This is a genomic window from Aquabacter sp. DMC10 (assembly GCF_056314145.1).
Genome location: NZ_JBQUYX010000004.1, coordinates 55604 through 113274, shown reverse-complemented (window position 1 = coordinate 113274; position 57671 = coordinate 55604). Strand labels below are relative to the sequence as shown.

Sequence of the window (57671 nt, the reverse complement as noted above, 5' to 3'; positions counted from 1 at the left end):
ACGCGAGGGAAGGTCCTGGAACCAGGAAAGCTCCTGGAACCGGATCTTCTCGTCTTTCCTTGGGAAGGTGTGGTCGTGCCGGTCCTGCGCCGGCCCCGGCCATGTGCGGTGACGCGCGCAGCGAGAGTGATGGGAGACGTCCGCGATGGCCACCAACGACCCGAACGCCCCCACCCCGCCGCCCGGCGCGCCCGCCACCGGGGACGCCGCGCCCGCAACGCCTGTCATTCCCACCCGCGTCGAGCCGACGCCGGAGCCCGCCGTCCCGCCGACCGATAGCGGGCAGACCGGCTTGGAACAGCCGAGCGCACCGCAGGTGAGCGCGGAGCCGACGGGCGCGCAGATGCCGTCCGCCGCCGCTGGCTCCAGCTTGCCCCCCGCTCCGGCTCCGGCCACCCCCGAGGATGTCGCCGCCCGCCCGGCGCCGGCGGCACCGCCCCCGCCCCCGCCCCAGCCAGCGCCGAAGACGCCCGAGGGCGGCAAGCCGCGTGGACGCAAGCCCGTGAAATCCAAGCCCATCGACCCCAAGAAGCGCCCCTCCCGGGGCGCCCGGCACCCGGCGGTGGTGATCGGCAGCGGGGTCTTCACCTTCCTGCTGTTCCTGGCAGTGGGTGGCGGCCTCATCGCCTGGTATGGGCAGATGAAATATGCCGCCCCCGGTCCCCTGCCGGAGGAGAAGACCGTCCTCATTCCCCGTGGCTCCGGCGGGCGCGACATCGCCGAGATCCTGGAGCGGGAAGGGGTGGTGGACAATTGGATGCTGTTCATCGCCAGCCAGCAGATTGCCCGGCGGGGCGAACCGCTGAAGGCGGGCGAATATGTCTTCCCTGCCCACATCTCCCTTGCCGACGTGCTCGACCAGATGGTGGCCGGCAAGGTGGTGCAGCACCAGGTGACCATCCCGGAAGGCCTGACCACCAAGCAGGTGGTGGACCGCCTGATGGCCAATGACCTGCTCACCGGCACCCCCCGCATGCCGCAGGAAGGCACGCTTCTGCCGGAAACCTACAATGTGGTGCGCGGCATGCGGCGGGACGAACTGCTGGGGCGCATGGCCGCCGACCAGCAGAAGGTGGTCAAGGAATTGTGGGACAAGCGCGCCCCGGACCTGCCGCTGAAGTCCCCCCAAGAGATGATTATCCTTGCCTCCATCGTGGAGAAGGAAACCGGCAAGCCGGAGGAGCGCCCGCGGGTGGCGGCGGTCTTCATCAACCGCCTGAACCGCAAGATGCGCCTGCAGTCGGACCCCACCATCATCTACGGCATCGTAGGCGGAAAGGGCTCGCTGGGCCGCCCCATTTCCAAGACCGACATCGCCACGGCGACGCCCTACAACACCTATGCCATTGACGGCCTGCCCCCCGGCCCCATCGCCAATCCCGGCCGCGAGGCACTGGCGGCGGTGGCCAACCCGGCCAAGACCAAGGACCTGTATTTCGTGGCGGATGGCACCGGCGGCCATGTGTTCGCCGAGACCCTGGAGCAGCACAACCGCAACGTCGCCCGCTGGCGGGAGATCGAGGCGGACGCGCGCCAGCGGGCAAGCCAGGGGGGCAATGCCAATCCCTCCGGCACCGGGACGGGAACGGGAACGGGAACGACAGCCCCCGCCACGGCCCCGGCAGCGACCCCGCCAGCCGCCGGCCAGCGGGCACCGGCCAACGCCAACTGAGCCCGTGCGGCGGCCGCGCGGGGGTTAAGTCCCGCTGCGCGGCCGCACCGAAACTCTCCCCCCTGCCGTTTCGCGCCTCGCCCAGCGCTCCCCTTCCCCCCTGCGCCTTTGAGCCGCAACGGCTATAGGAAGGATGGGCTGCGCCAGTGCGCGAAACGGGCCCCTCTCCGTTCGGAAGGGGCTCGGGATAAGGCGGGGCGGGCGCGACACCCGGGCGGCTCGCCATGGTTCAACAATCGAGGCCGGGCCGCCCCCCAGCCTCCAGAGGAGCGGACGGCCTGAGGCCGCCGGAACGTCCATGTCCCTTCAAAGCATGACCGGATTTGCACGCGCCCAGGGCTCCACGGGGCCGTGGCGCTGGAGCTGGGAAGTCCGCTCGGTGAACGCGAAGGGCCTCGACGTGCGGCTTCGCCTGCCCTCCGGCTTCGAGGAATTGGAGGCCGGCGCCCGCACCGCCGCCTCGCGTCTGCTTTCGCGCGGGTCCGTATCGGCCACATTCACCCTTGCCCGCGAGGGGGACAAGGTATCCGTCGCCGTCAATGAGGCAGCCCTCCAGGCCCTCATCGCGGCGACGCGGTCGGCCGCCGAGCGCTTCTCCCTGCCGCCCGCCAGCCTGGATGCGCTCCTGGCGGTGAAGGGCATCGTCGAAGTCAGCGAAGCCGACACCGTGGACGAGGACCGCGCCGGCATCGCGGCGGCGGCGCTCGCCGCCTTCGAGACGGCCCTGGCCGATCTCAAGGTGATGCGGGACCGGGAGGGGGGTGCCTTGCGCGTTGTGCTCCTCGACCGGCTGGATGCCATCACCGCCCTGGTGGACAGGGCGGAAGCCCTCCCCGAGCGGCAGATCGAGGCCATCCGCGCGCGGCTGGCCGAACAGGTGCACGCCCTCCTGGACACCGGCGCTCCCCTCGATGCCGAACGGCTCCATCAGGAAGCCGCCCTTCTGGCGGCCAAGGCGGACATCCGGGAAGAGCTGGACCGGCTGCGCGCCCATGTGGCCGCCGCGCGGGAGCTGCTGGAGGCGGGAGGACCGGTGGGCCGGCGGCTGGACTTCCTGGCCCAGGAGTTCAACCGCGAGAGCAATACCCTGTGCTCAAAGTCCAATGCGGTCGCGCTCACCCAGATCGGGCTTGACCTGAAGCTCCTGGTGGATCAGTTCCGCGAGCAGATCCAGAACATCGAGTGACCCGGTTCCCTGACATGGCCAACCCGACCCCGTCCCACTTCTCCCTGCCGGGCTGGAAGCCCGGCTCGAAGTCCGGCCTTGCCCGGCGTGGCCTGATGCTGGTCCTGTCCTCGCCCTCCGGCGCCGGCAAGACCACGCTCTCCCGCAAATTGCTGGCGCAGGACGACCGCATCACCATGTCGGTCTCCGTCACCACCCGCCCGCCGCGCCCCGGCGAGGTGAACGGCAAGGACTATTTCTTCGTCGACGTGGCCACCTTCCAGCGCATGCGGGACGAGGGCGAGCTGCTGGAGCACGCCACCGTGTTCGGCAACCTCTATGGCACCCCCCGCAAGGCCGTGGAGGAAGCGCTCTCGGCGGGGCGCGACGTGCTGTTCGACATCGACTGGCAGGGCACCCAGCAATTGGACCAAAGCGCCCAGCAGGACCTGGTGAAGGTGTTCCTGCTCCCCCCGTCCGCGGCGGACCTGGAAAAGCGCCTGCGCACCCGCGCCCAGGACACCGACGAGGTGGTCCATCAGCGCATGTCCAAGGCCTCCGACGAGATCAGCCACTTCACCGAATATGACTACATCCTCATCAACCAGGATGTGGACGACAGCCTCGCCAAGCTCGTCTCCATCCTCCAGGCCGAGCGCCTGAAGCGCCGCCGCCTCACGGGGCTGGCCGATTTCGTCAAGGGCCTGCGCGACGCGCTCTGAGCGCGCCGGGAGCACGCCCGACCGGCGTGTGGTCTAGAGCGTCTGAGCGTTTCATGGAAACACTTAGACGCTCTATCTCTTTGTTTTCACGCATTTCCTTCACACGAACCGGTTCCCACTTCGCTCGGAAATGCTCTAGGGAAGGCAGCCGGCCGGCAGTTCGGGGAGGATGCGCGCGCGCACCTTCTCCAACGGGCAGAAGGCTTCGCCCGGGCAGTCGGGGAAGGACACGGAGACCGAGCGCACCTTGCCCGGATCGAGGCTGCGCATACCCTCCAGTTCCGCATACCAGATGCGCAGCGCAAGGCTTTCGGCCCCCGTCGCCGGATCGCGCCAGCGCTCCAGTGCGAAGGCGGTGGCCGGCGCGGTCTTGTCCGGCTGGCCGGGCAAGGTCCAGTCCACGCCGAAAATGCCGGCCATGCTGGACAGATTGTTGTCGTGGCCGGCGAAGGCCAGCAGCTTCAGGCCGGGACCCACGGGGGGATCGGCGGCGCGCGGCACGCCGGACAGGGTGTTCAGCATCACCTGCGCCATGGCGCCCCCCGCCACGCGGGCGATGCCGGGCATCTGGCGGGAGAACCAGACCACCCGATCGCGGGCGGCCAGGAGCGGCGCCATGGCCTGCGGCGTCGCCGCCAGCCCCCAGCCTACGTTGTCCGCCGGCATGCCCTGGGCATATTCCAGCAGGAAAATCTCGGCCGCATCTGCCGTGATGGCCAGCGGGCCGGTGATCCGCACCCCCTTGCCGGTGATGGCAAAGGCGGTGGCGGCGGGATCGAACGGCGGGCCGTTCGGCCGCAGGATGGCGCTCATGGCGGCTATGGCGCGCGCGGAGGCGGGGTCCACCAGCGGGCCGCTGGCCTCCACCGCTTGCCGGAGCGCCTCGCGATCATACCGGCAGGCCTTGCCCACCCGCCGGAACAGGGGGTCCAGCGTGCCGTCGGGCGCATGGGACACATCCGCATCGCAGCCGGGGGCGAAGCTGCGCGCCATGCGGCGGCCGCTGCGCCGCGTGCGCTCGTCCTTGGCATCGGACCACACGCGCACCGTCGCGCCAGGACAACCCTGGGCGGCCAGCAGCCCGGCGGCCACATAATGGGTGCGCATGGCCGAGGCGACGAGCCCGACCACTTCGACGCCCTTGTCGGTGAGATCGCCCCGCGTCGCCGGCCAGGCGGGCCAGGTGCGGTCGGTCCAGCTGCCCAAGGTTTCCGCCGACTGGGTGGGCGCCCGCACCCCGTGCCGCTGCACCAGGACCACCTGCTCCAGCACCGGCTCGGCCGCCGCGGGGCGGCCCCCGCCGACGGCCGCGAGGCAAAGGGCGAGGACCCCAAATGTGAGCCGCAGGCCACCGCCGCCGGGCCTTGGTTGCGCCATGAGCCTGTCCTCCGCCGCCGGATGTTCGGTCGCTTCAGCATTCCCTGGAAACGGAGAAGCGATCCAACTCTTTGTTTTGGCACATATCCTTCACGCGAACCGGGTCCCCGTCGCGCGAAGAGGCTTCAGGCCGCCACGATGCGATCCGCCCTCAGGGCCGCCAGGGCATTGGCGAGCTTCACGAAGCCGGCCACGTCGATCTCCTCCGCGCGGGCCGTCTCCTCGGCCCCGGCCTTGTCCAGCAGCACGGCGGTGTCCACGCCGAGGGACTTCAGGCTCTGGCGCAGCATCTTGCGGCGCTGGCCGAAGGCGGCCTGCGTGACCTGTTCCAGATCGCCCAGCCGGCACGGCAGGGGCGCCTCGCGCGGCACCAGATGCACCACGGAGGAGGTCACCTTGGGCGGCGGCACGAAGGCGGAGGGGGCCACGTCGAACAGGATCTTCGCCTGGGTGCGCCAGCCGGCCAGCACCGCGAGGCGCCCATAGGCCTTGCTGCCCGGGGTGGCGACGATGCGCTCGGCCACTTCCCGCTGGAACATGAGGGTGAGCGAGGCGAACCAGGGCGGCCAGGGGTCCACCGAAAGCCAGCCCACCAGGAGCAGCGTCGCCACATTATAAGGCAGATTGGCCACCACCCGCGCCGGGCCCTCGCCCAGCAGCGGCAGCACATCCACTTTGAGGGCATCGCCCTCGATCACATGAAGGCGGCCCGGATAGGCCTCCTGGACCTCGGCGAGGGCTGCGATGCACCGCCGGTCCCGCTCCACCGCCACCACGCGCGCGGCGCCCAGCGCCAGCAGCGCCCGGGTCAGGCCCCCCGGCCCTGGCCCCACCTCCACAACGCAGGCCCCCTCCAGTGGGCCGGAGCCCCGGGCGATGCGCGCGGTGAGGTTCAGGTCCAGCAGGAAGTTCTGTCCCAGCGACTTCTGCGCGGACAGATCGTGCCGGCGGATCACATCCCGCAGCGGCGGCAAGGTGTCGATGGCGCTCATGCGGCGACATCCTGTGCCCCGGCCCGGTCCGCCCGCGACAGGCGCCCGGCCAGGGCGATGGCGGCCATCAGGCTGGAGGGATTGGCGCGCCCGGTCCCCGCCAGGTCGAAGGCGGTGCCGTGATCCGGCGAGGTGCGCACGAAGGGCAGGCCAAGGGTCACGTTTACACCATCATGAAAGGCCAGGGTCTTGGCGGGGATGAGCACCTGGTCGTGGTATGGCCCGATCACCGCGTCGTAGGTGGCGCGGGCCTCCTCGTGAAACAGGGTGTCCGCCGGCAGCGGGCCGCGGATGTCGATGCCCTCCGCCCGCAGATCCGCAACCGCCGGGCGCAGCACGTCCTCGTCCTCCCGCCCGAGCGTCCCCTCCTCCCCCGCATGGGGATTGAGGCCCGCCAGGACCAGGCGCGGATGGGGCAGGCCGAACCGCCGCACCATGTCCCGGGCCAGGATAAGGCCCGTGCGCACCAGGAGATCGCGGGTGACGAGGCGCGGCACATCCTTGAGCGGGACGTGAATGGTGGCCGGCACCACGGCGAGCCGCGGCGACCAGATCATCATCACCGGATGGGGCACGCGGCCGTCCGCAGCCACGCAGCGCGCGGCCAGATATTCGGTATGACCGGGAAAGGGAAAGCCGGCGGCATAGACCACCGACTTGGCCAGGGGCGCGGTGACCAGGCCGCTGGCGCGGCCGGCCTGCACATGGTCCATGGCCTGGTCGAGGCTCGCCACCACGGCGGCGGCGCTGGTGCCGTCCGGCCGGCCGGGCGCGGCAGTGGCGCGGGGGCCGGCCGGCTCCACCGGAAGCGCGTCGGGAAAGCTGGCGGCGGCCTCCGCCATCCCCACTTCCCGCACGGGCACGCTGAGGCCGAGAAGGCGGGCGCGGCTGGCCAGGAGGGCGGGATCGCCAATGGCGCAGAAGGGCGGGGTCGCCGCCGTGCGGCGGGCCCAGGCGAGAAGCGCGATGTCCGGCCCGATGCCGGCCGGCTCGCCAAGCGTAAGGGCCAGGGCCGGCATGGCTGCGGCCGGCATCAGCGATACACGATGAGCGCGGCCTTGCGCAGCTGCTCCATCAGCTTCTTGGATTCCGCCTGGAACTGGGTGGACGCCAGCTGCTCCTTGATCTCCCGCTTGGTGGAGACCTCGCCCTTGACCTCGGTCTTGCCGCACACGGCGAAAATTTCCACGCCGGACTGGGTGACCTCGGGCGGCGTCAGGCGGCCCACCTCGGTCTTGTCCAGGATCTGGCGCAGCTGGGGCGGCATTTCCGAGGACAGGCGGAACACGGGGGAGCGCACCACCACTTCCTTCATGGACTTGATGGATTCAAGGCCGGCATCGCAGCCGTTGAACCGGGCCTTCAGGGCATTGGCCTCTGACAGGCGCGAGCCATGGGCGTTGGAATTGCGCGGCACCACGAAGATGATGGGATAAAGCTTATATTCGGTGGACACCATCTGGACGTTGCCGCGCTGCTGCACGGCCGCCACCACGTCCTGGTCGCGCACATTCACCGTCGGCGCGCGCGCCCGCACATATTGCTGCCAGACATTGTCCGCCCGCAGCTTTTCCTTGAAGGCGGCGGGGTCGACGCCCGCCTGCTGGAAGCCTTGCGCCAATTGCTGCGGGGTGCGCCCGCTGCGCTCGGCCACGCTGTTGAACAGCCGGTCCAGATCTTCATCGTCCAGGGTGATGCCGATCTTGGCGGATTGCTGGATCTTGATCTTCTGATCGATCAGCTCTTCCAGCGTCTCTTTCTGGCTGGGCGACTTGCCCTCGATCATCTGGTGCAGCTTCATCCGCTGCGCCACGTCGAAGGAGGTGATGGGCTGGCCGTTCACCAGGGCCAGGATCTGCTGCGCCGAGGCCGGCGTGCCGAACGCCGCCAGCGCCAGCAGCAGCCCGAAGGCGAATGCCACGGTGCGGCTGGCGAAGTGGGACGGTGTCGGGCGTGAGGACTTCATTTGGCCGTCAGATCGCAGGGGGTTAGCGCGGAGGGCGGGCCCGGCTGATGCAGCCTTGCCCAAAGCACATTAATTCGCCCGCTCCTGTGGCGGCAATGGGGCCGAGGCCCCGGCCCCCGCTTTGCGGTCAATTGGAACCGATGCCGGTGGAGACCTTGGTCTGGCCGAGGGTGCGCAGGCCGATGGTGAGCATCACCGTATTGGACGGCGAACCATTGGGCCCGTTCACCGTGTAGTTGGAGATGTAGCTCAGGGCCATGGTGAAGCAGTCGTCGGCATAATTGAGCGCCACCGACACCAGGTCGAAGGCGGACTGGGCGATGTTGTAGCGCACGCCGCCGCCCACCGACCATTCGTCGGTCAGCTTGTAGGAGGCGGTCGTGTAGATGCCCTGCCGCTCGTAATAATAGCCGAGCAGCGGCTGGGGCGCATATTGGCCATAGACGGCCGAGAACGACACCCGGTCGAAGGAGGTGCGGCCTTCAACCTCGAACCGCTGCATGGAGAAATTGGCCTGGTCGAACCGGAAGCGGGAGATGAATTCCAGGTTCGAGGTGGGCGAGTAGGAGAAGCGCGCCACATAGTCGGAGACATCGGTCTCCAGGCCCGATTCCAGACCCGTGTTGGCCATGTCGCCATTGGCGTACGAATTCTTGCCGAACAGGTGGTAGGACTGGCCGATCAGGGCGGTGACCAGGCCGGCCTTGTTGATGGCCGCGGTGTAGGTGATGCCCACGTTCAGGCGGCCGCCGCCTTCGACCCGGTCCCAGCCGGAATATTTGTCCACCTCGAACAGGTTGCTGTCGTCGAAGACCAGGCTCTGGGCGTCTTCGTTGGGCAGCTTGCCGATGGCGGTCTCGTTGGGACGGATGACGATCTGGGCCCGCGGCTCGATGGTCTGCACGCCCCAGTTTTCCACCGAGATGAAGGGATAGCGATAGTCGAGGCCGATCACCGGCATGGCGCGGATGATGCTCTCGTCGCCGGACTGCAGCGGGTTCTGGCCCGGCAGGGTGATGCCGCTGGTGTAGCTGGTGGGCAGCGTGCTGACGTTGGAATGGGCCACGTCCACCCGCGCGCTGGCGAACGGCGTCCAGACCTGGCCGGCCTGATCGGTGATGGACTTCTTCCAGTAGAGCTCCGCCGACAGCCGCTGATAGTCGCCCGGCGCGCCGCGCAGCAGGCACTGGGTCGGGTTGGGATTGGTCAGGGCGCACGAGCCGGCGGGAATGCCCACCCCGCCATTGGCATAGGAGGTCGCCGACGACATGCCGACGAAGTCCGCCTGCTGGCGCGAGATGGAGTTGAAATTCACCTTGACCCCGGCCTCGCCGCCCCAGAGCGGGTTCCCGAACACATAATTGTAGTTGAACGTGCCAACCACCGGGATCTGGTTCTGGTTGTCGGTGACGGACAGGCCAAGGAAATACAGGGCCCGCAGGTCGAAGAAGCTGCGATCGCCCTGGCCGGTCAAATAGACCTGCGAGATGGCCTCGGTGGGCGTGGCGCTCACCAGCCCCATGGGGTCGGTATAGCCGGCCAGCTTATAGTCGTTGATGAAGGTGCGGTCGGAGGCCAGCGTGCCGTCCCAGCCCCACTTCCAGAAGTTGTTGATGGCGAACTCGCCGGCGCTTTGCACCACGCCGCGGCTATCGCGGTAGCCCGGCAGGCCGGCAAATGCATCCTTGTCCTGCTGCATGATGCCGGCGGCGCGGATGTTGTAGCTGCCATTGATCAGCCGCTGCCGCCACTCGCCCTGCATCAGCAGGCCCTGCTTGGAATAATAGACCGGGGTGATGGTCAGGTCCCGATCGGGCGCGATGTTCCAGAAGAACGGGATACCAACGCCGAAGCCCAGTTCCGAGGAATTGGCGAACACGGGCGTCAGGAAGCCGGTCTTGCGCTTCACCGTCGGGTCGGGGGTGGAGAAATAAGGGAAATAGGCAATGGGCATGCCGAAGAATTCAAGCGTGGCGTCCTTGTAGTAGATCATCTGCTCATCCTGGTTATGGATGATGCGCTGGGCCTTGACCTGCCACAGGACCGGCTTTTCCGGCTTGTCCTTGCACGGCTCGCAAGCCGTGTAGACACCGTTCTGGAACACGGTGATGTTGCCCTCCAGGCGATCCGCCCGGGTGGCCGCGAAATGGGTCTTGTCGGGCGAATCCACCCGCAGGGAATCGATGAAGCCTTCCTTGAAGTCCTCGGTCAGCTGCAGCTTGTCGGCATTGACCACCTGCCCGTTCTTCTCCTTGAGACGGACATTGCCTTCCGCGATGACCAGATTCTTGGCGCGGTCATAGGTGACGCGCTGCGCCTCCAGGGACGCTCCGTCGTAATACAACTGTACGTTGCCAACGGCGCCGACCGTATTCTTTTCGTAGTCGTAGACCAGCTCGTCGGCGGTCACGAGCATCTTCTTGTTGGGATCGGAATGGTCGAGCCCGCGCCCCGCCAGGAGGCTGCCGCCGGGTCCGCTTTGGGCGGCCGCGCTGCCCATCTGGGCGATGGCGAGAAGGAGGGTGCACAGCAAAACCAAGGCGAAGCCGCGGGCGAGGGCCAAGCCTCTCCCGGCCGCGCGCCGGGTGCGGCGCACGGGGGTCACTTCACGATCCTCGGCGGGAGCAATCCCGACGGTCATCCGTCCTCCCGGTGCAACAAAACCAAGACCCCAAGAACAATCCCAGCCACCGCCGGAAACCAAGCTGCGGCAACGGGATGGATCACCCCTGCCTCTCCGAGATCCTCCGCGAGCTTGGTGCCAAGATAAAGCAGAAAGCCGGCAGCCACGCCACCGAGAATCGTCTGCCCCACACCACCGAAGCGGAACACCCTTAACCCAACCACAGCGGCGATCAGGACCATTGCAATGAGCAGAAATGGCCGCGCCAAAAGACTCTGGAAGTGGAGCCGGTAGCGTTGTGCTCCAAAGCCCGCCTGCTCGGCCGCCGCGATGGCGTCCGGCAGTTGCCAAAAGGACACGGTGTCCGGCGAGGTCAGGGCCTCCTGAATCTGGTTCGGATCCAGATTCGTTGCCACCACGAAGGTCTCGAAGGTCTGCTGGTCGAATCCGGGGATGAGCACGCGCGCATCCTGCAACTCCCAGTAGCCGCGCTGCAAGGTGGCGGACTTGGCCTCGATGCGCTGCAGCACCCGGTCATTCTTGTCGAACTCGAAGACGGTCACGCCGAGGAGCTGGCGCCCGCCGTGCTGGCTGGTGGCGGCCTGGATGATGGCTTGCCCGTCCAGGCTCTGCTGACGAATCCAGAAGGCCGTCCGGCCGGAGGGAAGCACGCCGCCGGACGAGGAATTGAAGATGTCCCCTTCGATCCGATTGGCCCGTTCCTTGAACTCGGCCGACACCGGATTGAACACGGCGGTGGAGAAGGCGCCGATGAGGAAGGCCACCAGCACCGCGGGGAAGATGAACTGCCAGGCCGACAGGCCCACCGCCCGCGCCACCACCAGTTCCAGCTTGCGCGACAAGGTCACGAAGGCGGCGATGCCGCCGAACAGCACCGCGAATGGCAGCAATTGCTCGGTGAAGGCCGGGGTCCGGTAGATGGTCAGCATGGCCACCATGGCGGCGGTCACGGTATCCCGATCCGCCGTCCGGCGGGTCATCTCCAGGAAGTCCACCAGCATGATGAGGGCGACGCAGGAGACGAAGATCAGCACCACCGCCGAAAAGAAGCGCTTGGCGAAATAGAAGCCGAGGGTGGGGCCGATCATCGGGTCACTCGGCGTTCATGCGCGCGAGGCGCCGGGAGACGGCTTCCATCAGGCGGGTGAGACCCTGCGGCGCCGAGAATCGGACCCAGCCCTGCACCACCAGGCCGCAGATGACGATGCAGCTCAGCGGCAGCAGATAGGCCAGGGGAATGGCCGCGCTGGACGTGCGCAGCATGCCGCCCACCACGAAGGAGGCGATCTGCAGGCCCACCATGATGGGAATGATCGCCACCAGCGCCATGGACCGGCTCTGGCGCGTGGTGCGGGGGCTGGCCAGGGCGGAGGCCGCCACGGCGAAGAAGGCGAAGGGATAAAGGCCCGCCGACAGGCGCTTGTGCACTTCCTCGCGGAAGCGGCCGGTCTGCTTCAGCAGCACATAGACATCGCTCGGCGGGGGATTGAGCACATAGGTGAACTCCCGCTCATTGGGGCGGTAGTCATTGCCCTGCTTGCCGGGGGCGAGATCGTTCAGGCCCAGGGCATAGCGCTCGAAATCCACCACGGACCCGTTGCCGGAGGCCCCCGGGGTGCGCCGATGAATGGAGCCGTCTTCGAGCACGAGAAAGGTCCCGCTGGGGGTGTCCACGATGCGACCATGGTCGGCCACATAGGTGGAGATTTCCTTCTCGCGGGAATCATTGATGAACACGCCGCGCATCAGCCCGGTGTTGTCGCGGTCGCGCACATGGAAGACGAGGCCGTCGGCCACCGTCACGAAGCGCCCGGGCTGGGCGACGAAGGACACCACGTCCGCGCCCACCTTGGTCACCTTCTCGCGGAACATCCGCAAGCTCGCCGGCACAAGGTCGATGGAGAGGGCGGCACAGAACGCCGACACCAGAACGGCCAGCAGGATCATCGGCCGCAGCACCCGCCAGGGGCTCATGCCCGCGGAGGCCATCACCACGATCTCCGAATCGCCGTTCAGCTTCAGCAGGGTGTAGGCGGTGGCGATGAACAGGGCGGCGGGCGCGATCACCAGCACCAGGGTGGGCACGGTGAGGCCGGTGATGGCCAGGAAGGACAGGATGGTCTGGCCCTGGCTCGTCACGAGGTCGAGCTGACGCAACGCCTGCGTCGACCAGATCATGGCCGTCAGCACCAGCGTCACGCCCACGAATGCCGTGGCGGCGGTGGAAAAGATGTACCGGTCGAGACGGCCCATGCACCTTCCTGCGACGCGCGCTCACCGCCCTGGCGCGCGATCAATCTAGAACCACTCCTGGATAGCCGCTCCCGCGCTGCAGCGCAAATCGACGCTCAGCGGGCCAGCAACACATCCGTGCACGTGGCCGGCAAATCGGCCATGGTCAAAGGCGGCTTGGGCTTGACCGGCTCCTTGGAGGGCTTGGGATGGAGCACCTCGTCGGAGAACCACCAGTCCAGTTCCGCGCCGCACCCCTCCCCCACCGGTACCGGCTCCTGGGGGCGGCATTGCGGGCTGTCGGCGGGACAGGCGAGCCGCACATGCATGTGATAATCGTGCCCCCAATAGGGCCGCACCTTGGTCAGCCACGACCGGTCGCCCCGCGCATCCCGGCACAAGGCCTTCTTGATGGCCGCATTGACGAAGATGCGCTCCACGTTGGGCTCGATGGCGGCGGCGCGGATGACTGCCACATGGTCCGGCGTCCACACCGCCTTGTCCACGTCGAGCCGGTCCGGCCGCACGATCATGGTGGCGGACATGGTCTCGCGGGCCTCGCGGGACAATTCCTTGCCGGGGCTCGGGGTCAGCCAGATGTCCACGTCGAGCCCCACCTGGTGGGAGGCGTGGCCGGTGCGCATGGGGCCGCCGCGCGGCTGCGCCATGTCGCCCACCAGGATGCCCGGCCAGCGGGAGACCTTCGGCACGGTGACCGCGAAGGCCTCGATGAAGTCGATGAGCTCGGGATGGCCCCAGTTGCGATTGCGCGACAGGCGCATCACCTGCCAGGCCGGGCCGTTCACCGGCAGAGCGGAGGCCCCGGCGACGCAGCCCTTGGAATAAAAGCCGATGGAGCGGGCGGCGAGCGGGGCCGGCGTGGCGGCCGCGCCGAACAGCTCCTTCGCCGGCTTTCCCGCCACCGCATCGGGGGCGGGCGTCTGCGCCTGTGCCGAGGCCAGGGCCCCAAACAGGACGAACGGCACGGCGAGGGTCAGCAGGCCAAGTCGGCCGATGCGCGCGCGTTCCATGCCGTCTCCTCCTGTTCGCCCCGGCACGCCCCCTCTTGGAACGGGTGCACCGATCATCCCGGATTTAGCCGGGCGGGCGTGAAGGATGTCCTAAGCGCACCCCCGCCCCTCACGGCGCGTAGGGATTGTCCTTTTCGCGCAAGGTCAGGCGGATGGGCACGCCGGGCAGGTCGAAGGCCTCGCGCAACCCGTTGGTGATATAGCGCAAATAGCTCTCCGGCAGGGCATCGGCGCGGGAGCAGAACAGGACGAAGCTCGGCGGGCGGGCCTTGGGCTGCGTCATATAGCGGATCTTCACCCGCTTGCCCGAGACGGCGGGCGGGGGATGGGAATCGGTGGCTTCCTGGAGGAAGCGGTTGAGCGGATTGGTGGGAACGCGGATGTTCCACACCCGGTGGGTCTCCACAATCGCCTCCATCAGGCGATCCAGGCCCCGGCCGGTGAGGCCGGACATGGGCACCACGGGCACGCCGCGCACCTGGGGCAGCCAATGGTCCGCCTCTTCCCGCAGCTTGGTGGCAAGGCCCCCGGTGGGGATGAGGTCGCACTTGTTATAGCCGAGCACCACCGCCCGGCCCTCGCGCACCACCAGGTCGGCGATGCGCAAATCCTGCTCCTCGAACGGACGCTCGGCGTCCATGAGCACCACCACCACCTCGGCGAACTTCATCGCCCGCAAGGCATCGGCGGCGGAGAGCTTTTCCAGCTTGTCGTCGATGCGCGCCCGCTTGCGCAGACCGGCGGTGTCATAGAGCTCGAATTTGCGCCCGCGCCATTCCAGCTCCACGGAGATGGAATCGCGGGTGATGCCGGCCTCGGGACCGGTCAGCAGGCGATCCTCGCCCAAAAGGCGGTTGATGAGGGTGGACTTGCCCGCATTGGGGCGTCCCAGCACGGCCACCTTGATGGGGCGGTTGGCGCGGTCGCCCTCCTCCTCCTCGGGCTCGGGCTCAAGCTGCGCGGCGGTCTGCGCCGGCAGCGCGTCGCAGATGGCCTCATAGAGGTCGGACAGGCCCTCGCCATGTTCGGCGGAGAGCGGAATGGGCGTGCCGAGGCCCAGTTCAAAGGCCTCGATTGTCCCGGCCTCGCCACCCCGGCCTTCGCTCTTGTTGGCCACAAGGATGGTGGGCTTGCCGGAGCGCCGCACCAGGCCGGCAAAGGCGCGGTCGGTGGGGGTCAGGCCGATGCGGGCGTCGATGATGAACAAAATGGCGTCGGCATCGCCGATGGCCGCCTCGGTCTGGGCGCGCATGCGGCCCTCGAGCGTCGCCGCGTCCGCTTCTTCGAGCCCGGCCGTATCCACAATGCGGAAGCTGAGGTCGCCCAGCCGCCCCTCCCCCTCGCGCCGGTCGCGGGTCACGCCCGGGCGATCGTCCACCAGGGCAAGCTTCTTGCCCACCAGGCGGTTGAACAGGGTGGACTTGCCCACATTGGGCCGTCCGACGATGGCGAGGGTAAAGGACATGAAAGGACCGCCGGAGCCGTCTGGCTCAGTTGCGCTGGGTCGTCCCGCCCTGCTGCTGCTGCGGCTGAAGGACGGTGGGATCCACGTTGGAATTGGACGGCTGCGCCAGCGGGCTGGAATAATTCACCCCCGGCACGCCCTGCGGGAAGACGGGCTTGCGCTCGCCCGGGAGCGGCGTCTTCTTCTCCTCGAAGGGATTGAACTTGTCCAGCGACTCGCAGCTGGCGACGCCGAGCCCGAGGGCCGTGACAATCGCCAGGCGCAGGAACAGGGAGGGGCGATGGGCCATGTCTGCGATCCTCACTGGGTGGCGGCAGCGCCGACGGCGGGGTTGATCTGTGCGGCCGCAGCCGTCAGGGCGCGGATGAGCTCGGCGCGGTTGCGCACGCCGGGCGGAACCTCCGGCTCCTCCAGGAGGAGCGCGGCGGCCTTGTTGGCGGCGGCCAGGTCGCCGGCCTTGTACTGGGCCAGCGCCAGGATCTCGCGGGCCGAATAGCGCAGCGCGCTCTGGCTGTCCGCCAGCCCCTGGAGGCGGCTCTGAAGGTCGGCCAGCGGGGCGGTGTCGACCAGAAGGAGGCCGGCGCGCACCCGGGCCAAGTCACGGGCAAGGGTGGACAGGCTGGCATCGGCGGCGATGGCATCGAAGGCCGCCGCGCCCTTGGCCTTGTCGGCCTGCGCCATCTCGGCCGCGGCGCGGAAGCGCGCCAGCATCTGGTATCCGGCGGTGCCGTCCTTGGCGAGGGCGAGATAGGCGGCCTCGGCATCGGCCGCCTTGCCGGCGAGCGCCAATTGGCTGGCCGCCTCGAATCGGGCCCCGGAGGCCTGCTCCTGCTGCAGCTTCCACCATTTATAGGTGGCATAGCCGGCCGCCCCGGCAATCACCGCAATCACCAAGGCGACGAACACGATGCCGTAGCGGTCCCAGACCCTGCGCAGGCGGTCGCGCCGCAGGTCTTCTTCGATCTCATGGAAAATATCGGTCATGAACGGTCCGGTAACGGGGGATCGCACGGGTCGCAACAGGTCAGCGCGCGGCACGACGCCCGCGCTTGGTCGAGGGCGCGTAACCTATCCATGCGGCTTCATCGTGGCAAATGCCTTCTAGGCCGACCGCCGCGCACCGCCCACCCATCCCTCGCCGCATCCCATTCCCTAGCGTCACACAGAAGGCAGGCAAGTCGGGGGCGGCCATCAGGCGTCCGGCACATTCTCCGCCAGCTCCTTCAGCCACACCTTGGCCTGGCCATCGGAGGGGGCGCGCCAGTCGCCCCGGGGGGACAGCGCCCCGCCCGAGGAAATCTTCGGTCCGTTGGGCAAGGTGGAGCGCTTGAACTGGCTGACGAAGAACCGCGACAAGAACACCTTGAGCCAAGCCTTGATCTCGCCGAGGGCATAGGCTCTTCGCTCGGCCTCAGGCATGTCCTCCGGCCAGGCGCCGCGCGCCGCATCGCCCCAGGCATGGTGGGCGAGGAAGGCGATCTTGGACGGCCGGTAGCCGTAGCGCGTCAGGTAGAACAGGTTGAAATCCTGCAGCGCATAGGGCCCGACGATCTGCTGGGTCGACTGGATCGCCTGCCCCTCCCCGGCCGGCACCAGCTCGGGAGAGATCTCGGTGGCCAGGATCGACAGCAGGATCCGGGCGGTCTCCCCATCCACGTCGCCGGACCCCGCCACGAAACGAATCAGGTGCTGGATCAAGGTCTTGGAGACGGAGGCGTTGACATTGTAGTGGGACATGTGGTCGCCGACCCCATAGGTGCACCACCCCAAGGCCAGCTCCGACAGATCCCCCGTCCCCACCACCAGCCCCCCGGCCTGGTTGGCCAGGCGGAACAGATAATCGGTCCGAAGCCCCGCCTGCACATTCTCGAACGTCACATCATAGACCGCCTCGCCGCTGGCGAACGGGTGGCCCATGTCGGCCAGCATCTGCCGGGCGGCGGGCCGGATATCAATCTCCTGCGCACTCACCCCCAGCGCCTTCATCAGCGCCCAGGCATTGGCCTTGGTGTGGTCGGAGGTCGCAAACCCAGGCAGCGTATAGGCCAGCACGTTGGAGCGGTCGCGCCCCAGCAGGTCCATGGCCTTGACCGTGACGATGAGAGCCTGGGTGGAATCCAGCCCGCCGGACACCCCGATCACCGCCTTCTGGAGGCCGGTGGCCTCCAGCCGCTTGGCCAACCCCTGCACCTGGATATTGTAGGCCTCGTAACAATCTTCCCGCAGGCGGGCCGGATCGGACGGGACAAACGGAAAGCGCTCGATTGCGCGCTGAAGTGGTACCGGATGGTCGGGCTTATCCAGCCGGAATTCCACCACACGGAACTCCGCCCCGCCCCCCTCCTCCCGCACACTGTCCCCATAGGTGGACATGCGCATGCGCTCCTGCCGGATGCGCCCCAGGTCCACGTCCGCCGTGGCAATCACCGCGCCGGTGGGGAAACGCTGCGTCTCGGCCAGCAGGTCGCCGTACTCGAACACCGCGGCATGGCCATCCCAGGCCAGATCCGTGGTGGATTCCCCCGGTCCCGCTGCCGAATAGGCATAGGCCGCGACCGCGCGGGCCGACTGGCTGGCGCACAGAAGCCGCCGGCTGCGTGCCTTGCCGATGGTGATATTGGAAGCGGACAGGTTGAGCAGCACCTCGGCCCCGGCCAGCGCGGCATGGGTGGAGGGCGGCAGCGGCACCCAGATGTCCTCGCAGATTTCCGCGTGGAAGGTGAAGGGGACGGAGCCTTCCGAGCGGAAAATCAGATCGACACCGAAGGGGGCTTCCTGCCCGGCCACCTCGATGCGGCGGCCCCTCACCCCGGCGCCAGAGGTGAAATGCCGGCGCTCATAAAACTCCCGGTAATTGGGCAGATAGGTCTTCGGGACCACGCCCAGCACCGACCCGCCGTGGATCACCACCGCCGTATTATAAAGCCGGCCTTCGCGGCGCAGCGGCGCCCCCACCAGCAGCACCGGGAAGAGATCGCGCGACGCCGTCACCAGCGTGCCGATGGCGGCCTCCACCTCGTCCAGCAGCGCATCCTGGAACAGGAGGTCGTCAATGGCGTAGGAGGACAGCCCAAGTTCCGGGAACAGCAGAACGGCCGCCTTGGCCGCATGCCCCTCGCGGGCGATGCGGAGCGTCTCCTCCACCGCGAATTCGGGATCAGTCACCGTCGCCCGCGGCACGCAGGCGGCGATGCGCACGAATTCGTGAGCGTAGAGAGAGGTGAAGTCCGAGGTGAGGTCCGAGGTGAGGTCCTTGGCCACGCACATCTCCTGTTCGCCGCCGGGCATCGCTAGCTCTACAGGATGCGGCACGGCTCTTCCACCGCACCAACCGCATGCACCCCGCGCCGGTTCTGCGTCCGGCACGCTTTTCCAAGGCCGCGGATTTCATTTAAGGATGGGGCCCGAAAGCAGAGCGAACATGCCGGCTGGCCTCTCCCACCATTTGCCCCGCCAGGTCCTCATCCCCCTGATCGTGGCCTGCGCCCTGTTCATGGAACAGGTGGATTCCACCATCATTTCCACGGCCTTGCCCGCCATCGCCACCGCCCTCCAGGAAGACCCGGTCTCGCTGAAACTGGCGATGACCTCCTATCTCCTGTCCTTGGCGGTGTTCATTCCCGCCAGCGGCTGGGCGGCGGACCGCTACGGCGCGCGCACCGTGTTCCGCTCCGCCATCGTCATCTTCACCTTGGGCTCGATCCTGTGCGGCCTGTCCACGGGGCTCGCCGACTTCGTGCTCTATCGCATCATCCAGGGCATGGGCGGAGCGATGATGGTGCCCGTGGGGCGCCTTGTCATCCTGCGCTCCATCCCCAAGGCGGAACTGGTTTCGGCGCTCGCTTGGCTGACCATGCCGGCCTTGCTCGGGCCGGTGCTGGGCCCGCCGCTCGGCGGCTTCATCACCACCTATTTCGACTGGCGCCTGATCTTCTTCATCAACGTGCCCATCGGCGTGCTGGGTGTGATCCTGGCCACGCGCTTCATCGAGAATGTGCGCGAAGAGGATGTGCCGCCCCTCGATCTGCGGGGCCTCGTGCTGTCAGGGGTCGGGCTTTCCGGCATCGTCGCGGGCCTGGCCCTGATGGGCGAGGCGGTGATGTCGGTGTGGCTGGCCCTGGCGGTGGGCTCGGCCGGTGTCATCGTCTTCGCCTTCTATGTGCGCCATGCGCACCGCACGCCCCATGCGGTGATCGACCTGCGGCTGTTGCGGCTCACCACGTTCCGGGCGGGCGTTCTGGGGGCGTCGCTGTTCCGGGTGGGCATCGGCGCCATTCCGTTCCTGCTGCCGCTGATGCTGCAACTGACCTTCGGCCTCTCCCCCCTGGCCTCCGGCCTGCTGACCTTTGCTTCGTCGGCCGGCGCCCTGGTGATGAAGACCACCGCCGCCCCCATCATCCGCCGCTTCGGATTCCGGCGCATCCTGGTGGTCAACAGCCTCCTCTCGTCCGCCTTCATCGCGGCGAACGTGCTGTTCACCCCGGACACGCCCCATCTGGTCATCATGGTGGTGCTGCTGGTGGGCGGCTTCTTCCGGTCGCTGGAATTCACCGCCCTCAATGCCATCGCCTATGCGGACGTGGAACAGGCGGATATGAGCCGCGCCACCTCCTTCGCCAGCGTTGCCCAGCAGGTCTCCCTGTCAGTGGGGGTGGCGGTGGCGGGCATGGTGCTGGAGGCCATGCGCGAATTCCGCGGCTCCGACACCCTGGTCCAGGCGGACTTTACGCCTGCCTTCCTGGTGGTGGCCGCCATTTCAGCGCTCTCGGTCTTCTCGTTCCTGCGCCTGCCCAAGGATGCGGGGGCGGAAATGGCGGGAGCCAAATCCACCATCGAGAAGCACACCCTGCCAGATCCCCGCAGCGAAGTGCCGCCGCAGCCCTGAGGGGGAACGGTTCAGCGGGCGGGACGGCTGGTCACGTCCGCCCAGGCCAGCACGGCAGCGAAGAGCACGAAGGCCGCAACAACGGCACTGATCACAACGGCGACATCGGCGGGCATGGCATCCTCCCTTGGTTGTTGCAGCCAAGGCTAAGAAGGTTGCCGTTTCAGCCCCTTGACGTGCGTCAAACCATGCGCCCGCCGCATGCCGAAAAATCGGGCTCCCAGGCAGGCCCCCTGGACTTTCCCTCTGGAAGGACCATGTTGATGCGACATGGGGGGAACAACCCAGAATAAAAAGGAGGATTTGCCATGGCCCACGTCGCACGGCGCATGCCGGAGGATTTCGGCCACGTCCCCGCTACCGCTGCCCTTCCCAACAGGGAAGAGCGCGGTCTGGTGCCTTCGGGCGGCATTTCAGGCAGCACCCATGCGGGCATGAGCGGCGCCATCTCCGATGCCGTGACCTGGCGCACCACCGCGCCCAGCATCCCGCCGGATGTCGAGCCGGTCCATATGGAACGCGCCCGCCGCCGCCATTGGCGCCGGCCCCGTGCCGCCCACTGAGGGGCCGCGGGGAAGGTTTGCATGCAGCTGGGGCATCCCGAGGGATGCCCCAGGCTTCAGCCGCTAAAGATACGTGTCGTACTCGAGGGACGAAATGACGCGTGCGAACGCGTCCAGTTCCGCCTGCTTCATGACCGCGAAGATGCGCCGATACTCCTCCCCGAATGCCCGGGCGATGAAGTCGGACGTGCGGAACCGGTTGATCGCCTCGCTCATGGATGGCGAAAGGCTCTCCGCCTCGTGGTCATAGGCATTGCCGCTCAAGGGCGCGGGCGGCTCAATGCCCGCTTCGATGCCTTCCAGCATGCCGGCGAGGATGCCGGCCAGCACCAGATGGGGATGGGCATCGGCCCCGGCGATCCGGTGCTCCAGACGCTTGGCATTGGCCGGGCCGTTGGGCACCCGCACCGCCACCGAGCGATTGTCGAAGCCCCAGGTTATGCCGGTCGGCGCATAGCTGCCAGGCACCAGGCGCCGATAGCCATTGAAGCCTGGCACGAAGAAGAGCAGCGTCTCCGCCATGGTGGACAGCAGCCCGCCGGCCGCGTGGCGCAGCAGGCGGTCCCCCTCCCCGCCCTCGCGGGCGAAGGCGTTGGCGCCCGTTTGATCCTTCAGGCTCACATGCACGTGCATCCCGTTGCCGGCAAAGTCGAGCAGGGGCTTGGCCATGAAGGTGGCGCGCAAACCGTGGCGCCGCGCGACGCCATCGATGAGCCGCTTCAGCAAGATGGCATCGTCCGCCGCGGCCATGGGGTCAGCGCGGTGATAGAGGTTGACCTCGAACTGGCCGGGTGCCGCCTCGGAGATGACCGTGTCGGCCGGCAGGCCTTGGGTCGCCGCCGCCGTGCGCATGTCATGCAGCACCGGCGCAAAGGCGTCGAGGTCGGACATGGAATACATGTTCTGCCGCGCCTGCCCGGTGGCCGGGAAGACCGGCTCGGGCGGCTGGCCCGGATCGCCGGGCTTCAGCAGGTAGAATTCCAGCTCGAACGCCACCACCGGCGTGAGGCCCAGGGCGGAAAAGCGCTCGACGACGCGGGCCAGTTGCTGGCGAGGATCGAGCAGCCAGGGGCGGCCATCCGGCTCATGCATGGTTATGAGCACCTGCGCCGCCGGGCGCGGAGACCAGGGCACCGGCTTCAGCGTGCCGGGCACGGGCCAGCACAGGCCGTCCTTGTCGCCGGTCTCCAGATGAATTTCGGTGGCCTCCACCTCACAGCCCCAGATGTCGAGGCCGAAGATGGACAAGGGAATGGCGACACCGCTGTCCCAGATCTTGGCCAGGGAATGGCCAGGGATCCACTTTCCGCGCAGCACGCCGCTGGTGTCGGGCAGGAGGACTTCCACGATGTCGGGAACACCGTAGGATTGAATGTAGGATTTCGCCTCGTCTCCGGCCAAAGCCGGGGCCGCGCCCTGCGCGGGTGAAACCATCAGAGGAGCCTCCTGAGCCCCGCTCTGCGCTTCAGGTGCACCCTGAAGAAGGCGACTGCGTTCTGGAACCTGCATGATACTCCATCATCCAAATGATGCCCGCTCATAGGAGCATATCGGGTGCTTACGGACAAGCTATAGCTTTGGGTGATCTTTCGTGCACCGCTGCTTTATTTTCGCCGCCTCGTTTCCCTATCCCGTGGCGGAGATTTCTTATAGAGAGAAGGATAGGAATCAAAAAAACGTCCTTCGACTGCTGTCCTTTTTCCGATCTTCGCTCCCCACTCCTGTCCGAGGTTGGACGACCTGAATGGCCGCCCTTTTCGCGCCGAAGACCAAGCGCGTCACCTTTCTGAGCCAGCCGGTCCTTCTGGGACTTGGCTTTGCCTTGCTCATCGCCATCAGTTCCGTGTCCATTTTCCTGGTGAACCGGGCCCGGGACGATTCCAACAAAGTGGCGCATACACTCAAGGTTGAGAATAGTCTGTCCGAGCTTCGGATCATGATCCGGCGGGCGGAGAGTTCCCAACGCGGGTATCTGCTGACCGGTCAGGACAGCCTCCTGCAGGTCTTCAAGCAGGCGGTGGCAGACATCGAGCCCGCCCTGCAGACGTTGTCTCAGCTGACATCGGACAATCCCAACCAGCGCGCGCGCATCGACGCTCTTCTCCCCAAGATGCGGGAAAAAGTGGCCGAGCTGACCCAGACCGTCGCATTGCGGCAAGCCGGGCGGGCCGACGAAGCCCTGGCGGTGGTGGAAGCCGGCCGGGGCGAGACCTTGATGCGCGACATGTCCACCATCATCGCGCAGATGAAGGACGAGGAAGAAAACCTTCTCGTCTCACGCACTTCGGCTTCCAACGCCACCGCCACCTGGCTCCTGGTGATGAATGTGATCGGCGTCATCGCGATCCTCATCATCGCGGCCTTGTCCATGATCCTGGTGCGCCGCAACACAGAAGAGCTGCGCCTCGCCCATCGTGAACTGGCGCGCGCCAACCAGTCGCTGGAGCAGCGGGTGCGCGAGCGCACCGCCGACCTGGAAGAGGCCAATAACGAGATCCAGAGCTTCGCCTATATCGTCAGCCATGATCTGCGCTCCCCGCTTGTGAACATCATGGGTTTCACCAGCGAGCTGGAGACCATGCGCACCGACCTCTTCGACCGGCTGGCGGCCTTGCGGGCGCAGGTGGGGGGCCGGGCGGACGAGGATGCGGATCTGGCCGCCGACTTCGAGGAGGCCTTCGGCTTCATCAAGGCCTCCATCGTCAAGATGGACCGGCTCATCAAGGCGATCCTGGAACTCTCGCGGCAGGGGCGCGCCGAGTTCCACCCCACCGTGGTGGACGTGCGCGCCCTGGTCACCGGCATTGCGGAAACCATGGCGCACCAGTTGCTGGAGCGCGACGCCCGCATCGACGTGACGCCCCTGCCCGCCATCACCACCGACCGCATGGCGCTCGAACAGGTCTTCACCAACCTGATCGACAATGCCGTCAAGTATCTGCGCTTGGACGTGCCGGGGCGCATCTCCGTCTCGGCGCTGGAGACGTCCGCCTACGTGACCTTCCTCGTGTCCGACAATGGCCGGGGCATAGCCGCGGAGGATCGCGGCCGGGTCTTCGAGCTGTTCCGCCGCTCCGGCCCGCAGGACAAGCCGGGGGAAGGCATCGGCCTCGCCCATGTGCGCTCGCTGGTGCGGCGCATGGGTGGCTCCATCGTGCTCGAATCCCAATTGGGCGAGGGGACCACCTTCAAGATCACCCTGCCGCGCGTTCTGGCGCCGCAGAACAAGGGGAACGACAATGGTTGAGCACGTCTCCATCGTGATGATCGAGGACGATGAAGGCCACGCCCGCTTGATCGAGAAGAACATCCGCCGGGCCGGCGTGATGAACGAGATCACCCCGTTCCGGGACGGCACCAGCGCCATCCGCCACTTGTTCGGCCCGGATGGCACCGGCGCGGTGAATGCAGGCAAGGCCCTTCTGGTGCTGCTGGACCTCAATCTGCCGGACATGACGGGCGTCGACATCCTGCGGCGCATCAAGGAAAATGACCATCTCAAGCGCTCTCCCGTGGTGGTCCTCACCACAACGGACGACAAGCGCGAGATCCAGCGCTGCTACGACCTGGGCGCCAATGTCTATGTCACCAAGCCGGTCAATTACGAAAACTTCGCCAATGCCATCCGCCAGCTGGGCCTGTTCTTCTCGGTGATCCAGGTTCCCGAGGCCAAATGATGTGGCATCATGGCCATGAATGAGCATTCACGGGTGGAGGCAACCATCGGCACGCAGACGGCGGAGCCTCCCGAAGGCACGGGCGCACAGCCGAGCCCACGGCGGGTTCTCTATATCGACGACGACCCCGGTCTCTCCAGCCTCGTGCGGCGCAAGCTGGAGCGGCTGGGCTATGGGGTTGAAACCGCTCCCTCGGGCGCGGCGGGACTCGCGCGCATCACCTTGGGCGGCATCGACGTGGTGGCGCTCGACCATTTCATGCCAGGACAAGACGGCTTGGCCACCCTGGCCGACATCCGTCGCCTGCCGGACCCGCCGCCCGTGGTCTATGTCACCGGAACCCAGGAAAGCCGCGTCGCCGTGGCCGCGCTGAAGGCCGGGGCGGTCGACTATGTCATCAAGGAAGTCCAGAGCGACTTCATCGAGCTGTTGCGGTCCGCCATCGACGCGGCCATGGAAACGGTGCGCATGCGTCGCGCACACGAAGCCGCCGAGGCCGAGATTCGCGCCGCCCGCGACCGGTTCGAGGCGCTGGCGGCCGAGCGGGCGCTGCTGCTGCGGGAAATGAACCACCGCGTGGGCAATTCCCTGCAGATCATCGTTTCTCTGCTCCATGTGCAGGCGAGCGCCACCGACAACAAGGAAGTTCAAGAGGCGCTCCAGTCCGCGCGCGGCCGCGTGGCTGCGGTGGCGCAGGTGCATCGGCGCCTCTATACGTCCGAGGACGTGGCCAGCGTCGCCCTTGACCAGTATCTCGCGGCCCTCGCCGAAGACCTCCAGGTGTCCGCCCGGCATGGCGACGTGGGCGTGACCTTGCAGGTGCGCTCCGATCCCCTGGAGATCGACCCCGACCGCGCTGTGGCCATCGGCGTGATCGTCACCGAACTGGTGATCAATGCCTCGAAATACGCTTATCCCGGCGGCTCAGGACCGGTACGGGTCGACCTGACGCAGGCGGACGGCGAGGTGCGCCTGGACGTGGCGGACGACGGGGTCGGCATGCCCCAGGAGCACAAGGGGACGGGCCTCGGCAATCGCATCGTTCGCGCCATGGCCAGCAAGCTGGGGGCGAACCTGGCCTTCCTGCCCGCGACGCCCGGCACCTGCGTGCGCCTGACCTTTCCTCTCGATCCGACCATCCGCCCGTAAAACAGGTCCGAGCGCATCGGACCGGGTCGCGTCGCGGCCACGCTGGAATAGAGCAAGAGAGCATTTCAGCGTTTCGGTGAAACCCTGAAATGCTCTGACGGGCCTTCCCTCAGCCCTTGAGGGTCTCGAAGCCCGCATCCTTCCAGCCGAGAATGCCGCCCTGCATATGCTCCACATAGGGCAGCCCGGCGGACTGGGCGAGGGCGGCCGCCTTCTGCGACCGCTGGCCGGAGCGGCACGAAAAGACGAGGCGCTTGCCCTCGGGGTCCGGCAGGCCCGCCGGGTCGAAGCTGTTCAAGGGCATGTTGACCGCTCCGGGAATGCGCTCGGCGGCGATCTCGTTCGGCTCGCGCACGTCCACCAGGAGGACGCTGCCGTCCACGAGCCCCGCCTCCACCTCCTGCGGGGTGAGGTGGACGATTCGGCCGCCGAACGGATTGAACTCACTCATCTGACGTCTCCCATCTTGCGCCGCAGCGTGCCCAAGCTGGGGCTTCCTGGCAAGGGTGGCGGGCGCCTTGCGGTGGGGCCTTGCGTGCAATGCGTCAAACGCATGCCCCAAAGGGAGCCTGAACTTTTCCCCTGCCGCAAAAAGGCCGATCTCGGGCCGCCCACACGTTACAAAAAATCCTTTGAAAACAAAACACTAACGACGGAGCGAAACTTAAGCTCAACCAATGCGCGCAGCTCAATGCTGGCCGCACTTAGGGTTCATGGTACCTCCAAATTTGCATTACGCGCCTCCCGCTCATCTCCCGTTCATCTTCGCCGCGATAGCTTCGGAAGCGTCGCACAAGCCTCAGCCGTTACCTCCTTCGGGACCTGACAGCGGAGTGCGTGCGATGCGAAAGCAAATGGTGACACTGGTTGTCCTGGCGAGTGTGTTTCCAGGCGCCGCACATGCGCAAGACGATGTTGCAGCAGGGGCGGTCATGGGAGGCATCACCGGCGCCATCATCGGCGGGGCGGTTTCGGGGAATGCGAGGGGAGCGGCGGCAGGCGCGGTGATCGGCGGGGCAACCGGTGCGATCATGGGCGGGGCCCTGAACCTTCAGCAACAGAGGACGTTTTATTTTTGGAACAACGGTCGCTGCTATTACAGCGACCCCAGCGGACAGGTGATGACCGTACCGAAGTCTTATTGCCAATGAAGAGCTATTGATCGGTTTCGTTCCCCCGCACGGTTCCGATCAGTGGAAAGGCGTCGACGAAAGTCGACGCCTTTTTTTTTGCCTAGACCCGGGTGCTCTCGTCTTCTTCTCCCACCAGCCCGCCTGCGGCCTGTGCTGTCCATTCCCGGGTTAGGGGCGCGAGTTCCGCGCCTGCACCCTCACCGGGCCCGCGCCAGTCGGGATGCCAAGCGCACGCGCCTGCTTTAAGCTTGCGCCATGCAGCGATCCTTGCCCCCGATTCCCAGCCTTGATGCCTTGCGTTCCGGCGGCAAGCGCGCCGTGGCTGGCGCCCTCGCAGCCATTGAGACCGCGCGCGGCAGCGCTCCGCTCACTGCCTTGCTGGATGAGGCGGCCTTGGCGGCCCGCGCCCATGTGCTCGGGCTCACCGGACCGCCGGGCGTCGGCAAGTCGACGCTCACCAACGCGCTGGTGCGCCAAGCCCGGGCGGCGGGGGAGACCATCGCCGTCCTGGCCGTGGACCCCTCCTCCCGCCGCACCGGGGGCGCTCTTTTAGGAGACAGGGCGCGCATCCAGACCGATCCTGAGGATCGCGGTGTCTTTGTGCGCTCCATGGCCGCCCGCGACCGCCTCGGCGGCCTCTCTGACGATGCCGTGGCGGCGGTAGCGCTCCTGCGGGCAATCTATGATCGCGTCATCGTGGAAACGGTGGGCGTCGGCCAGTCGGAAGCCGACATCGATCTGGTGGCCGACACGGTGGTGCTATGCATTCAGCCCGCCTCCGGCGACAGCCTGCAATTCATGAAAGCCGGCGTCATGGAGCTGCCGGACATCATCGTCGTCACCAAAGCCGACATGGCGGAGATCGCCCGGCGGGCGGCGGCGGATGTGACCGGCGCATTGTCCCTGGCGGGCGGGGTCGGGGCGTGGACGGTGCCGGTGATCCGCCTGTCCGCAGCCACCGGAGAAGGGCTGAGCGACTTTTCCACCTCCGTGCGCGCCCATCAGGCGCATCTGTCGGAGGGGGGGCGGGCCGCCGCCCGACGCAGCGCACAGGAGACACGCTGGGTGGAGGAAGCGATCCGTGTGCGCTTTGGCACCGAGGGCCTGGCCCGCGCCCGCCGCATGGAACCGCCGACGGGCGGTCCTTTCACCCGGGAGGCGGCTTTCGCGGTCCGCTTAACCACCCCGTAAGCTTAATGCGCGATTTTTCCCGCATGCGGTCGACGCCCCCTGGACAGCTGGGACCGGGCATCGACAGCGGGCGCGCAACCGTCGGCCTCCTGCCGCCGGGGCCGAGCTGCGCCCTGGCGATCGAGGACGATGGTCATGCCGGCTCCTTCTGCCCCGCGGCGATCCTTCCGGCTGGTCGCGCCGGCCGCCTGGGCGCTGATGGCCTGCCTGGCGCCAGCAGCCGGGCACGCCCAGAGCCTGCCGTCCGACGCCTTCCTTTCCCGCTCGGCCGCCGACCGCGCCCAGCCCGGGCTGCTCGCCGGACCCATGCGGGCGCTGCGCGTGGCCACTCTGGAATGGCAGGACCTGCCCGCCCCGATCACCGAAGCCTCCGTCACCGGCGCCCCCTCCGATGCCTTTCCCCCGCCCCTGGTGCTGGGAACGCTGACCAAGGGCAGCGAGGGCGCCAGCGGTGACGACCTCGCCGGAGAGGCCGCGCCCGACCTGTTCGGCCCTGAGCCGGTCGCCGCAACGGCATATCTGGAACTGGCCCTCGACAGCCTGCTGACCTTGCCTGGCCTGGTGGATGATGCGGCGGATGACCCGTTGGCGGTGGCCGAGGGCGAACCACCGGCAAGCGTGGGACCGGACCTTGCCGGAATCGATAAGGGACCCGCCGACACGGCCGAGGCCGACCCTTCGCAGCCAAGCCAGGCCTCGGGAGGCCCCCTCGACGCGGAAACACAGCTGGCGGCGCTCATGGATTCCTGGGGCGCGGACCAGCCGGTGCAGCGCGATGCCAGCCTCATCTTCGGCCGCGACACCCGTCTGTTTCCCGCCCTCACCTTCCAGCATTCGGACAGCGAGGAAAGCGAGGGCGAGGAGACCGCGGCAAGCGGCATCGTCACGCCGGCCATTCGGCTCAATCTGGTGGGCACCGAACGGGCCCAGGCGGAGAAGTGCCTGGCGGAAGCCATCTATTTTGAAAGCCGGGGCGAGTCCAAGCGCGGCCAGATCGCCGTGGCGCAAGTCATCATGAACCGGGTGTTCTCGGGCTATTACCCCGCCGATGTGTGCAAGACCGTGTATCAGAACGCGCACAAGCATCTGGCCTGCCAGTTCACCTTCGCCTGCGACGACGTGCCAGACGTGATCCGCGAGCCGGACATGTGGGTGCAGGCCAAGCAGATTTCCGCCGACATGCTGGATGGCAAGCTGTGGCTGCCGAGCGTGGGGCGCGCCACGCACTATCACGCCTATTGGGTCCATCCGAGCTGGGTGCGAGAGATGCGCAAGCTCGACAAGATCGGCGTTCACACCTTCTACCGGCCGCAGCGTTGGGGCGGCTGATTACGAAGTCTAGCCGACGCGAGATAGCTTTATTTCCTTTTATTTCATTGACCTAGACTGGAGCGATTTCTAGCTTTCCCCGACATCACGATGTGGGGGATATCTTGAAGATCGGTCTGGCAGCTCTTTCGATTGCACTCTTGTGCTCGACGGCCATCGCCCGGGCGACAGATCTTCAATACACCTCCATCTGGTCGGTGGGCGACAGCCTCAGCGATACCGGCCGCACCTACCGTTACCTTTCCAACAACTGGCTGGTTCCGCGCCAGTATGTGGCGCCCAAGGGACCCAACTATGACAACGGCCGCTTCTCCAACGGCCCGGTCTGGCTGGAATATCTGGCGACGCGGGAAGGCCAGCCCTATGTGGCGGACCGCAACCTGTCCTGGGGCGGGGCGGTCACGGGCACGGCCTATCGGCAAAGCGTGCAGCGCTTCGTCACCCATCTGGAGGCGCAGGTCGACCAGTTCGCCGATGGGCTCACCAAGCCGGCCAGCTGGCGCGATCCCACCCTCAGTCCCGCCTCGAACTATGGCGCCCGCCCGCTGGTGACCCTCTGGATCGGCGGCAACAATTTCCGGCAGCCTTATGTGGATGCCGGCGCGCCCGACACCATTTCGGCTTTGCTGGGGCTCACCGCCGAGCAGTTGCGATCCCCCTCGTATCAGCGCGACCTGATCCTCAAGAACATCCCCACCGATCTGGCGAAGATGAATGCCGCCTTCCAGGCTCGCCGGGACGTGGCCAGCGAGGGGGTCACCTATATGGTTCTGACCCTCCCCGATGCCTCCACCTCCCCCAAGTTCACGAGCCTTGCCCCGGCAGACAAAACCGCGCTGAGTGACGCCATCACCAGCATGAACCGCCAATTGAAGGAGAAAATGTACGCGCTGGGGACCACGTTCGCGGCCGACAATCCCGGCACGCGCATGGTGGTCGTGGACACCGCTGCGCTGTTTCGGGAGATCCAGTCCAATGCCGCCGCCTTTGGCTTTACCGATGTGCGCCTCAATTGCGTGGACTCGGAAACCGGGAATTTCGTCAATGGCTGCTCCAAGACGGCGGCGCAGACCTTCCTGTTCTGGGATCAGTTCCACCCCACCACAGCCGGCCATGCCATCATCGCCGAATATGCGGTGAATTCCGACCGGCTCGACTATGGTGCCCCGGTCACGCTCACCATGCCGCACGTGGCCAATATCGATGTGCGCAACGAGACCTATGCCGGGTTCATCGGCGGCACAGGGTCACTCATCAAGCAGGGCGCCGAGACCCTCACGCTCGCCGGGCTGAACAGCTACAGCGGCGGAACGCGCGTGGATGCGGGGCTGGTGCGCATCTCGTCCGACGCCAATCTGGGCGATCGCTCCGGCCTCCTCACCCTGCGCGGCGGCGGGGTCTCGGCGAGCCAAAGCCTACAGATGACGCGCGATGTGCGGATCGCCGAAGAGGGCGGTACCTTCCACACCGACGCGGGCGCGCTTCTCACCCTCACCGGCAACACCTTGTCGGGCGACGGCAATCTCACCAAGACCGGCGCCGGCACATTGGACATCCGCTCCACCCTCGACACGGCGGCGAACGGGCAGACGGAAGCGGTGAAAGGGGTGGGCCGACAGCTCACCACGCTGGCGGAAGGCACGCTGAAGATCAACAGCACCAATCCATTCGTCACCTACCGGCTGGACACCTTGCCGGACACGGTGCTCGGCGGCTCCGGCACCATCGTGACCGGCCGGGCGGACCAGGGCGGCGGCATCGTGGCGGCCGGGCTCATCGCTCCCGGCAATTCCATCGGGACCCTGACCATTGACGGCGACCTGACGCTGACCGACAGCTCCGTCTACCATCTGGAAGTGGACCCCAACCGAGCGGACCAATTGGTGGTCACCGGCAGCTTCGTGCGCGATGGAACCGTGCGCATCGTCACCGATCCCACGGACAAGCTGACCAATCAGACGCTGACCTTCGCCACCTCTACCGGCACCGCCTCCGGCACCTATGACGCCGTGGAGGACCTCTCGCCCTTCCTGTCCCAGACGCTCCATTATGCCGGGCCGTCGGTCTCGGTCACCTTCGCCCGGGACTTCGCGGCTCCTGCGGTGACCGCCAACCAGAAGGCGGTGGCCACCTATCTGAACGGCGCCTATCGCCCGGCCAGCCAAGGCGACCTGGACAACGTCTTCTTCGGCCTCGACACCACCGGCACCAATGCGGCGGGCGCCAACGCCCTGGACCAGCTATCCGGCGTCTCCATCGGCAACCTGCTCACCGCGAGCGCCATCCAGCAGGGCCAGTTCACACGCGCCTTGGAAGACCGCATCTCCGCCCGCCGGGCGGGCCGGGACGCGGCGGGCGTGACGGCGGGTGGGGCTCTGTCCATTGCTGGATCGGACCTGTCGGGCCTCGGCAGCACCCTCGCTGACGCCTCGGCTGCCCTGCAGGACGGCGGCACGGCCGGGGCGGGCGCCATGAACGCGCCCGACGGTGTCTCCGCCTGGGCGCGGGTGCTGGGCGGGCCGGCCAGCATCGGGGGCGCGGGCAGCTTCGACATGACGGGCGTTGGCGTGATGCTCGGGCTCGACAAGAGCTTCGGGGCGGGCCTTGCCGGCCTGAGCTTTGCCTATGGCAGCCTCAACACCCAGGGCGTCAATGCCGCCAATGGCGGCGCCGACACCTACCAGATCTCGCTTTACGGCTCGCTCCAGAGCGGCAACCTGTTCCTGGACGGCACCGCGTCCTATTCCTATGCCGATTATTCAAGCACCCGTGCGCTGGCGTTCGGGGCGCTCCAGCGGGTGGCCACCGCCAGCCCCGACGGCAATGCGGTGGCGCTCTCCGTCAAGGCCGGCGGGGTGTGGAGCACGGGCGGTCTCACCTTCGAGCCGAGCCTCGGCTTCGATTGGTACCACCTCACCCGGAATGCCTTTGTGGAGGCCGGCGCGGGGGCGGCGGGGCTCACCGTAGGCTCACAGACGCTGGATCTCGTCCTGCCCTCCATCGGGCTTCGGCTGTCGCGCATGGTCAATGCGGGCACCTTCACCCTCACGCCGGAACTGAGCGCCCGCTACTATTATAACGCCGGCGATACCAGCGTCGGCACCACGGCGGGCCTCATCAGCGCGCCGGGCTTACCGTTCTCGGTTACGGGCACAGGGCTCGGGCGAAACATCGGGGTCCTGGCGGCGGGGCTGGCGGCACAACAGACCCAGAATCTGAAGATCTCGGCCCAGTATGAGCTTCAGGTTGCCGATGACCTGACCGCCCAGAGCGTCTCGCTCGGCCTGCGCTACACGTGGTGAGCGCTGGCGCGGACCATGCTGCCGACGCCTGAAAGGCATACGGCCTCGCCATCGGGCATTCCCACCTGACTGCATCGCACTCAGATGGGAATGTGATTTCTCAGTGACTTGGAGGCTGACGGACCGATCAGGCTGGCTCAACCTGACCGATCGGGCTTTGCTGCGTCGGGCCCCTGCGGGTCCCGGCGCCGGCACGCGGATCAGAGCGTGCCCTGGGCTTCCGCCACCGCCACCGCCGTCATGTTGACGATGCCGCGGGCGGTGATGGACGGACCCAGAATGTGGGCCGGCTTTGCCGTGCCCATGAGGATGGGGCCGACCGGGAGCGCATCGCCCAGCACCTTGATCATGTTGTAGGCGATGTCCGCGGCATCGAGGTCCGGCATCACCAGAACATTGGCGGGACCGGTCAGGTTGGAGGCCGGGAAGGTGCGCTGGCGGATCTCGTCCACCAATGCGGTATCGGCCTGCATCTCGCCGTCCACCTGGAGGCCGGGATCGCGCTCCAGGATGAGGTCGAGCGCCGCCCGCACGCGCTTGGCGCTGGTGGTCTCGTAGCTGCCGAAGTTGGAGTGCGACAGCAACGCCACCTTCGGCTCGATGCCGAAGCGGCGAACATGGGCGGCAGCGAGCACGGTCATCTCCGCCAGATCCGCCGGGCTGGGCTCAGCCTGGATCTGGGTGTCGCAGATGAAGAAATTGCCCTTCGGAGTGATGAGCAGCGACAGGGCCGCCAGTTCGTTCACCCCCGGTGCCCGGCCGATGATGTCGCGGACATGGCGCAGGTGCCGCATGAAGCGCCCCTCGATGCCGCACAGCATGGCATCCGCCTCGCCCTTGCGCACGGCCAGCGCCGAGATCACGGTCGCGGAGGTGCGCACCAGCGTGCGGGCGGCATCGGGCGTCACGCCCCGCCGGCCGGCAATCTCCACATAGGAGCGCACGAAGTCGCGGTAGCGCGGATCATCCTCGGGGTTGATGACATCGAAGTCCGCACCCGGCCGGATGGAGAGGCCGAAGCGGTGCAGGCGGGTCTCCAGCACGCCGGGACGAGCCACCAGGATGGGACGGGCAATGCCCTCTTCCACCACGGCCTGGGCCGCGCGCAGAACGCGCTCGTCCTCGCCCTCGGCATAGATCACGCGCTTCTTGTCCTGCTTCGCGCGCTGGAACAGGGGACGCATGATGAAGCCGGAGCGGAACACGAACTGGTCCAGCTGGTCCACATAGGCGTCGAGGTCAGCGATGGGCCGGGTGGCGACCCCGGTGTCCATGGCGGCCTTCGCCACCGCCGGCGCGATGCGCAGGATGAGGCGCGGATCAAAGGGCGAGGGAATGATGCTGTCCGGCCCGAAGGCGCGGGTCTCGCCGCCATAGGCGCGGGCCACCACGTCCGACGGTGTTTCGCGGGCGAGCGCGGCGATGGCTTCCACCGCCGCCATCTTCATTTCCGCATTGATGTCGGTGGCGCCCACGTCCAGCGCGCCGCGGAAGATGTAGGGGAAGCACAGGACGTTGTTGACCTGGTTCGGGAAGTCCGACCGGCCGGTGCAGATCATGGCGTCGGGGCGCACGGCGCGCGCCTCTTCCGGCATGATCTCGGGATTGGGATTGGCGAGCGCCAGGATGAGGGGCCGCTCGGCCATGCGGGCCACCATCTCCGGCTTCAGCACGCCGCCGGCGGACAGGCCGAGGAAGATGTGGGCGCCGTCAATGACCTCGCCCAGGGAGCGGGCATCGGTCTTCTGGGCATAGATGGACTTGTAGGGGTCCATGAGGGTCTCGCGGCCTTCATAGACCACGCCCTCGATGTCGCAGACCCAGATGTTCTCGCGCTTGGCGCCGAGCGTCACCAGGAGGCCGAGGCAGGCGAGCGCGGCCGCGCCGGCGCCGGAGACGACGATCTTGAGATCCTCGATCTTGCGGTTGCCGATCTCCAGCGCATTGCGCACGGCGGCGCCGACAATGATGGCGGTGCCATGCTGGTCGTCATGGAAGACCGGGATCTTCATCCGCTCGCGCAGGCGCCGCTCAACCTCGAAGCACTCGGGCGCCTTGATGTCTTCCAGGTTGATGCCGCCGAAGGTAGGCTCCAGCGCCGCCACCGTCTCCACCAAGTGGTCGATCTCGGTGGCCGCCAGCTCGATGTCGAACACATCGATGCCGGCGAACTTCTTGAACAGCACCGCCTTGCCTTCCATCACCGGCTTTGAGGCGAGCGGGCCGATGTTGCCGAGGCCGAGCACGGCGGTGCCGTTGGAGACGACGGCCACCAGATTGGCGCGGGTGGTCAGCTCGGCGGCCTGCAGCGGATCAGCCTTGATGGCCTCGCATGCGGCCGCCACGCCGGGAGAATAGGCGAGCGCGAGGTCGCGCTGGTTGCCGAGCGGCTTGGTTGCCTGGATCTCCAGCTTACCGGGCCGCGGCAGGCGGTGATAAACGAGTGCTCCCGACTTCAGATCGTCGGAAATGTTCGACATGTTAGACGCCATGTCCTCCCCCACCTTATGCAGCCGTCGCGCGCGTGAAGCCTAGCGTGCGTTCCGATCAGAATGGATCCATCTCATCGGGGCACACGCCAACCTGGTGACGAAGCAGGCATCGCCCGGCTTGTGATGCCGGCCGAACGGCGCATGCTCCAACTCGTTATACAGAGGCGGCTTGGCCGCGCACCTTGGATCTCCACCCGATTCAATGCGCGCGCCACCGGCTCTGGAAAAGGGCCGGCACGGTAGCCGCCGCAGGCGGTGATGTCACGGGTGGAAGTTGGATTTTCCTGCCCCGGCGACCATTGAGCTTTCCGCGCGGGGAAGGCACGGTGCCGGGCGACGGAGACAGGGACGGACCATGAAGAAGGTTTTGATCGGGATCGGCGCGGTTGTCTTCCTGGCGGGCGGTGCCTTCCTGGGGATCGTCGCCTGGAGCAAGGCGCAGGCGCGCGACCAGGTGGAGCAGGCCTTTGCGGCGGTGCGCCAAAGCGGGGCCACCGCAACCTATGGGGGCGTGGGCTTCGACCTGTTCTCCCGCACCCTCACCGTCTCCAACATCGCCATTCGCAGCGCCGACGGGACCAAGTCCGTGAAGGTGGCGAGCCTCATCGCCGGCAGTGTCACGCCCGTGATTGCCGGCCGCTTCTCTGCCGAGCGGATCGATGTGAACGCCCTTCAGGTGAGCGTGGACGAGCCGACGCTGCACCAGAAGGCCGTCTACGAGGCCCCCGTGGTGCGCATTCGCGGCTTCGAGGGGCCGGCCACCGCCCTCGCCGTTCCCGGCGGCGGCGGCAAGCATGAAGCGGTTCGCTTCGGGCTCGCCCAGTTTGCCGCCACGACCGCCGCGCGGGTGGAAATCCCCGATCTGGCGGCCCATGTCACCTCCACCCCTGACAGAGACCGGCCACACACCCTTGATGCCACCTACCGCCTGCTGCTGGCGGAGGGGATCAAGGGCGGCAAGATGTCCACCCTCTCCTTCGACCGGATGTCGTTCCAGAATGTGGCGCAGGGTCCCGGACCCGACGAGCGCATGACCGGGCAGCTGGATAATTTCAACGCGTCCGAGATCGACACGACGCCCATTCTCGCCCTGGCCTCCACGGGGAGCGCGGCGGGAACCGGGGGAGGATACCGAACGGTCTATGGCCGCCTTGCCGCCACCGGCTACAAGCTGACCCAGACCGATGGCCCCACGCTTTCGGTGGGCTCCATTCTTGCCGAAGGCGTGGCCATCGATCCGGCCATCCTCTCCTTCAATCGCCTGGACGAGCTGGCCGCCCTCTCCCAGGACAGCCGCTCCCTGAGCCACGAACAGAGCGCGCGTCTGTTCGACATCTCCGCCGATGTGCTGAAGGGCGCCGCCCTGGTGTCCGCCGAAATGAAGTCCATCAAGGCGGGGGATGCGGTCAGCTCGGTGGAACTGGCCTCCCTGGGCCTGAAAAACTTCCGGGACGGGACGCTCGAAAGCTTCTCCCTGCGCGGCCTGCAGGGCAAGACCTCGGACGGGCAGCCGCTGAAGCTGGATGCGCTGGTGCTGAAAGGCTTCAGCCTGACACCCATCTTCGGGGTCTCGGCCAAGGCCCTGCGCGATGGCACCGAGCCCTCCGTCGAGGCCGGGCTCGCCTTGCTCCAGGGACTGAAGGGCGTCGAGATTTCCGGCCTGTCCTATCCTGAAGAGGTCGGCCAGGCGCCGATCGCGCTTCAGCACCTGGACATGAGCTGGGACGACTATGTGGGCCTGTTGCCGGCGCGCACCTCGGTGAAGATGTCCCGGTTCAGCGGCCCGATCTCGGAGGCGGACGGCGCCCCCTTCAGCTACCTGGCCAATGCCGGCATGAAGGAGGCCACCCTGGACCTGGACTTGGGTCTTGCCTATGACCGCGCCACGGGCACCCTCACTCTTTCGCCGGCCCGCTTGGTGCTGGACAAGGCCGTGACCCTCGCCGTCACCGCCGCCCTCACGAACGTCCCGGTCTCCGCCTTCGAGGACCCGGTGACCCTGGTGGCTGCCGCTCCCGCCATCGCGCCGGGGCCGGTGACCATTAGCATCACCGATCACGGGCTGGTGGCCCTGGCGGTGAAGGGCCAGGCGGACGCCGCCGGCCAGACGCCCGAGGCGTTCCGCCAGGAGTTCATCGCCCAGCTCACGAAGACCGCCACGGAAGCCGCCCCGGTCTTTCCCTCCGCCCCCAGCATCGCGGCGGCGGTGTCGGACTTCCTGAACTCCTCCGGCACCCTGTCCTTCGCCATCACGCCGCGCAACGGCGCGCGGCTGATGGATGTGCTGGGCGCGGAGCCTCTGGTGGCCCTGGAGAATTTCACCGTCACCGCGACCGCCACCAAGCCATAAGCCATGGATCGCCTCAGCGTTTCCCGGGCACACTGGGGCGATCTAACTCTTTGTCTTGGCGCATTTCCCTGGCGCGAACCGGGTCCCCCATCGCGCGGACATGCGCCAGGCGCCGCCGGCACGCCAAAATGCAATCGGCCGCCCCAAGGGGCGGCCGATCTGTCTTGATCCCAAGGAAACAGAGGGCGGGCCACGCTGGGCGGCCCGCACCGCCTCACTTCTGGGGCAGGTTCAGGCGGATGTGCAGCTCGCGCAGCTGCTTGGGCGCCACCTCCGAGGGTGCGCCCATGAGCAGGTCGAGGGCCTGCTGATTCATGGGGAAGAGCGAGATCTCGCGCAGGTTGGTGACGCCGCACAACAGCATCACGATGCGGTCGATGCCCGCCGCCATGCCGCCATGGGGCGGGGCGCCATATTGGAACGCGCGGTACATGCCGCCGAACCGCTCCACCACGGTCGCCTCGTCATAGCCGGCCAGCTCGAAGGCCTTCACCATGGCTTCGGGGCGATGGTTGCGGATGCCGCCGGAGGCGATTTCATAGCCGTTGCAGGCGATGTCGTACTGGAACGCCTTGATGGTGAGCGGATCCTGCGACTGCAGGGCCTCCAGCCCGCCCTGGGGCATGGAGAAGGGATTGTGGGAGAAGTCGATCTTCTTCTCCTCGTCCGACCACTCGTAGAAGGGGAAGTCGACGATCCAGGCCAGCTCGTAGCGATCGAGGTCGACCAGCTTGAGCTCCTCGCCCACCTTGGTGCGGGCCAGGCCGGCGAACTTGTAGAACTTGGACGGGTCGCCGGCCACGAAGAAGGCGGCATCGCCTTCCTTGAGACCCAGTTGCTCGCGGATCGCCGCCGTGCGCTCGGCACCGATATTGTTGGCGAGCGGGCCCGCGCCCTCCCCGCCCTCGCGCCACATGATGTAGCCAAGGCCCGGCTGGCCCTCGCCCTGCGCCCAGCTGTTCATGCGGTCGCAGAAGGCGCGGGAGCCGCCGGTGGGACCGGGAATGGCCCAGACCTCGTTCTTGGGGTCTTCCAAGAGGCGAGCGAACACCTTGAAGTTGGAGCCGCGGAAGTGCTCCGACACATTCTGCATGACCAGCGGGTTGCGCAGGTCCGGCTTGTCGGAACCATACTTGCGCAGGGCTTCCGCATAGGGGATGCGCGGCCAGTTCTGGGTCACCGGCTTGCCGTCGCCGAACTGCTCGAACACGCCGCGGATGACCGGCTCCACCGCCGCGAACACGTCTTCCTGGGTGACGAAGCTCATTTCCAGGTCGAGCTGGTAGAACTCGCCCGGCAGGCGGTCGGCGCGGGGGTCCTCGTCGCGGAAGCAGGGGGCGATCTGGAAGTAGCGGTCGAAACCGCTCATCATGATCAGCTGCTTATACTGCTGGGGCGCCTGGGGCAGCGCGTAGAACTTGCCGGGATGGATGCGCGAGGGCACCAGGAAGTCGCGCGCGCCTTCCGGCGAGGAGGCGGTCAGGATCGGCGTCTGGAACTCGAAGAAGCCCTGGCCCTTCATGCGCTGGCGCAGGCTGTCGACGATCTGGCCGCGCTTCATGATGTTGCCGTGGATGCGCTCGCGGCGCAGGTCCAGGAAGCGGTAGCGCAGGCGGATGTCTTCCGGATAGTCCTGGTCGCCGAACACGGGCAGCGGCAGTTCCGCCGCCGGGCCGAGCACTTCCAGCTCGGTGGCATAGACTTCCACCTTGCCGGTGGGCAGGTCGGCATTTTCCGTGCCCTCGGGGCGCAGGCGCACCTTACCGTCGAAGCGCACCACCCATTCCGCGCGCACCTTCTCGGCGGCGGCGAAGGCGGGGCTGTCGGGATCGATCACCACCTGGGTCAGGCCATAATGGTCCCGCAGGTCGATGAACAGCACGCCGCCATGGTCGCGGATGCGATGGCACCAGCCGGAGAGGCGGACGCTTTCTCCCACCTGGGCATCGGTGAGCGCGCCGCAGGTGTGGGTGCGGTAGCGGTGCATGGGGCGGACCTTTCGGGCAAATCTCAAAACAAGCGCGTTCCGCCCCTCGCGAGGCCGGGATCGCAGGCCGCGGAAGGTGCACGCGAGCCCAACCTTGTCAAGGGCGGCGGGCGCTCTGGCCGTGCCCATCCCAAGTCTCGCGCAACTTTGGGAGGCGCCCCGGCGGTCTCCGCTCCCCTGCCACCTTGGGCTGCGGCCGGATCGCGATGGCCGGGATCGCGAGGGGCAGGATGCCGCTCTAGGTCTGGGGAACCAACACGTGTAACCTGTGTCCTCGCACGCCCGTGTCACAAGGCGCTTTATGGACGTCCCTTCGGACCACTCCTCCCCCCTGCCTCAGATCTCCCGCCCGCCCGATCCCGGCCGCGCGAAGGGGGTGGTGTGGGTGGCGGTGCTCGGTGCGCTGTTCGCCCTCGCGGCGCTCGCCACCTCCGCGGCGATGGTCTTCTCCCTGCAGCGCCATGCCGTGGCGGACCGGCAGCGCGAGATGGCCAATCTCGCCCTGACCCTGGCGGAACAGACAGCACGCGCTTTCGAGGCGCTGGAGCTGGTCCAGCTGTCCATCGTCGACTTCGTAGCGGCGGCCGGCGTCACCGACCGCGACGGGCTGGAGCGTGCCGTCTCCACCATGGCCATGCACCAGACCCTGCGGGAGAAGATCGACGCCCTGCCCTATGTGGATGCGGTCACCATCATCGACGAGACCGGCAAGCTGCTGAACTTCTCGCGCTATTGGCCCATCCCGCCGGTCAACATTGCCGACCGCGACTATTTTATGGCCCTGAAATCCATGACCGGGCCGGACACCTTCATCTCCGTGCCCGTGCCCAATCGCGGCACCGGCACCATGACCATCTATCTCGCCCGCCGCTTCACCTCGCCAGACGGCAAATTCCTGGGCCTCGTGCTCGGGGCCATGGAGCAGGCCTATTTCGAGAACTTCTTTGGCGCCATCAATTTGGGGCGGGACGGCGCCATCCTCCTGGTGCGCGACGACGGCGCCTATCTGGCGAGCCATCCCCACCAGGTTCCACCGCCCGAAGAGGCCGAGCTGCGCCAGCGGCAGGCCCGGGACCTGCTCGGCCGGACGGGTCCCCAACTGGCTCCGCCCGGCCTCCTGGACGGCCAGGAGCGGCTGGTGGCGATGCACAGTCCCGAGCGCTACCCCATGGCCGTCATGGTGACGGACACCATGTCCGCGGTGAACCGCTCGGTGCGGGCGCAGGCGCTGGCCATTCTTGCCGGCGCGGTGCTGCTCTGCCTGGTCATTGCCGGCCTGGTGGCAGTGGCGATCCGCTTTCTGCGCTCGCAGCACGATTTCGCGGCCACCGCCCATCATACGGCGCGGCACGATCCGCTGACCTCCCTGCCCAACCGGTTGCTTCTGGGGGAGCGGGTGGAGGAGGCGCTCCGCGCGAGCGAGGCGACGTTTCCCCTGGCGGTGCTGTTCCTGGACCTGGATTATTTCAAGTCCATCAACGACACGCTGGGCCATGCGGTGGGCGATGCGCTGCTGCAGGCGGTGGCGCGGCGGATCGAGGGCTGCGTCGGCCGCGACGCCACCGTGGCCCGTCTGGGCGGCGACGAATTTGCCGTCCTCCAGCCCGGCACCGACGCCGACACGGCCCTGGCGCTGGCCGAGCGCATCCTCGCCGCCATCCGGGCGCCCTTTGTGGTGGAGCGGCACCGGGTGATTGCCGGCGGCAGCATCGGCATCGCCATCGCCCCCGACCATGGGCAGACGAACACCGATCTGCTCAAGAATGCGGACCTGGCTCTTTATCGCGCCAAGGGCGACGGCCGGGGGCAGGCCCGCGTGTTTCATCGGGAAATGGAGCGCAACGCCCTCACCCGGCGCACCTTGGAGCTGGATCTCGACACCGCCTGGCGCGAGGGCCATTTCTGCCTCCAATATCAGCCCATCTTCGCCATCGACGATCTCAGCCTCGTGGCCTTCGAGGCGCTGTTGCGGTGGCGGCATCCCGCCCGCGGCCTCGTCAGCCCGGCGAGCTTCATCGCCGTCCTCGAAGAGACCGGCCTTGTCATTCCGGTAGGGGCCTGGGTGCTGGAGCAGGCCTGCCGGGCGGCGACCCAATGGCCGGGGGGAGTCCGGGTCGCCGTCAACCTGTCTCCCCTGCAGTTTCGCGGCAATCTGGCCACCCAGCAGGTCAGCAACGCGCTGCGCCAATCCGGCCTGCCGCCCCAACGGCTGGAGGTGGAGATCACCGAAACCGCCCTACTCGACGAGAGCGACGCGGCGGAGACCGCCTTCGAGAGCTTTCGGGCGCAAGGTATTTCAGTAGCGCTGGATGATTTCGGCACCGGCTACTCCTCCATGTCCTATCTGCGCCGCCTCACCTTCAGCCGAATCAAGATCGACCAGACCTTCCTGGACGGCCTGGAGCAGGGCGGGCAGAGTCTGGCGATCGTGCGGGCCATGATCTCCCTGGCGCAGGCGCTGAAGGTGGAGGTCACCGCCGAGGGTGTGGAGCGGGAGGCGCAGCTGGAAATCCTGCGCGCAGAAGGCTGCACGCACGTCCAGGGCTTCCTGCTGGGCCGCCCGATGGGCGAAGAAGAAGCCGCGACCCTCGCCACGCGCATGGCTCGTTGACGATCACATCAATCTGGCTCTTTCGCGGCAGCATCAAGGTCCGTTATGGTGCGTCCATGGAGCTCATCACGACCTCAGAAGCCCTCGCGGCCGCCTGCGAGCGTTTCGCCCGACATGATTTCGTCACCGTTGACACCGAATTCCTGCGCGAGACGACCTTTTGGCCGAAGCTCTGCGTGGTGCAGGTGGCGTCCCCCGAAGAGGTGATCGTCGTCGATACCCTCGCCGAGGGGCTGGACCTTGCTCCCTTCTTCGCCCTCATGGCCAATGAACGGGTGATGAAGGCCTTTCATGCCGGCCGGCAGGACATCGAGATCATCTGGCACCTGGCGGGCATCATTCCCCATCCGGTGTTCGACACCCAGGTGGCGGCCATGGTGCTGGGCTATGGCGACAGCATCTCCTACGACCAACTGGTGCAGCGCATATGCGGCCATGCGCTCGACAAGTCCTCCCGTTTCACGGACTGGTCGCGGCGGCCGCTTTCCCCGGCGCAGCTGACCTATGCGGCGGCTGACGTGACCCATCTGCGCGAGGTCTATCTGACCTTGCTTCAGGATCTCCAGGCCCGGGGCCGGGCGGAGTGGGTGGGGGAGGAAATGCATGTCCTCACCTCTCCCGACACCTACCGGCAGGAGCCGGAGACGGCTTGGGAGCGGCTAAAGTCCCGGGTTCGGAAGCCGCGGGAACTGGCCGTCCTGATCGAGGTGGCCGCCTGGCGCGAGCGGGAGGCCCAGACGCGGGACCTGCCGCGCGGGCGCATCATCAAGGACGAGGTGATCGGCGAGATCGCCACCCAGCAGCCGCAGACCCCCGAAAAGCTGGCCGAACTGCGCTCCCTGCCCAAGGGCTTCGAGCGGTCCCGCTATGGCGAGGCGGTGCTCGAAGCCGTGAAGCGGGGCATTGCCCGCGACCCCCGAACCTTGCCCCGGATCGAACGGGACAAGCCCTTGCCCAACGGCGCCTCCGCCACGGTGGAATTGCTGAAGGTGCTGCTGCGCATGACAGCGGAGCAGAATGCGGTCGCGGCCAAGGTGATCGCCACCACGGACGATCTGGAGCGCATCGCGGTGGACGATGATGCTCCCGTCCCCGCCATGCACGGATGGCGGCGGGAATTGTTCGGCGAAAAGGCGCTGGCGCTGAAAGCCGGCCGTCTGGCGCTGGCAGTGGAGCGCGGACGGGTGGTGGCGGTGGACCGGGAGAAGGCGGACGCCTGACTGGCCCCATCAAATCCGCCCGCGCCCAAAGGGGCGCTCGGGCTCAGCCTTGCCGATCAGCCGGCGGGCCAAGCGCTAGGACCGCTACGTGCGGGGCTGGCGATCAGAGGGCGCGCCCGGTACCTCGCCCCACAGAAATCACATAATAGTTTCGCGAAATCCGTTCCTCTCCCTCAATGGGATGAGGTGAAGAGGATGGCCGCGACGATAATGCCATAAGCGATGGAAAACAGGAGCCAATCCCGCCAGGATTGAGCCACGCGGCCGGCCGCCGCATCGTGACGCACGGCCACTCCCCCACTCCCAAGGGAGCGGCGGGGGAGTAGCGCATCGGTGGCGCGACGAGACATTCGACATCTCCCATGGACTTTATGGGATCAATGTCCATCGAGATGTGTTAATTGTCAATATTACAGTGAATTTTTGTTCTATTGACCCGTAAAGACCCCCGCCCGCTTCTGCACGAACGCCGCGGCCCCCTCGGCAAAGTCGGCCGTCCCGGCGCAGGACAGGAAGGACAGGCGCTCCTCTTCCAACTGCTCCGGCAGGCTACGCTGGAGCGAGCCGCGCAGCAGTGCCTTGATCTTTCCATAGGCGTGGGTGGGACCCGCCGCGAGGCGGGCAACAAGGGCATCCACCTCGTCCGCCAACTGGCTCAGCGGAACGACCTTGTTCACAAGCCCCACACGAAGCGCCTCCTGCGCATCGATCACATCGGACAGGAGCGCCATCTCCATGGCCCGGCGCAGCCCCACCACACGCGGCAGGCTCCAGGAGGCCCCGCCGTCCGGGCTGGTGGCGATGCGGCTGTAGGCCAGGGTGAATTTGGCATCTTCGGAGGCAATGGCCAGGTCGGCGGCCAGGGCCACGCTCAGGCCGGCGCCCGCCACCGGGCCGTGAAGGGCCGCCACCACCGGCGCCCGGAGGGTGGTGAGCGCGGCCATGGCGCGATGGAAGGGGCCGATGATGGCATCCACGACCGAGGGCGCCTCCGCCCCGGCGGCGTGAAAGCGGCCCACATCCCCCCCAGCCAGGAAGCCGCGCCCTTCCCCGGAGAGCACCACCACCCGCACGCTCTCATCCTCCGCCACCTGCGCCACCGCATCGGCGAAGGCCAGGATCATGCGTTCATCCAGCGCGTTCAGCACCTGGGGCCGATTGAACCGAATGCGCGCCACGCCTCCGTCCTTTTGAAACACGATGGGTTCGGCGTCCGACATGAGGTCCTCCGAGATGAATGGTGCGGCGACGGCCGCTTGCGGGGGAGGCTGCACCAAGGCTGGGAGACCGGCAAGGCCGGGGCCGCGTCCGCCGGGAGCGTCGGCGCGCCGCAGGGAAGGCCCGCCCCGCCACCGCGCCTTGCCAATCCCCCATCCGACCGCCAAGGTCAGGCCCAACAATGAGTGGAGGATGCACGCCCATGCCGTTACCGGCCCAGCTTGAAGGACGCCTGAAAGCCCCCATCGTCGCCGCGCCCATGTTCCTGGTGTCCAACCCGGACCTGGTGGTGGAGACCTGCCGCAGCGGATTGCTGGGCACCTTCCCTGCCCTCAACCAGCGCAGCACAGAGGGCTATGCGGCCTGGCTCGACGAGATCCATGGCCGCCTCGCCGAAGTACCGGATGCCGCCCCGTTCGGCGTCAACCTCATCGTCCATCGCTCCAACACGCGCCTGGAAGCGGACCTGAAGGTGACGATGGACCGGAAGGTGCCGCTGGTCATCACCTCGCTCGGGGCGGTGCCGGACGTGGTCAAGGCGGTGCATTCCTACGGCGGATTGGTGTTCCACGATGTCATCAACCGGCGCCATGCGGAAAAGGCCGTGGAAGCGGGGGTGGACGGCGTCATCGCCGTGTGCGCCGGCGCGGGCGGACATGCGGGAACGCTCAGCCCCTTCGCGCTGGTGCCGGAGATTCGCTCCATCTTCTCGGGCACCATCCTCCTGTCCGGCGCCATGTCGACCGGCGCCCATGTGGCCGCCGCGCGCCTTCTCGGGGCGGATCTGGCCTATCTCGGCACCCGTTTCATCGCCACCCGCGAGAGCGCGGCCCCCGACGCCTACAAGGCCATGCTGATGGAGGCCCGCGCGGCGGACATTCTCTACACTCCGGCCATTTCCGGGGTGAACGCCAACTTCCTGACCCCTTCCATCATCGCCGCGGGCCTCGATCCCAACGCCCTCCCCGACCATGCCACGCTCGACCTGAACCACGAGGCGCGGGCGTGGAAAAACGTCTGGTCGGCCGGCCAGGGCGTGGGTTCGGTCCTGGACGCCCCCGCGACCGCGGAGCTCTGCCAGCGCCTGGTGGCCGAGTTCACCGCCGCCCGGGAGGCCGCCGCCCGCTTGTGATCGACGGACCCTGGGGCTGCCCGCGCCGGGCGCGAGCGGCCCTTTTTTGCGCACCAATTTTACGTCGCTCTCTTGTTCTTTTAGACATTGAACATCGCGTGGAGATATTCTACTTTCAGATGGATATAAACACGTAATTCACCAGATATGACGGTGAATTAATCAGAAGGCCGGCAGCATGACGTCCCCGCTCCAGCAGAAGCTGAAGATCACCGGCCCCACCGTCATCACGGCCAACCGCCTTGCCGACGGCGTGGTGGTGTGGCTGACCGGAGATCATTCCTGGTCCACGCAGCTGGCGGATGCCGCTGTGGTGACCACCTCGGACGCAGCGCTTCGTCTTCTGAACGTCGCCAATTCGGACGAGAACACGGCCGTGGGCGCCTATCCCGCGCGGGTGGCGACCGAGGGCGGGGAGATCCGCCCAGCCAATCTGCGGGAGCGCATCCGGGTCGCGGGGCCCACCATCGCCTTTTCACAGTCCGCCTGAGCCGCGGGACCGGAACCCCATCATGTATGTCTATGACGAGTTCGACCGCGCCTTTCTTCAGGACCGGGTTCGTGAGTTCCGCGATCAGGTGGGCCGCCGCCTTTCGGGCGTGCTCAATGAGGAGGAGTTCAAGCCGCTCCGCCTCATGAACGGCGTCTATCTCCAGCTCCACGCCTATATGCTGCGCATCGCCATTCCCTACGGCACGTTGTCGTCGGACCAGATGCGGGCCCTGGCCCATGTGGCGCGCACCTATGACCGGGGCTACGGCCATTTCACCACCCGGCAGAACATCCAGTTCAACTGGATCAAGCTCGACGAACTGCCCGATGCCATGGACGACCTGGCCAAGGCCGGCATGCACGGCCTCCAGACCTCCGGCAATTGCATCCGCAACACCACCACGGACCCGTGGGCGGGCGCCACGGTGGAGGAGATTGAGGATCCCCGCCTCTATGCGGAGGTGATCCGCCAGTGGTCGACCCTGCACCCCGAATTCACCTACCTGCCCCGCAAGTTCAAGATCGCCATCACCGCCGCCAAGCATGACCGCGCCGCCATCCGCGTGCACGACATCGGCCTGCGGCTGCATCAGCGCGACGGCCACACCGGCTTTGAGGTGATCGTGGGCGGCGGGCTGGGGCGCACCCCCTTCATCGGCAAGACCATCCGCGACTTCCTGCCCAAGGAAGACCTGCTCTCCTATCTGGAGGCAATCCTGCGGGTCTATAATTCCGGCGGCCGGCGCGACAACATCTACAAGGCCCGCATCAAGATCCAGGTGCACGAGGTGGGGACGCAGGAGTTCTCCCGCCGCGTGGAAGAGGAGTGGGCGCAGATCCGGGACGGCGCCCTGCGGCTGGACGAAGCGGCCCTCGACACCATCCGCGACCGCTTCCGCACGCCCGATTTCGAGCCCCTCGCGGACGGCCCCGCCACCCTTGAGGCCGCCAAGGCCGACGCCGATTTCCTGCGCTGGTACGAAAATGCCGTGACCGCGCACAAGGTGCCCGGCCACGCCATCGTCACCGTCTCGCTGAAGCCGGTGGGCGGGCCACCCGGCGATGCCACGGCCGAGCAGATGGACGGTATCGCCGACCTTGCCGACCGCTTCGGCTATGGCGAGATCCGGGTGGCGCACGAGCAGAACCTGACGCTGCCCCATGTGCGCCAGAAGGACCTCCCCGAGCTGTGGCGGGCGCTGAAGGGCCTCGGCCTTGCCACCCCCAATGTGGGGCTCATCTCCGACATCATCGCCTGCCCAGGCCTGGATTATTGCTCGCTCGCCAACACCCGCTCCATCCCGCTGGCCCAGCGCCTGTCGGAGCGTTTCGCGGACGAGGCACGGGCCGGCGAGATCGGCCGCATGCACGTCAATATTTCCGGCTGCATCAATGCCTGCGGCCACCACCATGTGGGCCACATCGGCATTCTCGGGGTCGAGAAAAAGGACGAGGAATTCTACCAGATCACCCTCGGCGGCAAGGGCAACCACAAGGCCAAGCTCGGCGAGCTGCTCGGCCCGGCGGTGTCGGAGACCGAGGTGGTGGATGTGGTGGAGCGCCTCGTCGACACCTATCTGGAGCTGCGCTCCGGCCCGGCGGAACCGTTCATCTCGGTGGTCCAGCGCCTGGGCATCGAACCCTTCAAGGAGCGCGCCTATGCCTCTCGTTAAGAACGGGGCCGTGGTGCCCGACGCTTTCGCGCGCGCCGATGCGGAGGGCGCCTTGCCCGACGGGCCGGTGATCGTGCCCCTGAGCCGGCTCCTGGCGGAGCATGACACGCTCATCGGCGGCAATCGCCCGGTGGGGGTGGCCGTCTCCAACGATGCCGACGTGACCACGCTTGCCCCTTTCATCGACGACCTGTCGGTGGTGGTGCTGAGCTTCCCGAAGTTCCGCGACGGCCGCGCCTATAGCCAGGCCCGGCTCTTGCGCGAGCGGCTGCGCTATTCCGGCGAGCTCAGGGCCTCCGGCAACGTCCTGCGTGACCAGATCCTGCTGATGGCGCGCTGCGGCTTCGATGCGTTCGAGATCGCCAAGGCATCGGACGTGGACGCTTTCGCGTCTGCGCTCGCCACCTATTCCGTCTTCTACCAGCCCACCGGTGATGGCCGCGCAACCGCGCTCGACCTGCGCCGGGCGTCCGTGCAAGGGGCCTGAACCGCCATGACCATCGCCCTGACCTCCATCCCCGGCGGGGAGAGCCACTCCGCCTCCGCTGCGGTGGCGGACGCCCTGGATGCCCGCTTGCGGGATGCCTCGCCGTTGGAGATCCTGGGCGCGGCCCGCACCACTTTCGGGGATGGTCTCGCCATCGTTTCGTCCTTCGGCGCGGAATCGGCGGTGCTTTTGCACATGGCGGCGCAGGTGGACCGCACCATTCCGATCATCTTTCTGGACACCGGGCACAATTTTCCCGAGACGCTGGCCTATCGCGACACCCTGACCGCGCTGCTCGGCCTGACCGACGTGCGCTCCATGCGCCCGGACCCGGAGGCGCTCGCCGCCCGGGACCCCGAGACCAGCCTGTGGGCCGATGCGCCGGACGCCTGCTGCGCGCTCCGCAAGACCGAGCCCTTGCAGCGGGCACTGGCCCCGTTCTCGGCCTGGGTGAATGGCCGCAAGCGTTTCCAGTCCGCCACCCGCGCCGCCATCCGCGCCGTGGAAGCCGATGGTGCCCGCGTGAAGTTCAATCCGCTGGCGGCCCTCGGCGTGGCGGAGATTGCCGGCTGGATGACGGCGCACAACCTGCCCCAGCACCCCCTGAAGGCCCATGGCTTCGCCTCCATCGGCTGCATGCCCTGCACCAGCCGTGTGCGTCCCGGCGAGGACCCGCGCGCCGGCCGCTGGCGCGGCTCCGCCAAGACCGAGTGCGGCATCCACATCTCCTGAGGGGACGGCGGCGCCGTCCGTCCCGACGGACAAAGACCGGCCAATCAGCAACTTAACCTCGCGGCTGACGTGAGACGTGCCCCTGTGCGCCCGAGGGTCACGGCCCGCGAAGGCGCGGGCGGCCGGGTCCATGCCCCGTTGCCCCTTGGCGACCGGCGCTCCCTTCGTGATCTGATCTGTCGCCGCCGACACACGCGCACACCGCGCAACGCAACGGCCGCCATTCCTCTTCACAGTATCGACCCAGAAATCGGCTGGCGGGCGTGCCCGCCTCGCCAGACGGCGCGCCGCATACCATTTCCCGAAAGATGCCAGTAAATCTATTTTTTCTACCAAATTTATGGAGTTAATTATTGACGCACGCTCCGGTGGCTGCCATCGTCGGAACACACGGCATTCTCAGGCGCCTGACGCCTTGACACCACAGGAGATCCGCATGTCCGTCCGCTTCCTCCAGCGGCTCACCCGGACCGCCCTTGCGCTTGGCCTTTCAGCAGGCCTGCTCGCGCCCGTGGGCAGCATGGCCGGCGAGACCACACTGCTCAACGTGTCCTATGATCCGACGCGCGAATTGTATGTGGAAGTGAACAAGGCCTTCGGCGCCCAATGGACCGCCGCCCATCCCGGCGAGACGGTCTCCATCCGCCAGTCCCATGGCGGCTCCGGCAAGCAGGCCCGCTCGGTCATTGACGGCCTCGAGGCGGACGTGGTGACCCTGGCGCTCGCCTATGACATCGATGCCATTGCCGAGCGGGGCCTTCTGGCCGCCGACTGGCAGAAGCGCCTGCCGGACAATTCCTCGCCCTACACCTCCACCATCGTCTTCCTGGTGCGCAAGGGGAACCCCAAGAACATCAAGGATTGGGACGACCTGGTAAAGCCCGGCATCAAGGTGGTCACGCCCAATCCGAAGACGTCCGGCGGCGCCCGCTGGAACTATCTGGCCGCCTGGGGCTATGCGCTGAAGAAGACCGGCGGCGATGAGGCCAAGGCCAAGGAGTTCGTGAAGGCACTCTATAAGAACGCCCCGGTGCTGGACACCGGCGCCCGCGGCTCCACCGTCACCTTCGTCGAGCGCGGCATCGGCGACGTGCTGATTGCCTGGGAGAACGAGGCCTATCTGTCGGTCAACGAGCTTGGCCCTGACAAGTTCGACATCATCACGCCGTCCCTCTCCATCCTGGCGGAGCCGCCGGTGGCGGTGGTGGACAAGGTGGTGGACAAGCGGGGCACCCGCGCCATTTCCGAGGCCTATCTGAAGTTCCTCTACACCCCCGAGGGCCAGGAGATCGCCGCCAAGAACTATTATCGTCCCCGCAACGAGGCGGTGGCCGCCAAGTTCAAGGACAAGTTCGCCCCGGTCGAGCTGTTCACCATCGACCAGGTGTTCGGCGGCTGGACCAAGGCGCAGAAGACTCACTTCAGCGATGGCGGCGTGTTCGACCAGATCTACGCCAACTGACCAGCCGGTCTCCGGCCGGACGCCCCGCCCCTCACCCGGGCGGGGTTCCCCGTTTCGACCGCCTGCATTCCAGGCCCGCTCCTCTTCCAAAGCCCGCAAGGACACCGATGGCGACCGCGGCAGCACCCCCCATCCTCTTCTCCCGGCGGCGGAAATCCGTCATCCCGGGCTTTGGCCTGACCTTGGGGCTGACGCTCACATGGCTCTGCCTCATCGTGCTGGTGCCGCTGTCGGCGCTTTTCATCAAGACCTCGGAAATCTCCTTCGAGCGCTTTGTGACCATCGTCACCAGCGCCCGCACGCTGCATGCCCTGCAGATCTCGTTCGGACTTTCGCTGGCGGCGGCGGCCATCAACCTGGTGTTCGGCTCCATCGTGGTGTGGGTTCTGGTGCGCTATGACTTCCCGCTGAAGCGGGTGGTGGACGCCATCGTCGACATTCCCTTCGCTCTGCCGACTGCCGTGGCCGGCATCGCGCTCACCAGCCTTTATGCGGAGAATGGCTGGATCGGCGCGCTGCTGGCGCCGCTCGGCATCAAGGTGTCGTTCACGCCGCTGGGCATCCTGGTGGCCCTCATCTTCATCGGCCTGCCCTTCGTGGTGCGCACGGTCCAGCCGGTGCTGGAGGATCTCGACGCGGAGCTTGAAGAAGCCTCCGCCAGCCTTGGGGCCGACCGCGTCCAGACCTTGTGGCGGGTGGTGCTGCCCTCCCTGCTGCCGGCTCTCCTGACGGGCTTTGCCCTCGCCTTCGCCCGGGCGGTGGGGGAATATGGCTCGGTCATCTTCATCGCCGGCAACTTGCCCGGCATTTCGGAAGTGGCGCCGCTCCTCATCGTCATCCGCCTCGAGGAGTTCCGCTATGCGGATGCCACGGCGATCGCCTGCGTGATGCTGGTGGCATCCTTCGCCCTGCTGCTGGTCATCAACGCGCTGCAGCGCTGGACCCAAGCCCGCGGGAGGGACCTGTGACCAACGCCCATCCCGACAGCTCCGCGCTGCCCCTGTCCGCCTCCGAAGGCCTGCCCCCCGGCTTGGCCCGGGCGGAGGCGAACCATGCCCTGACCGGCCATAAGCCGGTGCGCACTGAGCCGCGCGCGGTGCGCATCGCCCTCACGGCCATCGCCCTCGCCTTTCTCCTGCTGTTCATCGGCATGCCGCTGATCAACGTCTTCTACGAGGCGTTCCGGCGGGGATGGACGGCCTATGCGACGGCCATCCTCGACCCTGACGCGCTCGCCGCCATCCGGCTGACGCTCCTGGTGGCTGTGATCTCGGTGGTGGCGAACCTCATCTTCGGACTGGTGGCCTCCTGGGCCATCACCAAGTTCGAGTTTCCCGGCAAAAGCCTGCTCATCAGCCTCATCGACCTGCCCTTCTCGGTCTCCCCGGTGGTGGCGGGCCTTGTCTATGTGCTGCTGTTCGGCGCGCAGGGCCTGCTGGGGCCGCAGCTTCAGGCCTGGGACGTGAAGATCGTCTTCGCCCTGCCGGGCATCGTGCTGGCCACCATCTTCGTCACCTTTCCGTTCGTGGCGCGCGAGCTGATCCCGCTGATGCAGGAACAGGGAACCTCGGAAGAAGAGGCGGCCATCTCATTGGGCGCCTCGGGCCTGTCCACCTTCTTCCGCGTCACCTTGCCCAATGTGAAATGGGCCCTGCTCTACGGCGTGCTCTTGTGCAACGCGCGGGCCATGGGCGAATTCGGCGCGGTGTCTGTGGTCTCGGGCCATGTGCGCGGCCTCACCAACACCATGCCGCTGCATATCGAGATCCTCTACAACGAGTACCAGTTCGTCGCCTCCTTCGCGGTTGCCTCGCTCCTGGCCCTGCTGGCGCTCGTCACCCTCATCGCCAAAACCATCCTGGAAAGCCGGCTCGCGGAGGACCACCGATGAGCATCGACGTCGTCAATGTCACCAAGCAGTTCAAGGCCTTCAAGGCGCTCGACCGTGTGAGCCTGCACATTCCCGGCGGCGAGCTGGTGGCCCTGCTGGGCCCTTCCGGCTCCGGCAAGACCACACTCTTGCGCATCATTGCCGGGCTCGACTGGCCCGACAGCGGGGAGGTGCGGTTCGACGGCCAGGACGCCCTGTCCCGCTCGGTGGGCGAGCGCAATGTGGGCTTCGTGTTCCAGCACTATGCCCTGTTCCGCCACATGAGCGTGTTCGAGAACGTCGCCTTCGGACTTCGCGTGCGCAAGGGCGCGGACAAGCTGCCCGAGGCCAAGATCCGCGAACGGGTGAACGAGCTTTTGTCCCTGGTGCAGATCGACTGGCTGGCGGATCGCTATCCCGGCCAATTGTCCGGCGGCCAGCGCCAGCGGGTGGCGCTCGCCCGGGCGCTCGCCATCTCGCCGCGCGTGCTCCTTCTGGACGAGCCCTTTGGCGCGCTGGACGCGAAGGTGCGCAAGGAATTGCGCCGCTGGCTGCGGCACTTGCACGAGGAATTGCCGGTCACCTCCGTGCTCGTCACCCACGACCAGGAAGAGGCCCTGGAACTGGCTGACACCGTGGTGGTGATGGGACGGGGCCGCATCGAGCAGGTGGGCACGCCGGCAGAGGTCTATGACCGCCCGGCCACCGCCTTCGTGCACGACTTCATCGGAGAAAGCCTCTCCCTGCCCGCGGATGTGCGGGACGGCACGCTCTATGTGGGCGACCGGCAGGTGCCGCTGGATTCACAAGGCGTCGCCTCAGGTCCCGCCCGCATTCTCGCCCGTCCCCACGACGTGGAACTGGCCCCGGCCGGCGAGGCGCCCCTGTCCGGCAAGGTGCTGGCGGTGCGCACCTTCGGCCCGACGCGGCGGGCGGACATTCAGATCCATGGGGGCAATGTGGTGGTCGAGGCCGCCGTCCCCCACGGCGACACCTTGCCGGTGGGCACCGAGATCGGCCTCGTGCCCCGCCGCTACCGGGTGTTCGCCCACGCCTGAGGAAACCAAGCCGGGCGCGCCATGGCGCGCCCGGCGGTCGGCCCATCACCAGGTGGGCAGATAGGAGCCCTTGAAGCGCTCCACCAGGAACACCTTCACCTCGTCCGAGTGATAGGCGTCGATGAGCTGCTTCACCCAGGGCTTGTCCTTGTCCTCTTCTCGCACCGCCAGGATGTTCACCCACGGCCCGTTCACCGGCTCGCGGATGAGCGCGTCCTTGGCCGGGTTGAGGCCCGCCTGGACGGCGTAATTGTTGTTGATGGAGGCGGCATCCACGTCCGGCAGCGCGCGCGGCAATTGGGCGGCGTCCAGCTGGATGAATTTCAGCTTCTTCGGGTTTTCGATGATGTCGATCTCGCTGGCGGTGACGCCCGCGCCGGGCCGAAGCTTGATGATGCCGTTATATTCCAGGATCTGGAGTGAACGGGCCGCATTGGACGGATCATTCTGGATGGCAATGGTGGCGCCGGCGGGAATGTCTGCGAAAGACTTGTACTTGACCGAATAGATGCCCTGCGGGGACGCGATGGTGTCGGCCACCTTGACGATCTTCCAGCCGGTCCGCGCGATCTGGTTCTTCAGGTAGGGCTCGTGCTGGAAGGAATTGGCATCCAGTTCCTTGTTGGCCAGCGCCTGGTTGGGCACCACATAATCGGTGAACTCCACCACCTGGATCTCGAAGCCGCGCTTGGCGGCCACCTTCTTCACCACATCCAGCACTTCCGCATGGGGGCCGGCGGTGACACCCACGCGGATGGCATCGGCGGCGGCCGTGCCGAGGGCGAGGTTTGCGAAGGTCAGAGAGGCCAGGGCAAAGGCCGAAAGACGGCGCAGGACGGGGGACGGCGCGGCACTGGAAGCGCGATTTGTCATGAGGTCGGTTCCCGCATGCAATGAAGATGCGGGAACCTTATCCCACAAAACTACTATTTCAATTTATTTAGTCATTAAATCCTTCCAGCACCACCTTCCCGACGCTCCGCCCGCTTTCCAGCGCTTCATGGGCGCGGCGCAGGTTCTCGGCGGTGATGGTGCCGAAATGCGCACCCAGCGTGGTGCGCACCAGCCCCTCGTCCACCAGACCTGCGACCTCGGTCAGCAGGCGGTGCTGGGCGTCCATGTCCGGGGTCTCGAACAGGGAGCGCGTGAACATGAACTCCCACACGAAGGTGGCCGCCTTCTGCTTCAGAAGCGACACATCGAGGGGGCCGGGATCGTCGATGACGCAAACCGCGCCCTGTGGCTTGAGGCTGGCGGCGATCTCCGTCCAATGCTTGTCGGTGTTGGTAAGGGCGTAGACCGCGTCCACCTGCGGAAGGCCGATGGCTTTCAAGCCTTCGCTCAACGGGCGGGAATGGTCGATGACATGATGGGCCCCCAGCTCGCGCACCCATTTTTCGCTCTCGGGCCGCGAAGCCGTGCCGATCACCGTATAGGGCGTGAGGCGCCGTGCCAGTTGCACGGCGATGGAGCCCACGCCACCCGCCGCGCCGATGATGAGCAGGGCGCCGCCAGCACCCCCCTTTCCGACCGGAATGTGCAGGCGGTCGAACAGGCCTTCCCAGGCGGTGATGGCGGTGAGCGGCAGGGCGGCGGCCTCCGCGAAACTGAGCGACTTCGGCTTCAGGGCGACGATGCGCTCGTCCACCGCATGCAGCTCGCCATTGGTGCCTGGCCGGGCGATGGAACCGGCATAATAGACCGCGTCGCCGGGACGGAAGAGAGTGACCTTCTCGCCTACCGCCTCGACGATGCCGGCCGCATCCCAGCCCAGGATGACCGGCGCCTCGGCCGTGCCCTGGCGGCGCATGCGCACCTTGGTGTCGACGGGATTGACCGAAATGGCCTTCACCCGCACCAGAAGGTCACGGGGGCCCGGCGTGGGCGCGGGGGCCTCGAAATCGAAGAGGGACTGCGGATCGGTAATGGGGAGGGACTGGACGTAGCCGACAGCCTTCATGGCAGGTCTCCGAGACGGATCGATATGTCGCCCAATTTCGGAACTTCCCGCCGCGCCGCAAGACGGCACATTTTCGTGCCCGCTCACGGCAAGGTCGTGCTGACCGGAGCCTAAGGAGAGGCCGGAGTCGGTTGTGGAGAGGCAGGAACGGGCGCCAGGAAGAAGTCCACAGCCAGCGCCACCACCGGCGGCTGATAGGCGTGCGGGCCGTTGTATTCCATATAGGTCAAGTCATAGCCGGCCTCGCGCAGCAGGGCCGCATGGGTGCGGGCGCTGCGGTCGATGGGGATCTGTTCGTCATTCACCCCGTGCGACATGAAGATGCGCGGCGCCCCCATCTGCCTTTGCACGGACATGAAGCCCGCAGAGGACACGATGATGTGTGTCACGAACTGCCCATTGGTGAGGCCCAGCGAGAGGGCATAGCTGCCGCCGTCGGAATGGCCGGCAAAGCACACATGGGTGGGATCAATGGGAAAGCGTGCGGCCACGGCGCCGAGCGCGGTGTCGAGCCGCTCCCGGTCGGGCCCGTTGCCGGCAATCACCAGATCCCAGGTGGGGAATTGGGATTGGGGGACGAGAAGCAGGAAGCCCTTGGTGGCCGCGTGCTGCTCCATCATGGGCAGGATCTTCTGTGCGCTGCCACCACCGCCGTGGAAGAGGACCATGAGCGGCACCGGCCGGCCCGGCTCCAATCCCGGCGGCACCACCAATTGGGCGTCGCGCTCGGCGAACAGGCCGAGCCCATACCGGCCGGGCTCAAGCGGGGGGAGGAACGGGGCTTCGGCCCCTGGCATGAACTCCAGGTGGCCGGCGAGAGAGGGGTCCAGCATGGTGGCGGGCGCGTCCTGTTTTGGCATACGATATACACCGCACCAGAGGACTGTCCATCGGGTGACGGACGCAGCGTCCCGCACTATCTTTGCCCCTGGATGCCCAACAGGGAGGCGAAAGAGGTCATGGCCAAGCGCCACATCGCGCTCGATTGCACCGGCTGCCCGGTGGAAGTGGCGCTGGAGATGATCGGCGGCAAGTGGAAGGGATCGATCCTGTTCCACCTGATGACGGGCGAAAAGCGCCATTCGGACCTGCGGCGCGCCATGGGCCATGTCACCCAGCGCATTCTCACCAAGGCCCTGCGGGAACTGGAGGCGGACGGCATCGTGGTGCGCCGCGTGGTTCCCACCGTCCCGCCCCAGGTCAGCTATGCCCTGAGCCCGACGGGCGAGTGTCTGCGCGGTGCCGTCACGGCGCTCGCGCAGTGGGGAGAAGGTCGCATCGCCGCCCGTGCGGCGCAGACGAGCGCCCCCTTGCCCCTGGCTGCAGAGTAGAGACACACCCCGCCCTTGCCGCTTCCCTCGCGGGGAAACGCCCTCTAAAGCAGGGGCGACGAAAGCATGAGCCGATGACCGCCCCAACCGCCGCCCCGCCCGCCGATCACCTGCGCATCGCTGTCGCCCAGCTTCCCTCGGCGCATGCCGATGTGGCCGCAAATCTCGCCGCTCTGCGGGCCGCGCGGGACGAGGCGGGCCGCCAGGAGGCGGACCTCATCGTCTTTCCCGAACTCTTCCTCTCCGGCGCCCCTTTCCTCGGCGCCGCCCGCGCCCCGCAGGTGGTGGCCGCCTGCGCCGCCGCGGTGGAGGCCCTGACAAAGGAAAGCCCGGGCCAGCCCGCCATCCTGGTGGGCACGCCCTGGTGGGAGGGCGAGCGGCTGTGCAATGCGGTCGTCCTCATCGCCGACGGCAAGGTTGCGGCAACCCGCGCCAAGGTGGACCTGTCCCCGCGCGGCGGCGCCGTGGAGGCGGACATTTTCTCGCCCGGCCCCATGCCTGGGCCGCTGGCCGTGAAGGGGGTACGCATCGGCGTGCCGGTGGGCTCCGACATGGACCTGCCGGACGTGCCCGAATGCCTCGCCGAGACCGGTGCGGAAATGCTCATCGTGCCGGACGCCGCGCCCTATGTGCGCGATGGCGCCGATGCCCGCCTCAGCCGCATCGTCGCGCGAGTGGTGGAATGCGACCTGCCGCTCCTGCATGTGAACGCCGTGGGGGGAGCGGGCGAATGGGTGTTCGACGGCTCCTCCCTGGCGCTCAATGCCGACCGGTCGCTTCCCATGCAGTTTCCAAGCTTCCAGCCGCGCGTGCGCATGACCACGTGGCAGCGATTTGAGAATGGCTGGCGGTGCCTTGAAGCCCCCTTCGCCCAGCGCCTGGAGGGCGATGCGGCGGACTATGAGGCCAGCGTGCTCGCCTTGCGCGACCTGGTGGGCAACAGCGGTGCGAACGGCGTCCTCCTGGATGCCGGCGCCATTGCCGACGGTGGCCTGGGGGCTGTCCTCGCCCTGGACGCTGTCGGCGCCGACAAGGTGACGGCAGTGGTCCTCGGCGCGGTGGACGATGTTCCATCGGGCGGGCTGCGGCTTGCCGGCGCGC

General features: G+C 67.2%; 46 protein-coding genes (1 of these 46 cut by a window edge). 26 read left to right on the top strand and 20 right to left on the bottom strand.

Going from position 1 to position 57671, the window contains the following annotated elements; genetic code table 11:
* The first annotated feature begins 145 nt into the window (after positions 1-145).
* The 3 genes from mltG (at position 146) to gmk (ending at position 3559) form a co-directional block, all read left to right on the top strand.
* Positions 146-1672 carry an endolytic transglycosylase MltG gene (mltG, locus tag ACT54L_RS12300; protein ID WP_476085876.1) on the top strand — a complete coding sequence of 509 codons (1527 nt, stop codon included), beginning with the start codon at positions 146-148 and terminating at the stop codon, positions 1670-1672.
* Between the two features lie 298 nt (positions 1673-1970).
* Positions 1971-2858 (top strand): YicC/YloC family endoribonuclease, encoded by an 888-nt coding sequence (locus ACT54L_RS12295; RefSeq protein ID WP_476085875.1) that lies wholly within the window; start codon positions 1971-1973, stop codon positions 2856-2858.
* A gap of 14 nt (positions 2859-2872) precedes the next feature.
* Complete coding sequence (gmk, locus tag ACT54L_RS12290; protein ID WP_476085874.1) at positions 2873-3559, top strand: guanylate kinase; 687 nt, start codon at positions 2873-2875, stop codon at positions 3557-3559.
* A 135-nt stretch (positions 3560-3694) separates the two neighbouring features.
* On the opposite strand, the gene ACT54L_RS12285 is transcribed toward gmk, so the two are convergent.
* From ACT54L_RS12285 to ACT54L_RS12230, 12 genes are all read right to left on the bottom strand, one after another.
* A complete protein-coding gene (locus tag ACT54L_RS12285; RefSeq protein ID WP_476085873.1) occupies positions 3695-4936 on the bottom strand; it encodes a histidine-type phosphatase in 1242 nt (413 codons plus the stop codon).
* 125 nt (positions 4937-5061) lie between these two features.
* Positions 5062-5928: a 16S rRNA (adenine(1518)-N(6)/adenine(1519)-N(6))-dimethyltransferase RsmA gene (rsmA, locus tag ACT54L_RS12280; RefSeq protein ID WP_476085872.1), complete on the bottom strand. Its 867-nt coding sequence runs from the start codon at positions 5926-5928 to the stop codon at positions 5062-5064.
* Positions 5925-6947 carry a 4-hydroxythreonine-4-phosphate dehydrogenase PdxA gene (gene pdxA / locus ACT54L_RS12275; protein WP_476085871.1) on the bottom strand — a complete coding sequence of 341 codons (1023 nt, stop codon included), beginning with the start codon at positions 6945-6947 and terminating at the stop codon, positions 5925-5927. The genes rsmA and pdxA overlap by 4 nt, the downstream gene beginning before the upstream one ends.
* A 14-nt stretch (positions 6948-6961) precedes the next feature.
* On the bottom strand, positions 6962-7894 hold the full coding sequence (locus tag ACT54L_RS12270) for a peptidylprolyl isomerase (protein WP_476085870.1): 933 nt from the start codon (positions 7892-7894) through the stop codon (positions 6962-6964).
* Positions 7895-8021: 127 nt separating this feature from the next.
* The gene (locus ACT54L_RS12265) at positions 8022-10535 is read right to left on the bottom strand and encodes an LPS-assembly protein LptD (protein WP_476085869.1); all 2514 of its coding nucleotides are present in this window, start codon (positions 10533-10535) and stop codon (positions 8022-8024) included.
* The gene (gene lptG / locus ACT54L_RS12260) at positions 10532-11626 is read right to left on the bottom strand and encodes an LPS export ABC transporter permease LptG (RefSeq protein ID WP_476085868.1); all 1095 of its coding nucleotides are present in this window, start codon (positions 11624-11626) and stop codon (positions 10532-10534) included. The genes ACT54L_RS12265 and lptG overlap by 4 nt, the downstream gene beginning before the upstream one ends.
* 4 nt (positions 11627-11630) lie before the next feature.
* The gene (gene lptF, locus ACT54L_RS12255; protein ID WP_476085867.1) at positions 11631-12791 is read right to left on the bottom strand and encodes an LPS export ABC transporter permease LptF; all 1161 of its coding nucleotides are present in this window, start codon (positions 12789-12791) and stop codon (positions 11631-11633) included.
* A gap of 95 nt (positions 12792-12886) precedes the next feature.
* Positions 12887-13801 (bottom strand): penicillin-insensitive murein endopeptidase, encoded by a 915-nt coding sequence (gene mepA, locus ACT54L_RS12250; RefSeq protein ID WP_476085866.1) that lies wholly within the window; start codon positions 13799-13801, stop codon positions 12887-12889.
* A 109-nt stretch (positions 13802-13910) separates the two neighbouring features.
* Positions 13911-15266: a ribosome biogenesis GTPase Der gene (gene der, locus ACT54L_RS12245; protein WP_476085865.1), complete on the bottom strand. Its 1356-nt coding sequence runs from the start codon at positions 15264-15266 to the stop codon at positions 13911-13913.
* A 25-nt stretch (positions 15267-15291) separates the two neighbouring features.
* Positions 15292-15555, bottom strand: coding sequence for a hypothetical protein (locus tag ACT54L_RS12240; protein WP_476085864.1), 264 nt, complete (start codon positions 15553-15555; stop codon positions 15292-15294).
* Between the two features lie 11 nt (positions 15556-15566).
* Entirely contained in the window at positions 15567-16250 is a 684-nt protein-coding gene (locus ACT54L_RS12235; RefSeq protein WP_476085863.1) for a tetratricopeptide repeat protein, read from the bottom strand.
* A gap of 207 nt (positions 16251-16457) precedes the next feature.
* The gene (locus ACT54L_RS12230; RefSeq protein WP_476085862.1) at positions 16458-18527 is read right to left on the bottom strand and encodes an NAD(+) synthase; all 2070 of its coding nucleotides are present in this window, start codon (positions 18525-18527) and stop codon (positions 16458-16460) included.
* Between the two features lie 160 nt (positions 18528-18687).
* Between ACT54L_RS12230 and ACT54L_RS12225 the strand changes: the two genes are divergently transcribed.
* Together ACT54L_RS12225 and ACT54L_RS12220 are read left to right on the top strand one after the other, a co-directional pair.
* A complete protein-coding gene (locus ACT54L_RS12225) occupies positions 18688-20151 on the top strand; it encodes an MFS transporter (RefSeq protein ID WP_476085861.1) in 1464 nt (487 codons plus the stop codon).
* A gap of 308 nt (positions 20152-20459) precedes the next feature.
* Positions 20460-20714 carry a hypothetical protein gene (locus ACT54L_RS12220; protein ID WP_476085860.1) on the top strand — a complete coding sequence of 85 codons (255 nt, stop codon included), beginning with the start codon at positions 20460-20462 and terminating at the stop codon, positions 20712-20714.
* Between the two features lie 63 nt (positions 20715-20777).
* On the opposite strand, the gene ACT54L_RS12215 is transcribed toward ACT54L_RS12220, so the two are convergent.
* Positions 20778-22148 carry a glutamine synthetase family protein gene (locus ACT54L_RS12215; protein WP_476085859.1) on the bottom strand — a complete coding sequence of 457 codons (1371 nt, stop codon included), beginning with the start codon at positions 22146-22148 and terminating at the stop codon, positions 20778-20780.
* 310 nt (positions 22149-22458) lie between these two features.
* Here ACT54L_RS12215 and ACT54L_RS12210 point away from each other — a divergent pair, with 310 nt between their 5' ends.
* Genes ACT54L_RS12210 through ACT54L_RS12200 form a run of 3 tightly spaced genes read left to right on the top strand, consistent with a single transcriptional unit; the run spans position 22459 to position 25540 of the window.
* Entirely contained in the window at positions 22459-23961 is a 1503-nt protein-coding gene (locus tag ACT54L_RS12210; protein ID WP_476085858.1) for a sensor histidine kinase, read from the top strand.
* Positions 23954-24391, top strand: a complete 438-nt coding sequence (locus ACT54L_RS12205; RefSeq protein WP_476085857.1) for a response regulator — start codon at positions 23954-23956, stop codon at positions 24389-24391. The genes ACT54L_RS12210 and ACT54L_RS12205 overlap by 8 nt, the downstream gene beginning before the upstream one ends.
* A 9-nt stretch (positions 24392-24400) precedes the next feature.
* Positions 24401-25540, top strand: a complete 1140-nt coding sequence (locus ACT54L_RS12200) for a sensor histidine kinase (protein ID WP_476085856.1) — start codon at positions 24401-24403, stop codon at positions 25538-25540.
* Between the two features lie 109 nt (positions 25541-25649).
* On the opposite strand, the gene ACT54L_RS12195 is transcribed toward ACT54L_RS12200, so the two are convergent.
* The gene (locus tag ACT54L_RS12195) at positions 25650-25991 is read right to left on the bottom strand and encodes a rhodanese-like domain-containing protein (RefSeq protein ID WP_476085855.1); all 342 of its coding nucleotides are present in this window, start codon (positions 25989-25991) and stop codon (positions 25650-25652) included.
* A 403-nt stretch (positions 25992-26394) separates the two neighbouring features.
* On the opposite strand from ACT54L_RS12195, the gene ACT54L_RS12190 reads away from it, so the two are divergent.
* From ACT54L_RS12190 to ACT54L_RS12175, 4 genes are all read left to right on the top strand, one after another.
* Complete coding sequence (locus ACT54L_RS12190) at positions 26395-26691, top strand: glycine zipper domain-containing protein (RefSeq protein ID WP_476085854.1); 297 nt, start codon at positions 26395-26397, stop codon at positions 26689-26691.
* 249 nt (positions 26692-26940) lie between these two features.
* Positions 26941-27864 carry an ArgK/MeaB family GTPase gene (locus ACT54L_RS12185; RefSeq protein ID WP_476085853.1) on the top strand — a complete coding sequence of 308 codons (924 nt, stop codon included), beginning with the start codon at positions 26941-26943 and terminating at the stop codon, positions 27862-27864.
* 135 nt (positions 27865-27999) lie between these two features.
* Entirely contained in the window at positions 28000-29193 is a 1194-nt protein-coding gene (locus tag ACT54L_RS12180) for a cell wall hydrolase (RefSeq protein WP_476085852.1), read from the top strand.
* Positions 29194-29297: 104 nt separating this feature from the next.
* Positions 29298-32495 (top strand): autotransporter domain-containing protein, encoded by a 3198-nt coding sequence (locus tag ACT54L_RS12175; protein ID WP_476085851.1) that lies wholly within the window; start codon positions 29298-29300, stop codon positions 32493-32495.
* Between the two features lie 200 nt (positions 32496-32695).
* Here the strand turns inward: ACT54L_RS12175 and ACT54L_RS12170 are convergent, their stop codons facing one another.
* Positions 32696-34975: an NADP-dependent malic enzyme gene (locus ACT54L_RS12170; protein ID WP_476085850.1), complete on the bottom strand. Its 2280-nt coding sequence runs from the start codon at positions 34973-34975 to the stop codon at positions 32696-32698.
* A gap of 367 nt (positions 34976-35342) precedes the next feature.
* Here ACT54L_RS12170 and ACT54L_RS12165 point away from each other — a divergent pair, with 367 nt between their 5' ends.
* A complete protein-coding gene (locus ACT54L_RS12165; protein WP_476085849.1) occupies positions 35343-37337 on the top strand; it encodes a hypothetical protein in 1995 nt (664 codons plus the stop codon).
* A 214-nt stretch (positions 37338-37551) separates the two neighbouring features.
* Here the strand turns inward: ACT54L_RS12165 and aspS are convergent, their stop codons facing one another.
* Positions 37552-39324 (bottom strand): aspartate--tRNA ligase, encoded by a 1773-nt coding sequence (aspS, locus tag ACT54L_RS12160; RefSeq protein ID WP_274775390.1) that lies wholly within the window; start codon positions 39322-39324, stop codon positions 37552-37554.
* 301 nt (positions 39325-39625) lie between these two features.
* On the opposite strand from aspS, the gene ACT54L_RS12155 reads away from it, so the two are divergent.
* Both ACT54L_RS12155 and rnd read left to right on the top strand, forming a co-directional pair.
* Positions 39626-41935 (top strand): bifunctional diguanylate cyclase/phosphodiesterase, encoded by a 2310-nt coding sequence (locus ACT54L_RS12155; RefSeq protein ID WP_476085848.1) that lies wholly within the window; start codon positions 39626-39628, stop codon positions 41933-41935.
* Between the two features lie 56 nt (positions 41936-41991).
* Positions 41992-43155, top strand: a complete 1164-nt coding sequence (gene rnd / locus ACT54L_RS12150) for a ribonuclease D (RefSeq protein WP_476085847.1) — start codon at positions 41992-41994, stop codon at positions 43153-43155.
* A gap of 428 nt (positions 43156-43583) precedes the next feature.
* Here the strand turns inward: rnd and ACT54L_RS12145 are convergent, their stop codons facing one another.
* Positions 43584-44375: an enoyl-CoA hydratase/isomerase family protein gene (locus ACT54L_RS12145; protein WP_476085846.1), complete on the bottom strand. Its 792-nt coding sequence runs from the start codon at positions 44373-44375 to the stop codon at positions 43584-43586.
* A gap of 200 nt (positions 44376-44575) precedes the next feature.
* On the opposite strand from ACT54L_RS12145, the gene ACT54L_RS12140 reads away from it, so the two are divergent.
* From ACT54L_RS12140 to ACT54L_RS12100, 9 genes are all read left to right on the top strand, one after another.
* Positions 44576-45505 (top strand): NAD(P)H-dependent flavin oxidoreductase, encoded by a 930-nt coding sequence (locus tag ACT54L_RS12140; RefSeq protein ID WP_476085845.1) that lies wholly within the window; start codon positions 44576-44578, stop codon positions 45503-45505.
* Positions 45506-45683: 178 nt separating this feature from the next.
* A complete protein-coding gene (locus ACT54L_RS12135; protein WP_476085844.1) occupies positions 45684-45995 on the top strand; it encodes a DUF2849 domain-containing protein in 312 nt (103 codons plus the stop codon).
* Between the two features lie 22 nt (positions 45996-46017).
* On the top strand, positions 46018-47670 hold the full coding sequence (locus tag ACT54L_RS12130; RefSeq protein ID WP_476085843.1) for a nitrite/sulfite reductase: 1653 nt from the start codon (positions 46018-46020) through the stop codon (positions 47668-47670).
* Positions 47657-48157 carry a DUF934 domain-containing protein gene (locus tag ACT54L_RS12125; RefSeq protein WP_476085842.1) on the top strand — a complete coding sequence of 167 codons (501 nt, stop codon included), beginning with the start codon at positions 47657-47659 and terminating at the stop codon, positions 48155-48157. The genes ACT54L_RS12130 and ACT54L_RS12125 overlap by 14 nt, the downstream gene beginning before the upstream one ends.
* Before the next feature lie 6 nt (positions 48158-48163).
* Positions 48164-48889 carry a phosphoadenylyl-sulfate reductase gene (locus ACT54L_RS12120; RefSeq protein ID WP_476085841.1) on the top strand — a complete coding sequence of 242 codons (726 nt, stop codon included), beginning with the start codon at positions 48164-48166 and terminating at the stop codon, positions 48887-48889.
* A 436-nt stretch (positions 48890-49325) separates the two neighbouring features.
* Complete coding sequence (locus ACT54L_RS12115; protein WP_476085840.1) at positions 49326-50351, top strand: sulfate ABC transporter substrate-binding protein; 1026 nt, start codon at positions 49326-49328, stop codon at positions 50349-50351.
* Between the two features lie 107 nt (positions 50352-50458).
* The gene (cysT, locus tag ACT54L_RS12110) at positions 50459-51319 is read left to right on the top strand and encodes a sulfate ABC transporter permease subunit CysT (RefSeq protein WP_476085839.1); all 861 of its coding nucleotides are present in this window, start codon (positions 50459-50461) and stop codon (positions 51317-51319) included.
* A gap of 50 nt (positions 51320-51369) precedes the next feature.
* Entirely contained in the window at positions 51370-52242 is an 873-nt protein-coding gene (gene cysW / locus ACT54L_RS12105; RefSeq protein ID WP_476086337.1) for a sulfate ABC transporter permease subunit CysW, read from the top strand.
* Positions 52239-53279 (top strand): sulfate/molybdate ABC transporter ATP-binding protein, encoded by a 1041-nt coding sequence (locus tag ACT54L_RS12100; protein ID WP_476085838.1) that lies wholly within the window; start codon positions 52239-52241, stop codon positions 53277-53279. The genes cysW and ACT54L_RS12100 overlap by 4 nt, the downstream gene beginning before the upstream one ends.
* A 45-nt stretch (positions 53280-53324) precedes the next feature.
* Here ACT54L_RS12100 and ACT54L_RS12095 read toward each other — a convergent pair whose 3' ends face one another.
* From ACT54L_RS12095 to ACT54L_RS12085, 3 genes are all read right to left on the bottom strand, one after another.
* Positions 53325-54113 (bottom strand): MetQ/NlpA family ABC transporter substrate-binding protein, encoded by a 789-nt coding sequence (locus tag ACT54L_RS12095; protein ID WP_476086336.1) that lies wholly within the window; start codon positions 54111-54113, stop codon positions 53325-53327.
* Positions 54114-54219: 106 nt separating this feature from the next.
* On the bottom strand, positions 54220-55239 hold the full coding sequence (locus ACT54L_RS12090; RefSeq protein ID WP_476085837.1) for a zinc-binding alcohol dehydrogenase family protein: 1020 nt from the start codon (positions 55237-55239) through the stop codon (positions 54220-54222).
* Between the two features lie 110 nt (positions 55240-55349).
* Positions 55350-56072: an alpha/beta hydrolase gene (locus tag ACT54L_RS12085; protein ID WP_476085836.1), complete on the bottom strand. Its 723-nt coding sequence runs from the start codon at positions 56070-56072 to the stop codon at positions 55350-55352.
* Between the two features lie 126 nt (positions 56073-56198).
* Here ACT54L_RS12085 and ACT54L_RS12080 point away from each other — a divergent pair, with 126 nt between their 5' ends.
* Both ACT54L_RS12080 and ACT54L_RS12075 read left to right on the top strand, forming a co-directional pair.
* Complete coding sequence (locus ACT54L_RS12080) at positions 56199-56570, top strand: winged helix-turn-helix transcriptional regulator (RefSeq protein ID WP_476085835.1); 372 nt, start codon at positions 56199-56201, stop codon at positions 56568-56570.
* A gap of 74 nt (positions 56571-56644) precedes the next feature.
* Positions 56645-57671 carry the 5' portion of a nitrilase-related carbon-nitrogen hydrolase gene (locus ACT54L_RS12075; protein ID WP_476085834.1) on the top strand. It continues 437 nt past the right edge of the window, so 1027 of the gene's 1464 nt are visible here — the first part of the coding sequence; its start codon is at positions 56645-56647; the stop codon falls past the right edge of the window.

Bases quoted from the DNA above. Each gene is read 5' to 3' on its own strand.
- mltG (WP_476085876.1), top strand. From the start codon at position 146: ATGGCCACCAACGACCCGAACGCCCCCACCCCGCCGCCCGGCGCGCCC.
- ACT54L_RS12295 (WP_476085875.1), top strand. From the start codon at position 1,971: ATGTCCCTTCAAAGCATGACCGGATTTGCACGCGCCCAGGGCTCCACG.
- gmk (WP_476085874.1), top strand. From the start codon at position 2,873: ATGGCCAACCCGACCCCGTCCCACTTCTCCCTGCCGGGCTGGAAGCCC.
- ACT54L_RS12285 (WP_476085873.1), bottom strand. From the start codon at position 4,936: ATGGCGCAACCAAGGCCCGGCGGCGGTGGCCTGCGGCTCACATTTGGG.
- rsmA (WP_476085872.1), bottom strand. From the start codon at position 5,928: ATGAGCGCCATCGACACCTTGCCGCCGCTGCGGGATGTGATCCGCCGG.
- pdxA (WP_476085871.1), bottom strand. From the start codon at position 6,947: ATGCCGGCCCTGGCCCTTACGCTTGGCGAGCCGGCCGGCATCGGGCCG.
- ACT54L_RS12270 (WP_476085870.1), bottom strand. From the start codon at position 7,894: ATGAAGTCCTCACGCCCGACACCGTCCCACTTCGCCAGCCGCACCGTG.
- ACT54L_RS12265 (WP_476085869.1), bottom strand. From the start codon at position 10,535: ATGACCGTCGGGATTGCTCCCGCCGAGGATCGTGAAGTGACCCCCGTG.
- lptG (WP_476085868.1), bottom strand. From the start codon at position 11,626: ATGATCGGCCCCACCCTCGGCTTCTATTTCGCCAAGCGCTTCTTTTCG.
- lptF (WP_476085867.1), bottom strand. From the start codon at position 12,791: ATGGGCCGTCTCGACCGGTACATCTTTTCCACCGCCGCCACGGCATTC.
- mepA (WP_476085866.1), bottom strand. From the start codon at position 13,801: ATGGAACGCGCGCGCATCGGCCGACTTGGCCTGCTGACCCTCGCCGTG.
- der (WP_476085865.1), bottom strand. From the start codon at position 15,266: ATGTCCTTTACCCTCGCCATCGTCGGACGGCCCAATGTGGGCAAGTCC.
- ACT54L_RS12240 (WP_476085864.1), bottom strand. From the start codon at position 15,555: ATGGCCCATCGCCCCTCCCTGTTCCTGCGCCTGGCGATTGTCACGGCC.
- ACT54L_RS12235 (WP_476085863.1), bottom strand. From the start codon at position 16,250: ATGACCGATATTTTCCATGAGATCGAAGAAGACCTGCGGCGCGACCGC.
- ACT54L_RS12225 (WP_476085861.1), top strand. From the start codon at position 18,688: ATGCCGGCTGGCCTCTCCCACCATTTGCCCCGCCAGGTCCTCATCCCC.
- ACT54L_RS12220 (WP_476085860.1), top strand. From the start codon at position 20,460: ATGGCCCACGTCGCACGGCGCATGCCGGAGGATTTCGGCCACGTCCCC.
- ACT54L_RS12215 (WP_476085859.1), bottom strand. From the start codon at position 22,148: ATGGTTTCACCCGCGCAGGGCGCGGCCCCGGCTTTGGCCGGAGACGAG.
- ACT54L_RS12210 (WP_476085858.1), top strand. From the start codon at position 22,459: ATGGCCGCCCTTTTCGCGCCGAAGACCAAGCGCGTCACCTTTCTGAGC.
- ACT54L_RS12205 (WP_476085857.1), top strand. From the start codon at position 23,954: ATGGTTGAGCACGTCTCCATCGTGATGATCGAGGACGATGAAGGCCAC.
- ACT54L_RS12200 (WP_476085856.1), top strand. From the start codon at position 24,401: ATGGCCATGAATGAGCATTCACGGGTGGAGGCAACCATCGGCACGCAG.
- ACT54L_RS12195 (WP_476085855.1), bottom strand. From the start codon at position 25,991: ATGAGTGAGTTCAATCCGTTCGGCGGCCGAATCGTCCACCTCACCCCG.
- ACT54L_RS12190 (WP_476085854.1), top strand. From the start codon at position 26,395: ATGGTGACACTGGTTGTCCTGGCGAGTGTGTTTCCAGGCGCCGCACAT.
- ACT54L_RS12180 (WP_476085852.1), top strand. From the start codon at position 28,000: ATGCCGGCTCCTTCTGCCCCGCGGCGATCCTTCCGGCTGGTCGCGCCG.
- ACT54L_RS12170 (WP_476085850.1), bottom strand. From the start codon at position 34,975: ATGTCGAACATTTCCGACGATCTGAAGTCGGGAGCACTCGTTTATCAC.
- ACT54L_RS12165 (WP_476085849.1), top strand. From the start codon at position 35,343: ATGAAGAAGGTTTTGATCGGGATCGGCGCGGTTGTCTTCCTGGCGGGC.
- aspS (WP_274775390.1), bottom strand. From the start codon at position 39,324: ATGCACCGCTACCGCACCCACACCTGCGGCGCGCTCACCGATGCCCAG.
- ACT54L_RS12155 (WP_476085848.1), top strand. From the start codon at position 39,626: ATGGACGTCCCTTCGGACCACTCCTCCCCCCTGCCTCAGATCTCCCGC.
- rnd (WP_476085847.1), top strand. From the start codon at position 41,992: ATGGAGCTCATCACGACCTCAGAAGCCCTCGCGGCCGCCTGCGAGCGT.
- ACT54L_RS12145 (WP_476085846.1), bottom strand. From the start codon at position 44,375: ATGTCGGACGCCGAACCCATCGTGTTTCAAAAGGACGGAGGCGTGGCG.
- ACT54L_RS12140 (WP_476085845.1), top strand. From the start codon at position 44,576: ATGCCGTTACCGGCCCAGCTTGAAGGACGCCTGAAAGCCCCCATCGTC.
- ACT54L_RS12135 (WP_476085844.1), top strand. From the start codon at position 45,684: ATGACGTCCCCGCTCCAGCAGAAGCTGAAGATCACCGGCCCCACCGTC.
- ACT54L_RS12130 (WP_476085843.1), top strand. From the start codon at position 46,018: ATGTATGTCTATGACGAGTTCGACCGCGCCTTTCTTCAGGACCGGGTT.
- ACT54L_RS12125 (WP_476085842.1), top strand. From the start codon at position 47,657: ATGCCTCTCGTTAAGAACGGGGCCGTGGTGCCCGACGCTTTCGCGCGC.
- ACT54L_RS12120 (WP_476085841.1), top strand. From the start codon at position 48,164: ATGACCATCGCCCTGACCTCCATCCCCGGCGGGGAGAGCCACTCCGCC.
- ACT54L_RS12115 (WP_476085840.1), top strand. From the start codon at position 49,326: ATGTCCGTCCGCTTCCTCCAGCGGCTCACCCGGACCGCCCTTGCGCTT.
- cysT (WP_476085839.1), top strand. From the start codon at position 50,459: ATGGCGACCGCGGCAGCACCCCCCATCCTCTTCTCCCGGCGGCGGAAA.
- ACT54L_RS12100 (WP_476085838.1), top strand. From the start codon at position 52,239: ATGAGCATCGACGTCGTCAATGTCACCAAGCAGTTCAAGGCCTTCAAG.
- ACT54L_RS12090 (WP_476085837.1), bottom strand. From the start codon at position 55,239: ATGAAGGCTGTCGGCTACGTCCAGTCCCTCCCCATTACCGATCCGCAG.
- ACT54L_RS12085 (WP_476085836.1), bottom strand. From the start codon at position 56,072: ATGCTGGACCCCTCTCTCGCCGGCCACCTGGAGTTCATGCCAGGGGCC.
- ACT54L_RS12080 (WP_476085835.1), top strand. From the start codon at position 56,199: ATGGCCAAGCGCCACATCGCGCTCGATTGCACCGGCTGCCCGGTGGAA.